We start from the raw sequence: 57,671 nt of genomic DNA on the forward strand, positions 1-57,671 counted from the left end.
AAGGAGAGAAATCCAGCAAGTTCAGAAATAGAGACAATTCAAAGAAGTACAAAGAATTTATACTTGAAGGAAATAGTGAAGATTTGTCACTGATAAAGACTAAAGATGGTGTATTTCTTTATCATTTGAGATTACTTCAAATTTTAAATCAAGCTGCCGATTCTAAAGAAGTTTATATTTATCATTTTGCTTTGTTAAGGCAAGTATTAGAGAATATTGCCTCATTTCTTGGTGTTGGACAATTTAGTTACGTTTTGGAACAGATTGGAATAACCGATCAAGACCGCGTGGCTTTTATAGTAAATGCACTTTCACACTTAAATGTTTATTATCAACAAATAGACAAGCCTGTACCTGATAACTTAGAAATATTTAACGAAGTATTATCAAGAATTATGGACAAATACAGGTTTATCATTCCTAAAGACTAAATAAAATGACACAAAAAGAACAACATAAAAGGTTAGGCGATACCCTTTGGAACATTGCGAATGATTTACGGGGAGCAATGAATGCGGATGATTTCCGTGATTACATGCTTTCGTTTCTTTTTCTTCGGTATTTATCGTTCAACTACGAGGAAGCTGCTAAAAAGGAATTGGGAAAGGATTATCCTGAAATTAAATCAAAAGATTTAAGACCCGATTTTGTAATTCCGCCACCGTTAGAAGAATGGTACAAAAATAATGAGGAAGATGTAGAAGAATTTGAAGAACAGATGCGTAGAAAAGTGCATTATGTAATCAAACCAAAATACCTATGGAGCAACATTACCGAATTGGCTCGTACTCAAAATGATGATTTATTAGAAACACTTGAAAATGGATTTCGCTATATCGAAAACGAATCGTTTGGTACTACATTTAAAGGACTTTTTTCTGAAATTAATCTCAATTCGGAGAAGTTAGGAAAAACACCAAAAGAAAGGAATGATAAACTTTGTAAGGTTATTGGAAAGATAGCTGAAGGGATTGCTGATTTTTCAACGGATACCGATACACTTGGAAATGCTTATGAATATCTGATTGGTAAATTTGCCGCAGGTTCAGGAAAAAAAGCAGGAGAATTTTACACGCCGCAAGAAGTTTCAACCATTCTTTCCGAAATCGTTACTTTAGACAGCCAAGACCCTACAACAGGACTGAAACCGAAGTTGGATAAAGTGCTGGATATGGCTTGCGGTTCGGGGTCTTTACTTTTAAATGTTCGTAATCAATTAAAGAACGCTAAGGGAAGTATTGGCAAAATTTACGGTCAGGAAAAGAATATTACCACCTACAACCTTGCCCGAATGAATATGTTATTGCACGGGATGAAAGATACCGAGTTTGAGATATTCCACGGCGATACATTGCTCAATCAATGGGAATTACTCAACGAAATGAACCCAAGCAAAAAAACAGAGTTTGACGCCATAGTTGCCAATCCACCATTTAGTTTGCGTTGGGAACCCAACGAAGCAATGGGTGAAGATTTTCGTTTCAAAAGCTATGGCTTAGCGCCCAAATCGGCAGCCGACTTCGCGTTTTTATTGCACGGCTTTCACTTTCTTGGTAAAGAAGGTACGATGGCGATTATTTTGCCACACGGAGTACTGTTTCGTGGTGGTGCAGAAGAGCGCATAAGAACGAAACTGTTGAAAGACAACCATATTGATACGGTTATTGGTCTGCCTCCCAATTTGTTCTATTCTACGGGTATTCCTGTTTGTATTTTAGTATTAAAAAAATGTAAAAAACAAGAGGATGTATTATTTATTAATGCAGCTGAACATTATGAAAAAGAAAAACGACAAAATTCACTTAGTGAGAACCATATTAAAAATATTGTAGAAACTTACAAATTTCGAAGTGAAAGAGAGCGATATTCATGTATAGTTTCGATGGATGAAATAGAGAAGAATGGTTATAATTTGAATATTTCCCGTTATGTAAGTACAGCAGAAGATGAAGTGATTATCGATTTAAAAGAGGTGCATAGGGAATTGGAAATAATTGAACGAAAAATCAATAGCAGTACCAACCAACACAATGAATATTTGAAAGAATTGGGATTGAAAACAATATAAAAGACCATGGATAATTGATCTTAAATGCAAAAAAGATCTAGAATTTGCGAAAAGAATTTTGTAACCTAGAAATTCGATTAATACTTAATATAAGTTTCACAAAAACAACATAGCCCATTGCTTTAAGCAGTGGGCTGTTTTTTTTAAATGATTTAAACAGGAAAAGTTTCACATAATCGGCTAATGCTGAGAATTACCTTCCAACACCTTGCTAATATCACTTCTACGGATAAGGATTTTCCGTTCGAGTTTGATAAGAGGTATCAGTCCGTCATCCCTTTAATTTTGCAAGTTTTGTTTGCTGATGGGAAGCATCTCGAAAACCTGTTTGTCTGAAATATAGAGTTCCCCTTTTTTGAGTTAGTGGAAATATTCTCTAATTAACAGTAATTCATTTTTGATTCCTAACAAAACTTCCATTTGGGCAAACATATTGACGTTTGAATTTTCAACCTGTTTCATTTCTTTTGCTTTATTTACTGGTGGCTTTTCCTCCCCCCCATGAGTAATCTCCCTTCGGGTCTTACTATCCCGAAATACAATAAAACAGTTTAATTATATTAAACAAACATGATTTTGTCTATTTGCTTTGAGCTAACGGAAATACGTTGAAAAGCATAGTAATAAGCACCGTTACTAAATCTATACCTAACTTTTTTGATTATCATTTTTAAAGCCTAGTAAATCAACCGATAGAGCTTTTTCCTGAAAACTTTAATATATAGGTTGGAATCAACAGATCCAGCAAGAAGAATTATCAAGAGTCGGTTTACCCATAAACCATATTTTTATATCAATTTCTACTTATAAACTGAAATTCTTCTACGCTGTTCCTGTTGAGGCTAACTTATTTTTTTGTGAATTAAAAGGCAAAGGAAACATGGGTCAACACGCGGTTGCCGGCATCGATTCTACCTTTTCCTAAATCTTGGTTCAGTGGCGTTTGAAAAGAGGCACCTACAGACACCCGTTTGAAGTTGGCTTCTAGGCCCACACTGGCATTTAACAAGTGTCCGCCTGTTTCTTCCACTTTATAACCCATGGCATGGTCTTTTTGCTGACGCTCGTAGGACAAACCTAGGTTTGGCGCCAAGCGTTTATCCATGCCTAAACTAATTTTATAATAGGCGGCTGCATTGGCGGCAAACTTATTTCCGTAACGGTAATCGTCTTTATTTTCGGTGTTGATCTTATAACTGGCATTGGCATTAATGCCAAAATCTTGCAGACGGATATCATACATCAAGCTTGGGATAAAGTCTAAACTTCCGGTTCCCAGCTGAAAGATATTCGGGTTTGTAGCGACCGCATTTTGCTGTTCTTGTACGTCATAAGCACCTGAAGGAAGTTTTACACCCATACCTAGCCATAAGGATTGAACGAGTAATTTGCTGTTGGCGGTGGTTTGTGATCCATCAAATAGTTTGAAATAACCGTTGATCACCACGTCGCCAAGTCCGTTTTTCTTCCGGGTAAGGTCATTACCTTCGGTATATTTCTCATTGAAGTTATATGGAAGGATAGCCAATACGCGCCAGCGCTGACCAATATTCCAGGCGCCCCAAAGTTCCATGCTTTGGTATTTTTCGTCGGTTGTTAAGGCGGTGCGGTTGCCATGGATATCCAATTGGGTGGTCAATCGGTTAAATTGATAGCGAACCCCCATAAAGCGTTTGCTGAAATCGGGCAGAAGACCGATATAATAGCCACCCACACCACAACCACAGATGTCGCAGGCTTTGGCAACAGGCATGCTGGCTAGCAGGAGGAGGGCAAGTGCAATTTTTTTCATATTATTCTTGGAATAAAGGGTTTTTGATAAAAGTTTCATCATTTAAGGTATTGAGGAAGGCCAGCAATTGCTGTACTTCCAGATCGGAAAGGGAAATCCCCATATTTTCGCGAAGAATAGGATCGAGGTTTTCCGTCGCCTGCACCTCACGGCGGTAATGTGTAATGACAGCTTCCAAGGTTCGAAATCGGCCATCGTGCATAAATGGTGCGGTATATCCCAGGTTGCGTAAAGTCGGCACCCGGAATTTAAGCTTGTCATTTGGCAGTTGGGAAATCTCAAAGCGCCCCAGGTCGCCCGCCGGGTTAATGCCAATGCCATTATCGCGGAAGGAATGATCGGTAAATAAGGGTTCCTGATGGCAGCTGCTGCATTTGCTTTTAAAAAGGCTATAACCTGCCGCTTCTTCTGTTGTAAACGTCGCCTCCTTGCGAACCACCTTATCGTATTTGGACTGGTCGGAAACCATCAGTAGCATAAATTGCGACATGGCTTTTAACATATTGATGCTGGTGATTTCTTTGCTACCAAACGCTTTTTGAAAGAGGTTCTGGTATTCCGGAGAATTGTTGAGTTTTTTCAGCACATTCGGAAACTTCTCATCCATCTCTACTTCGTTTTCAATAGGGGCAACAGGAAAGAGGTCTAAATGGATAACACCACCATCCCAAAAGAAGGTTTCATTCCAGGCCAGGTTCATGAGTGGCATGCTGTTTCGGATGCCCAATCGATCGTCGATGCCATGACTTACATCATGCCCATGATGGGTAAAGGCATGGCCGGAGATGTGGCAGCTTCCACAGGAGATGGTATTATCGCGGGAAAGAAGCGGGTCGTAAAACAGCTTTTTGCCGAGTTCAAATTTTTCTTTCGTAATGGGGTTGCTGGCTAATTTATACAGCGGCTCAGGGAAGTGAGCCGGTTGCACAAAAGCAAGCAATTGTTCCTCAATAAGGTCATCCGCCTTTCTACAGGCGATGACCGTTAGCAGAATAACCCCCAATACGAGGAGGGCTTTTCTATTCATTGCTTAATTTTTGGAAATTATGGGTATGGTCATGTCTAAACATGCCGGCATAGTTATCTGCGATTAAATCATTCGGGCCGCCAACCATAACGGTGCTATTTGTGGCGATACTGATTTTATTAGGGCCATCAAATACTTTTCCTAAGTCGACCATTAAATGGATATCCGAACTTAGGTTTTCTTTTACTTCGGCAGCACCAGCAGCCGTCAGGTCGACTTGAATAACTTTTACGTTATCTTTAGTTGGGGTTTTGTCGCCCCCGAATAGGCCAATATGGTATCTGAATTTTTTATCCTTAGCGGTAGATACCGGGGAATTACCTTCCATTTTAAAGAAAATATAACCGGTATTCCAGCCCCAATACATATCATTGGCGCTGATATCTAAAATCCCGGTGCGCTCTTCTAGCGGTAGGATGTTGGTTTCCTTATCCAATCCTAGTGTAAATTCCAGTTTTTGGTATTTACCTTCAGGCACTTTTACTGTGGGGAATAAACTGGCTTGTTTGCTGGCATCTACCAAGAAATAAGCATCTTTTTTCGGTACGGTATAGATTTCACCTTTAGTATTGGTCAACTTAATATTGCTGATAAAGTATTTTAGGGTTTCGATATTAAATTGTTCGTTGCTGCCGTTGCTGTAATTATAAGAAGAAAGCACTAATGTTTTGCCACCCACAATATTATCGAATTTCAGTTTTACCTGACCTTGTTTATCGGCATTGAAGTTTGTTTCATTATCTTTTGAGCAAGAGAAAAGGGTTGCTAGCAACATAAGGCCAGCCAATGTATGTTTTAAATTCATGGTTTTACGTTTAACGAGTATTAAATAAAATAAATAGGGTGGCTTGCCGTGGTTTACGGAAGCATCAAATAGTTTAGAATAATGAGTTAAACGAGGGGTGGGTGGAAGAGCGAGCCAATATGATCCTTAGGATTTAAGGAACTTTGGTATAGGGGATAATCTTGCGGTAACAAGATAACTGTTTGTGGGTTTTCAAAACAAAACTCCACAGCATCTACCGTTGATGCTTCATGAAAATGAACTTTGAAATTCTGTTGTTCCTTCTCCTGCTGGTCTTTTAGTTTTTGCATTAAATAACATTGACCATGACAGCTGTTGTTTTCCATATTCCGCTGAATACAGAGATACTTTTCAATATAATTTTGATTGTAATAGAAGGAGGCGGAAATCAATAAGGTCATGTTGCTTTGTAAAAGCATGATAGGAATCATGATATAGAGCAAAAACCTGTTCATTATGCCCTGCAAATCTATAAATAAAGTTCGTAAGTAAAAATTTTACATTGAATTAATTTACTATAATGAAACGAACGTAATTGTGATAAATAGTTTTTGTACTTTTGTAAAGTTTGCAAAATACGTAAAGCGAAAAGACATGGAATTGAACTTACAGCGCCCGTTGGCCTTTTTTGATTTAGAAACAACGGGAGTAAATGTTTCTTTGGATAAGATTGTAGAGATTGCTATCCTGAAGGTGTTACCAGGAGGTAAGGAGGAGAGTTTAACGTTTCGGATCAATCCGGAAATGCCAATTCCTGCGGAGTCATCTTTTTTTCATGGCATCTATGATGCCGATGTGAAGGATCTCCCGCCATTTCGGGAACGAGCAGAGGAAATTGCTGCTTTTATTGCCGATGCAGATTTAGCAGGGTATAACTCGAATAAGTTCGATGTGCCGATGCTGATGGAGGAGTTTTTACGTGCAGGCGTTGATTTTACCTTAGAAGGTAGAGCCTTTGTGGATGTGCAGAATATATTCCACCAGATGGAACAGCGTACTTTAAAAGCGGCTTACCGTTTCTATTGCAATCAGAATTTAGATAATGCCCATAATGCGGAAGCCGATGTGCGTGCCACTTATGAAGTGTTAAAAGCGCAGTTGGCGAAGTATGAAGGTGCGCAGTTTGAAGATAAATTAGGGGTGGTTAGTACCCCTGTTGTTAACGACGTGCAGGCCTTACATGCATTTACGAATTTGAGTAAACCGGTTGATTTTGCGGGGCGCATTGTTTACGATGAGGATGGCGACCCGGCGATTAATTTCGGAAAGCATAAAGGCAAGAAGGTGACCGATGTTTTTGATGTGGAGCCTAGCTATTATGCTTGGATGCAAAACGGAGATTTCCCTTTGTATACCAAGAAGGTGTTGGAATTGCTTTGGAATACGCATAGAAATGCGAAAAAACAAGCGAAACCAGCTGCTACGGTGGAGCATAAGCCGCAGCCAAAGCCTGCAAAAGCGGCAGAACCGGCCAAGCCGATTACTTCAGACATGTTGATGCAATTGCAAGGAAAGTTTAAAAAATAGAGGATATAAATATAGATTATGAATAACACAGTACAAGAAACAGAACACGTATCATGCTTGATTATCGGTTCAGGACCTGCAGGGTATACCGCGGCGATTTATGCGGCTCGTGCAGACTTGAAACCCGTGGTTTACACGGGATTGGTTCCAGGAGGTCAGTTGACCCAAACCACCGAAGTAGATAACTTCCCAGGCTATCCAAAAGGAATTACAGGGCCAATTATGATGGAAGATCTGCGCGCGCAAGCGGAACGCTTTGGTACAGATGTTCGATTTGGTTATGCCACTAAAGTAGATTTTTCTAGAGATGGGGGTGTGCATACCGTAGAGATTGATGGCACTAAGACCTTAACGGCAGATTCGGTAATTATTGCGACCGGTGCTACGGCAAAATGGTTAGGCTTGGAGTCGGAGCAAAAATACAATGGCTTTGGTGTTTCTGCCTGTGCCGTTTGTGATGGCTTTTTCTTCAAAGGACAAGATGTAGCTATCGTTGGTGCTGGCGATACAGCAGCGGAAGAGGCTACTTACCTGGCTAAATTATGTAGAAAAGTATATATGTTAGTGCGTAGAGACGAGTTCCGTGCGTCAAAAGCCATGGTTCACCGTGTTATGAATACGCCAAACATCGAGGTATTGTTTAACTCGGAAGCGGAGGAGATTGTAGGTGACGGACAGGTGGTAACCGGCATCCGTGTGATCAATAACCAAACGCAAGAGACAACGCATTTAGATATTACCGGTTTCTTCGTCGCTATCGGTCATAAACCAAATACGGAATTGTTCCAAGGTGTATTGGATATGGATGAAACAGGCTATTTAATTACAAAAGCAGATAGTACAGCGACCAATATCCCTGGTGTTTTTGCTTGTGGTGATGTACAAGACCATGTGTACCGCCAAGCGATTACAGCTGCCGGAACAGGTTGTATGGCTGCTTTAGAAGCAGAACGTTACTTAGTAGCTAGAGAAGATATCGTAGTATAAGCGACAAGAAAATAACTAATAAAAAACCTTCTGCATTTGTTGTAGGAGGTTTTTTTTTGTGCTTTGCTGCAAGCTTCTAAAAGAATAAAGGGACCAACTCACATCAGCCCCTTTATTTTCAGTAAAAGTAATCCAAACGATAGACAAGGCTATGCTGGAATAGCAAATTTACTTTTTAGTCGGTTACTTTTTTATACCTATAAATAGGTATTTTTTTTAAGGCTAAATGATATTGAAATGTTTTAAGGCATTCCATATTCCGTCGTTGTCTACATCATCGGTGGTATGGTTGGCAATGGCTTTCACTTCAGGATTCGCATTGCCCATGGCGATGCCTAGCTGCACGTGTGCTAGCATACTGATGTCGTTGCCACCATCGCCAAAGGCCATGGTATGGCTGATATCGATGTTGAAATGCTTACAGAAGATATCGACCCCTACCTTTTTGCTTAATCCTTTGGGGTTAACATCGGCAAAGAGGGGCGTCCAGCGGGAAGCAAGGGAATTCGGCATGACGGTATTCATAAATTCTTCTTCTTCCTCGGGGCCTAAGAAGATATTGGTTTGCAAAATACTGCTGGTATCTACGGCCTCAATATCCACTAAAGGTGGAACTGGTAGGTTTAAATGCGCATACATACCGGCAATTTCTGGCGTCACATCATGGATGGTGATTTCCTGCTCCGACATAAAGGAAAAGCTCAGGGGTTTCTCTCGAGCATAATCTAACACCGATTGAATATCTTGGCTATCGATTGGCTGACGAAATAAGACCTCATGCGATTGGGTAAGGCAATAGCCTCCATTGAAGGTGATATAGCCATCGAAGTCTAAAAACTTAATATGATCGATGCTGTTGATGGAGCGTCCGGTGGAAAGAATGGTTTTGATGCCCTTGCTTTGTAAACAGCGGATGGCTTCAACAGTAGATTCAGGAACACGGTGGGTTTTAAAGCTTAATAGTGTACCGTCGATATCAAAGAAAACGGCTTTAACAAGTGGATTCTGCATAGACAAAGGTACGTTTATTGCCGCGGAATAGACAGCGTATCCTTATCTTTGTTAAAAAATAGGAATCATGGGTTTATACCAACAATTTATCGAACAGTTAAAAGGAAGCCTCAAGGATAAAACCCTTGTAAAGCTATCGCTGGGGAATTATAAAGGCCAGGAAGAAGGCTTAAAAAACTTGTATGTGAAATTGGTGGAAATAAAAAGGGAGATTAAGTTGTCCTTTGTATACCGGTATCAAACGCGTGATATCACGAAGAATTATAGTTTAAGAGATGGTTTTGATGTGCTGGTAGAGTCTGTTCATTACAAGGGGTTTAGATCGGTTACTCTGCGTACGCTGCATGAAAGTTTGGAAATGCAGATGAACAAAAAAGGCGAGTGGATGGGGAAGGTAGTGAAGGCGGAGCAAGCGACGGAAATTCAACTTTCACATGATAAAAAGAAGGAACGTAAAATTGCAGATACCCAACAATCTTATTTACAAGATCTGCGCTTAACGGATGAAAAAGGGCAAGTGTTTAAGAATGCGCAAGATAAGTGGAAACAGATCAATCATTATATTGAGATTTTGAGTACTCCCTTATCGGCATTGCCTGCTGATAAGCCTTTGCAAATTGTTGATATGGGCGCCGGCAAAGGGTATTTAACCTTTGCGCTCTACGATTATTTAACCCATAAGCTGCAACGGGATGTGCAGGTGCATGGGGTTGAGTTCCGAAAAGATTTGGTGGACCTGTGTAATCAAATTGCCGAGCGTGCTCATTTTGACAAGCTTCGTTTTGAAGAGGGCACCATTGAGGATTATGTGCCTCAGGAAAAAATAGATGTCCTAATTGCTTTGCATGCCTGTGATACAGCAACAGATGATGCAATTTATCAAGGGATTCAACAGGAGGCCGAATTAATTGTGGTAGCGCCGTGTTGCCATAAGCAAGTGCGCCGCGAATTGGAACAGCATAAAGCACCTAATCAGCTTCAGTTTATGACCCAGTATGGAATCTTCCTGGAGCGGCATGCGGAAATGTTGACCGATAGCATACGTGCCTTAATTCTGAACTACTATGGCTATGAAACCAAAGTAATGCAGTTTATTTCCGATCAGCATACCCCTAAGAATGTGATGATAGTAGCCAGTAAGAAAGTTGTAAATCAGGGGCAGCAGGAGCTTATTTTGAGCCAATTGCAGGAGCTGAAGCGCTACTTTGGCCTAGGCTATCAGCACTTGGAGCGTTTATGTGGTCTGGAGAATGCCTAATGGCTGGATTTTGTCGGTAATCATACCTTCATTTCGGCGCAAAGTTCTATCTTTGTGTTTTGAAAAAACGATACCATGAGAATTTCATATAATTGGTTAAAAAACTTTATTACCCTAGATAAAACCCCGGAAGAGCTTTCATTGATTTTAACGGATATCGGCCTGGAGGTGGAGTCCTTAGAAGTGGAGCAAAGCATTCCCGGCGGTTTGGAAGGCTTGGTGGTAGGGGAAGTATTAACCTGTGAGCAACATCCGAACGCTGATAAATTAAAAGTTACAACCGTAAATATTGGCTCGGGAGAGCCTTTACATATTGTTTGTGGAGCACCCAACGTGCGCCAAGGATTGAAAGTTATTGTTGCCCCCGTGGGCACTACTTGCCATCCGACAAACGGTGAGCCCTTTAAAATTACCAAATCTAAGATTCGTGGCGAGGTTTCTGAAGGCATGTTATGTGGCGAGGATGAAATTGGCTTAGGCAGCTCGCACGCTGGTATTGTAGAGCTTGATGGACAGGCAGCAATCGGATCTTTAGTAAAGTCGTACTTCAATATGGAAGACGATTACTGCTATGAAATCGGATTAACGCCAAACCGTGCTGATGCGGCTTCCCATTTAGGGGTAGCACGTGATTTAGCGGCTTATTTCCAAATTCCGGTGCATGCTGTAGATGTTGCTGATGTGGAGGCCGGAACGGTAGCAGGTACTGCTGTACAGGTGGCTGTTCCTGATGATGCGCCTCGTTATGCAGGGATTAATATTTCAGGCATTCAGGTGGGCGAATCGCCGGAGTGGCTAAGAACAAAATTAGCGGCTATTGGGGTTCGTTCGATCAATAATATCGTCGATGTAACAAATTATATTCTACACGATTTAGGTCAACCTTTACATGCTTTTGATACAGATAAGATTACTGGAAACCAGGTGATTGTCCGTCGTGCAAACGAAGGTGAGTTATTTGTAACTTTAGATGGCGTAGAACGTAAGTTATATGCGGATGATTTGGTTATTGCAGATGCAGAAAAACCGATGTGTATTGCCGGGGTATTTGGTGGCGCGCATTCGGGCGTAACAGAAACGACAACTTCCATTTTCTTGGAATCGGCGTATTTCAACCCGGTTACTGTTCGTAAAACATCGAAAAGACACGGTTTGAAAACCGATTCTTCCTTCCGCTTCGAGCGTGGGGTGAATCCGGATATCACCGTTATTGCCTTGAAAAAAGCAGCCAAGTTAATCGCTGAGGTTGCAGGAGGTCAGGTTTCATCTACTTTGGTAGACCTTTATCCAGCACCTATTCAACCTTTTGAATTCGCGGTTTCTTATAAAAATATTCAACGTATTATCGGAAAGGCCATTCCTGCCGAAACTATTCGCGCTATTATTGTGAACCTTGGGATTGGTATCAAGAATGAAACTGCCGAGGGTTTTGATGTAGTAGTGCCTCCGTATAAAGTGGATGTTACCCGTGAAGTGGATGTGGTGGAAGAGGTATTGCGTATTTATGGCTATAACAATATTGAACTGAATACGCAGATTAAAGCTTCTTTAAATACTTCTGAAAAACCAGATCGGGAAGTAGTCTTGAATCAGGTAGCCGATTTACTGATCAGCAATGGCTATCGGGAGATTCTTTCCAACTCCTTGACCAAAGCGGATTACCTGGAAGATGAAGCAACAGCGGTACGCTTGTTAAATCCATTGAGTAGTGATTTGGACTGCATGCGTCAAAACCTATTGTTCTCTTCTTTAACGGCAGTAGCCTATAACCAGAAGCGTAAAAATGGCGACTTAAAGCTGTTTGAATTAGGTAAATCATACCATACGGCTGAAGATTGGTATGCCGAAAAGAATTTGCTATCCTTGGCTATTGCAGGGCATAATCAGCCGGAGCAATGGAACTCAGCCCATAAGGAGGTTGATTTCTATGCCATCAAAGCTGCCGTAGATGCGATTATTCGTCGCTTAAAGGTTGAGGGTATCCGTACGGAAGAATACACCGGTGCTTACTTTGATTACGGTTTAACTTATCGCAAAGGGGAGAAGGCCTTGGTATCTTTTGGTGCCGTAGCGAAAGCGAATTTAAAGAAAGCGGATGTAGATGGTCCGGTTTTCTTTGCGCAATTCGATTGGGATTTGCTTTTGAAAGTGATTAAAAAGAATAAAATCACCTACAAAGAGGTGTCTAAATTCCCGGCGGTGCGTCGTGATTTGGCCCTGTTGTTAGATGAGCAAGTGAGCTTTGAGACCCTGCGTCTAATTGCTTCACGTACAGAGAAAAAACTGTTGAAGGAAGTAGGGATTTTTGATGTGTATAAGGGCGATAAACTGCCTGCAGGCAAGAAATCGTATGCCTTAAGTTTTGTGATTCAGGACGAGGAGAAAACTTTGACCGACAAACAAATTGATGGCATAATTCAAAAATTAATTACTAACTTTGAGAAAGAGGTTAACGCTTCAGTGCGCTAAACCACATACATTAAATTGCGAAAACATATGGCGTCATTATCTTCCCAAATGAATATTATCGTTGAGAAAACGAAAAATCTCATTCAATTGTGTGAAGCCTTGCAAGAAGAAAACGACTTATTAAAGTTAGAAGCACAATCTTTGCAAGTGGCGTTTGAGACCAGCTCGGAAAAGGTTAAACAATTGGAAGAGAAAGTGAAAGCTCTAGCCGTTGCTAAAACCTTGGACGATTCCTCAGTCGATAAGGAAGCCATAAATGAAAAAATACTTGACACAAAACAAAAAATTAACGATTTTGTGCGAGAAATAGACAAATGTATCAGTCTTTTGAAGTAGGATAAGAGGGGTAGAGAAAGACTTGCTACGTTTTTAAGCTCAAGAAAAATGGGAGAAATTTCCATAAAAATAAATATCGCTGATCGAGTATACCCACTTCGTGTTGACACCGAAGAAGAGGAGGTGATTCGCTATGCAGCGAAATTAATAAACGAAAAAATAAAAGAATTGCAGGATAATTATGCAGTTCGTGATAAGCAGGATCTCTTGTCGATGTGTGTATTGCAATATGCCACCGGGATGATCAAAGCCGAGAAGAACGCCCAAAACCAGGATTCCGGTGTAGAAACTGCCGTACATGAATTGGATAATCTACTGACAAACTTCTTTTCAAAATAAAACGTTTGCGTTCTTATACTTAGAGCTTATAACGACGAATTTGCCGCAATTAAATTCGGGTTGTCACTATTTTAAACTTAACGCTTCAATATCACGAGCAAAATTAAGATGTAGGCCATTTTGCGAAAGCCATCTAGGTCATGATCACAAGCTCAAATCATGTGTAATCGAAGTTTAATAATACATGGTACCTGATAATTTAATTGCGGTTTTTTTTTGGATTTAAATCGCTATTACATTAACATATAAATTACAAACAATGGAGTTATCAACAACTATATCAATAATAATATCGCTGGTTGTGGGGGTGTTTATTGGACGATATCTATTACAGATGTTGTTCAAGAAGCAAGAGCAATCGGCACATGAAAAGGCTGCGCAGATCGTAAAAGACGCAGAACAACAGGCCGAGCACGTAAAGAAGCAACGCCAATTAGAGGCCAAAGAGAAATTCTTACAATTGAAGGCCGAGCATGAAAAAGAAGTAAACCAACGTAATAATTCCCTGTCACAGAAGGAGAATTCAATGCGCCAGAAGGAGCAATCCTTAAATCAAAAACTGGAAAACCTAAATCGGGAAAAACAAGACCTTGATAATAAAGCCAAGAAATTAGACCAATTAGTTGATCTTAACGAAAAGAAAAAAGAAGAAGTTGAGCAACTAAAAGGACAACATATTAAACAATTGGAAAGCATTGCTGGTCTTTCTGCCGACGAAGCTAAAGAGCAATTGGTGACTTCCCTTCAGGAAGAAGCCCGCTCGCAAGCGATTATCCAGATTAAGGATATCGTGGATGAAGCTAAATTAACAGCTTCTAAAGAGGCAAAGAAAGTGGTTATCCAAACGATTCAACGGACCGCTACAGAGGCTGCAATCGAAAACACGGTATCGATTTTTAATATCGAGAACGATGAGATTAAAGGTCGTATTATCGGACGTGAAGGCCGTAACATCCGTGCGCTAGAAGCTGCAACAGGCGTGGAGATTATCGTTGATGATACCCCGGAAGCGATTATCCTTTCTGGATTTGATCCGGTACGTCGTGAGATTGCTCGTCTTTCCTTACACCGCTTGGTAACGGATGGTCGTATCCACCCGGCACGTATTGAGGAAGTTGTGGCGAAAACACGTACGCAAATTGAGGATGAGATTGTAGAGATTGGTGAGCGTACAGTGATCGACCTAGGGATTCATGGTTTACACCCTGAATTGATCCGTATGGTTGGTAGAATGCGCTATCGTTCTTCTTACGGTCAGAACTTATTACAGCACTCGCGTGAGGTGGCAAACTTTGCGGCTACTATGGCTGCGGAGCTTGGACTGAACGTGAAGCATGCGAAGCGTGCAGGCTTATTGCACGATATTGGTAAAGTGCCCGATGATAACCCGGAACTTCCGCACGCGATCTTGGGTATGCAGCTTGCTGAAAAATACAAAGAGCATCCGGATGTGTGTAATGCCATCGGTGCCCACCACGATGAAATTGAAATGACTTCCATGATATCGCCGGTTGTTCAGGCTTGTGATGCCATCTCTGGCGCACGCCCTGGTGCACGTCGTGAGGTTGTGGAAAGCTATATCAAACGCTTGAAGGAATTGGAAGACCTTGCGCTTTCTTACCCCGGCGTAGAGAAAACATTCGCTATTCAGGCGGGTCGTGAGCTACGTGTTGTTGTAGAAAGTGAGAAGGTATCGGATGCGCAGGCAGAAATTCTGGCGGCTGATATCTCTAACCGTATTCAAACGGAGATGACTTACCCAGGTCAGATCAAGGTAACGGTTATTCGGGAAACCCGTTCGGTTTCCTACGCGAAATAGATTTTATTTGAATTTTGAAGGGGCTGCCGATATCATCAGGCAGCCCCTTTTTTTATGACCTTTGCGTGGGGGAATTTAGCTTAGGCAATGGGGAATCCTCGGTTTAAATCGTTAATTTTGCGTCATGAAGAAAACTGCGAAAAACGGGCAGGCGAATGCCAAGCCTACCTTCAAACGTCCGGTAGAACGTTATTTCCATGCCTTAGACCGTAATTTCGGCGCAGCCAACAAGACAGCCTTGGCTGTGGGCCTTACGATAGCCTTCTTTGGCATTATGGGGCTGATTTGGATGGTGCCATTTCCGCAGTTTGATTTTTTAGTGAAAATGAATGCCCATACCTTCTTGAATTGGGGTTCTTTCTTTATTGCCATTGTGGTTTATTGTTACCTCAAATTGGCGCCTACCTTATCTTACGCCATGCTCTTTAGCATCGGTACTATGAGTTATTTTATTGTTCAATTGGAGTATGTAGAGCGAGATGGTGGGCCAGCTGTTGTGTTGGTATGCGCAGTAATAGCTATCGTTGGACTGTTGTTGACCTATTTTACGGCAAGAAAATCAACGCAAGTAGATGCTGCGAAGTTTTTACAGTTATTGGGCATCGGGCCGATTTGGTTATGGTCGAAATTATTCGATCGCTTAAAATGGAAATATTAATGATGACAGCCTATAAATACCCTTTACATTTTAAATTTAGAGTAACCACGTTCGCAAACGACTTTATCGCATCGGATGCTGATGGAGCAACCCTCTTCTATGTTCGCGAGAAGATATTCAAATGGCGGGATCATATTTCTGTGTATAGGGATGAGTCCAAGTCGGAACTGCTGTATGAGTTTATCTCCAATAAGTTGATCGACTTTCAACAGACCTTGACCATCTACGATCATCAGAATAAGGTGATAGGGAAAGTGCGCAGAAAGAGCATTAAATCGCTATGGCGATCTACCTTCTATTTAATGGATCAGGATGATCGACACGATCATAGTATTACGGAAAAGAATGTGTGGACAAAGTTCTGGGATAGCCTATTTGGTGAATTGCCGTTAATTGGCATGCTTTCAGGCTACGTGTTCAATCCTTCCTACTTATTGAAAGATCAGCAAGGGAATGTTCTTTTTGAAATTGTGAAGGAACCTTCTTTCTTTGGTCGGAAATTCACCTTGTATAAAGAAACGGATCAGCCGGTTGATGATGAGCGCATGGTATTAAGCCTGATGCTCATGATCCTCGCCGAGCGAACCAACGGATAATATATCGAATAAAACAGGCCAGCAATATTGCTGGCCTGTTTTTTATCATTGATAATCTTCTTTTTTAATTTGGTAAAGGACTTGAATACCTTTGCCATCTTCCGCAGTATATTCTTCTACTTCCTGGGCTCCAATCTTGGCTAAGGCGGCTTGCGAGCGTACATTGCCTTTTCGAACGTGGAATAACACCCGGTCTACTTTTTCAAAGGCGAAATCCATCATCAGCTTCTTAACCGATTGGTTGTACGTTCCGCCCCAATAGGCTGTCTTGAGGAAGGAATAGCCAATGGCTACAGTCTTCGCTGCCGCATCGAACTGGTAAAAGCAGGTAGCACCTATAACCTGTTCTGTTTTTTCGTGCAGAATCAAGTAGGGGAGATCTGCAGCCAATAGTTTTTGAAAATACTTGGTAAAACCGATTGGGCTATAGCGACGCTGATCAGGGTGTTGCTCCCAGATTTGCGGATCGGAAGCCGCGGCATAAACCCATTCGTAATCCTCCTTTAATAAGGGAATCAGTTTCACAAGCCCATTGCTTAAAGTTTTTCTTTCTAACATGGCTTATTTGATAATACGTTTGATCTTATTCGATTTCTTGATCCACTTATGCACAGCATCGTAGTCTTCTTGTTCTATCTTATCGTAAATATGCTGCAACTGCTTGATATGCTCTTCAAGCACCTCTAAAACATTAGCGCGATTCTGTTTGAAAATAGGCGTCCACATATCTGGTGATGACTTGGCCAAACGTACCGTGGATTGAAAACCCGACCCGGCCAATTCAAAAATACGGCCTTGGGACTTCTCCTTTTCCAAAACCGTTAATGCCAAGGCAAAAGAGGTTAAGTGGGAGATGTGTGAAACATAGGCCGTGTGCATATCGTGCTCCTCGGCATTCATAAAGGAAGATTTCATTTCCAGTTGATCGGTAATAGCGTCCGCAATTTCAAAGGCGTCTTCGTCGGTTTTAAAGGCCTCTACATAGACCATCATTTTATCTTTAAAGAGGTTGGGGATGGCTGCTTCAGGGCCAGAGTATTCTGTTCCTGCCATCGGGTGTGCCGCAATATAACGGCCACGGTTCGGATGATCCTGAATTAGGTTTAGGATGTTGGATTTGGTGGAACCCATATCGATAATCACCTGGTCGGTAACTTTGTCTAAAAGACCCGGAAGGATCTTCATAATCGCATCCACAGGGATAGTCAATACCAACACCTTGCAGGAAGCCAACGCTTCGTCTAGGGTCTGTATTTCATCGACAAGGTTAAGCTGTAGGGCTTTCTTTTGGTTGGATTCGTTTTTTTCAACACCAACGACCTTGCTGCAGAATTTCGTTTCTTTAAGTCGGATGCCAATCGATCCTCCGATCAATCCTACACCGACAATAGCTATATTCATTTTACTACTAATCTAATGTTCAAAAATTATGCGTGGCTGCTGGCAGCTTTTGCATTTTCCATACGGGCAATGGCCTGATCGAAGACTTCTATTTTAGCACATAAGCTAATCCGGATGTACCGATCGCCGGCACTGCCAAATATCCCTCCAGGGGTGATAAAAACATGCGCCTGATACAAGAGCTCATCGCTGAGGGCATAGCAATCGGTATAAGATTCCGGGATTTTAGCCCAGATAAATAAGCCGACTTGGTTTTTATCGTAACTGCAACCCAGGAAATCCATAATGCTATACACCTTCTCACGTCTTTCCGCATAGGTCGTATTCAATTGGCTGTACCAGGATTTATCCAATTGCAGGGCTTTTGCCGCCGCCAATTGAACAGGTAGAAACATGCCAGAGTCCATGTTGCTCTTGAAGCGTAAGATTTCGTCTATACGTTGTTGGGCAGCAACCAGCATGCCTATACGCCAACCGGCCATATTGGAGGATTTGCTCAATGAGTTTAACTCGATAGCAACCTCTTTAGCGCCCGGTACGGATAGTAAACTGCGCGGATGCTCGTTCAGGATAAAGCTGTACGGATTATCATGGCAGATCAGGATCTGATGTTTCTTTCCAAAGGCAACCAGCTTTTCAAAGATTTCCTCCGTAGCTAGGGTACCGGTAGGCATGTGCGGATAGTTAATCCACATCAGTTTTACCTTAGAAAGGTCCGTTTTGGCAAGTGCCTCTAAATCTGGAAGCCACTGTTTTTCTTCTTTCAGCTCGTAAGGAACCGCCTTGGCGCCCGAAAGACGGACAGCACTGGCATAGGTAGGGTAGCCCGGATTCGGAATTAAGGCCTCATCGCCCTCCTGCAAATAGGTCATGCAGATATGAACGATGCCTTCCTTAGAACCGATTAAAGGTAGAATTTCAGTATTGGGGTTCAGCGAAACGCGATAATATCGAAGATACCAGTCTGCCATGGCTTGTCGTAGGGCGGCTGCACCTTTATAACTTTGATAACCATGCGTGTTTGACAATGCCGCCTGTTCTTGTAATTCCCGGATAACTTCCGGGTGTGGCGGCAAATCTGGACTGCCGATGCCGAGGTTAATTACCTGTGCACCGTTCTTGTTCATCTCTTCGATCTCTCTCAGCTTTTTCGAAAAGTAGTACTCCTCGGTTTGCTGAAGTCGTTTCGCAACTTCTATTTCCATTTTTACGCTAATTTGGCGTTAAAATTAGGAAATCTTACTGTCATTAAATCATTTCTATTAAATATTTACAGCTTTTTTCCTGCATTTATTTGAAATTTGATTTTTTTCCTATCCATTCCTAATTAAACCAAGTAAACTGCCCTTGGCTTCCCTTTCGAACGGCAACTTATATTCTCTTTTCTTTTTGTTTTGTTATTTGATTGTTAAGGATATTTAAACTTGCCGACAAAATCTGCTTTTTATGTAAAACTGGCGTAATAAATTAACTTTTAAAATAATGAACAAGAAAAATATTTCCTAAAAATTACTATTATTGGGAATAAATTAAATAAAAGTTATATAATATTAATTAAAAGTTATGAAAGCTTTAGTATTGTCTGGTGTAAAAGAAATCGCTCGTCGAGCCAATGTGTCGATAGCCACGGTAGACCGCGTACTCCACAACAGGTCTGGAGTAGCCCTAAAAACCAAGGAACTGATTGAGGCAATTATCAAAGATATGGACTATAAGCCCAATATTCTTGCTAAACGTCTTGCTTCTAAACGCGTTCACCGCTTCGCTGTCCTGATCCCTCAGGAAAATGCCGAAACAGATTATTGGCGAGCTTTACTTAATGGCATTCAATCTGCTTTAAATGAACTAGGTGACTTTGGTGTGGAAATAAGTTACTACTTATTTAATCAGCGTGACAGGACACACTTTAAAGAACTTGCCGATCATGTGTTGGGCCGGAATTTAGATGCTGTTATCGTTGCGCCTGTTTTTGTGAAGGAAACCAAAGATTTTGTGTTCCAATGCGAGGGCAAGAAAATTCGTTATATCTTCTTGCAAAATGACCTGCCTTTGGCCAGCCCCTTGAGTTATATTGGCCCCGATGCCTTTCAGTTTGGAAGACTGGCAGCTAATATGTGTAAATATCTGGTTGAGCCACATGAGCCTATTTTAGTCTTATCGCTGCGCCCAGAACTGGAAGCTGATAATTTGCTGGCCGAGAAGATGAAAGGCTTTGAAGATTTCTTGGGAGAGCAGGGGGCTGCCTGGAATATCATGAACCTTAAAATAGATACCGATATGTACGAGGTGTTTGAGGCAGCCCTAGCCCAATACCTGGAGAATAACAAAACCAATTTAATATACGTGTTGAATTCGCAGGTGTTTTGGGTAGCACGGTTCTTCTCCGAACATCAAATCCAAGATATCAAGCTTATTGGCTATGATTATTCCAGTAATAATATCAAATACCTGGAAAAAGGCTATATCGACTTTTTAATCTGCCAGCAGCCACTGAAGCTTGGATACCGTGCTTTGGCAACTCTCTTTGAGCATTTTATCGCTAAAAAAGGAGTTTCTCGTACGCAATACATGCCTATCGATATTGTGACGAAGGAAAACTTTAAACTTTATAAACACTAAAGTTTAAACCGAATAGATTTTGCTGTAACTGTTTAACTTGTTAATTATCAACCCTGTAAATTGTTGCTTACTTATGTTTCTAGATGAGAAACCTTATTTGGAACTGACATAAGTTTGCAACAATTTCTTACTACCTTTCCTGAAAAACGATGAAGGTTACAAATTTTCTTACATTTGTAATCTTAGTATTTTGCATGAAGACTTACTTTAGACTGATATCATTTGCGAAGCCTATTGAGAAGTATGCCATTCCCTACATTCTTTGTACATTGATAATGGTCATATTCAGTACGCTTAATCTTGCCCTCTTAGCTCCCTTGTTGCATACCCTGTTTAATGCAAAGGATGCCGTGGTCGAAGTAGTTGAAAAACCAGAAAGCGTAACGGATCTGATGGGCTATTTCAATTATTTCGCGTACGATTTAAACAATAGACTCGGGCCTTATGAAGCACTGAAGTATATCTGTATTGTAATTGTGATATCGGTTTTCATTTCCAACTTGTTTCGTTATTTATCGCAGCGGGTAATGGAGAACCTTCGTATCCATACCTTATTAAACCTGCGTAAATCCGTTTTTGATAATGTGATGAACCTGCATTTAGGCTATTTTTCAAACCAGCGTAAAGGGGATATCATTTCGAAAATCGCATCTGATGTGCAGGTGGTACAGTTCTCGGTGACCGGTACCTTGCAAGTTGCTTTTAAAGAACCACTACAGCTGATCGCCTATTTGATTATGCTGTTTATTATTTCAGCGAAACTCACCCTCTTTTCCTTATTGGTTATTCCGGTATCAGCCTTCTTTATTTCCCGCATCGTGAAGACCTTGAAGTCGCAGGCGCAGGAAGGGCAGAAGACCTACGCCAATATGATTACCTATTTGGAGGAAGCATTAACTGGTGTAAAGATCATTAAGTCTTTTAATGCACTGGACTTTGTGAAAGCCAAGTTCAATCGGGAAAATGATCGCTATGCGACCATTATGCGCCGCATGGTTCGTCGCCAGCAAATGGGATCTCCGGTGTCGGAGCTGTTAGGGGTTATTATGGTGGCCATTATTTTATTATACGGTGGGCACCTGGTATTAACTGGAACCGGTGATTTGCAGGCTTCTGAGTTTATTGCCTATATCGCTATTTTCTCGCAGATTATGCGCCCTGCAAAAGCATTGACCGATGCTTTCAGTAATATCCATAACGGGATTGCTGCTGGCGAACGCGTATTGCAGCTAATTGATGAGAAAAACCTAGTAAATGATAAGCCGAATGCCATTGTAGTGAACTCCTTCAACGATAGCATAAAATTCGACCAAGTTTCCTTCTCCTACGAGGAAAAGGAAGTGCTGCATCAAATTAATCTGGATATCCAAAAGGGGCAAACAATCGCCTTGGTTGGACCTTCCGGTGGAGGGAAATCGACTTTAGTCGATTTGATCCCTCGCTTTATGGATGTAACTGCTGGCAGCATCAAAATGGATGGAACAGACTTAAGGGATTTGAATCAAGAGTCGCTGCGACAGCTTATCGGGGTTGTCAATCAAGAATCTATTCTTTTCAACGATACGATATTCAATAACATCGCTTTTGCCAACGTTACGGCAACGGAAGAAGAGGTGATTCGGGCAGCAAAAATTGCGAATGCCCATGAGTTTATTATGGCAACAGAGCAAGGGTATCAAACCAATATTGGCGACCGTGGCTCGAAGCTTTCTGGTGGACAGCGCCAGCGGATTTGTATTGCACGCGCCGTATTGAAAAACCCACCAATTATGCTGTTGGATGAGGCGACATCCGCATTGGATACCGAGTCTGAACGTCTGGTGCAGGATTCCCTCTATAAGCTTATGGAGAATAGAACAACCGTGGTCATTGCCCACCGCTTGAGTACCATCCAGAATGCCGACATGATTGTGGTGCTGGAAGCCGGAAGAATTGTAGAAACCGGTTCTCACCTCGGGCTAATTGCTCAAAATGGTCTCTACAGGCGCTTAATCGATATGCAGCAGTTTGCTGAATCCTAAGTGCAATCAAATCGCTTTTTAGCGTAGGTTTTGTTAACTTTGTAAGGTAAGAAGTGCGAAATGGAAGCAACAAAAAAACTATCGTTTTTATTGAACGATTCTAATTTATCACACGAACTAAAAAGTATTGCGCAGAAAGTCTTAAATGGCGAACGCATCACTTTTGATGAAGGTGTCTATCTATATGAACATGCGGAATTGGGATACCTGGGTGTCCTCGCGAATTATATCCGTGAACAAAAGCATGGCGACTACACGTATTTTAACCGTAACTTCCATATCGAACCCACAAACGTATGTGTCTACGACTGTAAGTTTTGTTCTTATTCTCGTTTGATTAAGAACCGTTCTGAAGGATGGGAAATGGATGTCGATGCCATGATGGACATCGTGCGTAAATACGATGATGAACCGGTAACCGAAGTCCATATCACGGGCGGCGTGGTGCCGAAGCAAAACCTGGAGTTCTATGCCGATTTCTTTAAACGTTGTAAGGAACATCGTCCGGAATTACATATCAAAGGTTTAACCCCTGTAGAATACTATTACATCTTTAAAAAGGCGAAGCTTAGCCATTACGAAGGGATGAAATACCTGCAATCCTGTGGTCTGGATTCCATGCCAGGCGGAGGAGCAGAGATTTTCCACCCGGAAGTAAGGGAAAAGATTGCCCATGATAAATGTACCGCCGATCAGTGGTTGGATATCCATGAACAAGCGCATAAGCTTGGCATGCATACCAATGCAACAATGCTATACGGTCATATTGAGGAGTTTTGGCATCGCGTAGATCATATGGAAAGACTACGTGAATTGCAAGATAAAACCGGCGGATTCCAAACCTTTATTCCATTAAAATTCCGCAACAAAGACAACCAGATGGAGAATGTTCCAGAGGTTTCCGTTGTCGAGGATTTGAGAAACTACGCAGTAGCGCGGATATACATGGATAACTTCCCGCATATCAAAGCTTATTGGGCAATGATCTCCCGGAATACCGCACAATTATCCCTAGCCTTTGGTGTAGATGACATCGATGGGACCTTAGACGATACCACCAAAATCTACAGTATGGCAGGCGCAGAGGAGCAAAACCCTGCGATGTCTACCCGTGAGTTGGTGGAGTTAATCAAACATGTAGGCCGCCATCCGATCGAGCGAGATACCTTATATAATGTCGTAACAGATTATAATGAGGTAGCCTTTGAAGAAGAAAACCCTAAAAAACAATATTATTCCCTACCAGTGGTGAATTAAGCGAGGAAAGATTGAAAAAGACGATATATTTTATTCGACACGGACAGACAGACTTAAATTTAAAAGGCATAGTACAGGGAAGAGGTGTTAATTCCCCCTTGAATGAAAACGGATTCCAACAAGCCCAAGCTTTTTATGATGCCTATAAGGATGTTCCTTTTGATAAAGTGTATACTTCCACCTTATTAAGAACCCACCAAACTGTAGCTCCATTTATCGAACAAGGAATCCCAACAGAAGAACTGGAAGGACTTGATGAGATTAGCTGGGGCATTTATGAGGGGCAGGAACAGACTAAGGAAATCCTGGATGGCTTTGAATTGGTGGTTGGCTCCTGGCGCAATAACGAGCTTGATTTAGCCATAGAAAACGGCGAATCGCCCAACACATTGGTTGCCCGTCAAAAGAAAGCCATTGAACATATCCTGAAGAATAAAGAAGAAGAAACGGTTTTGGTATGTATGCATGGTCGTGCGCTACGCATTATGTTGTGCCATTTAACCAAGGTGCCTGTATGTAACATGGATGATTTCCCGCATACCAATACAGCCCTTTATATCTTGGAATACGAGAAGGATGAATTCTCGATCATAGATTATTTCAATACCAAACATTTAGAAGATTTACTTGATGGAAAAGATTAGAATATCTGCTGTTTCCTATACCAATACATTGCCTTTTTTGCAAGGTATCCGGAAAGCAGATGTGATGAACGATATTAGCCTTTCGGTAGATTATCCGAGCGAATGCGCCAGAAAAGTAATGGCCGATGAAGCAGACATGGGCATTATCCCCGTAGCGGCTTTGGCAGAAATGAAAGATTACCACATCATCGGCGATTATTGCATTGGTACAAAGAATTATGTAGACTCAGTATTTATCTTTTCGGAGAAACCGATAGAAGAAATTAAAAGCTTGCGTTTAGATCCGCAATCAAAAACTTCGAATGGTCTTGCCCGCATCCTGTTGCAGCGCTATTGGAAGCGTGACGATGTGGAAATCCTGACAGCAGGTGATGCTGATGCTTATGTATTAATTGGCGATCGTACCTTTGGTAAAAAGGATAGCATCCCCTATGTTTATGACTTAGGCCATTATTGGAATGCGCTTACCGGCTTGCCTTTTGCCTTTGCGGTATGGGTGTCCAACAAAGCCTTGCCAGCCAGTTTTGTGCAGCGTTTCAATGATGCCTTAGCAGAGGGCGTTTCTCGTCCGAACGATGTAATCCCGGGCTTACCTGTATTCCCGAACTTTGATTACGTCCATTACCTCAATGAAAGCTTAGACTTTCATTTAGATGCCGATAAAAGAAAAGCATTAAGCCTATACCTGGACTGGTATAAAGCCTTGTAAAACAAGATTAAAAGTAGTAACTATATAACACAAGAAGAGCGGGATTTCCCGCTCTTCTTGTGTTATAATACGTTTAATAGGATCATCAGCCAACCCACAATCATCAGCAAGCCGCCGATAGGGGTAATAGGCCCTAGGAACCTTAAATTTACTTTCCAAAGGTCTTTGAAGCTTAGCAAGTAAATACTGCCAGAGAAAAGCACACAGCCCCATAATAAACCATATACGGCCCAGTGGTCAGCACTGCTTACAAACTCCATATTAAAACCGATAATCAGCAAGGTGATGGCTGCATACATCTGATAGCGAACACCAACCTCAAAAGAACTTAAGCGTTCTTCGGATAGCACCTTCTTTAAGGCATGGGCGCCAAAGGCTCCCAAGATAATGGAAAGAATCCCTAGGATTGATCCGGAAATAAGTGCAATCTGATTCACGTTATTTTGCTGCTTTATTAATTTGCTTTACAAGCTCTTGTTCGGTCGCTACGCCGCTGTAAGTCCAAACCTCCTGGCCATTCTTATAGATTTTTACCACCGGGATTGCACTCACTTTTAAGTCTTTCATCAATTGATTGTTCTTATCGGCATCGAGGCGAACCACTTTCACTTTGCCTTTTTGCTCTTTTTCTACCTTTTCTAAAATAGGTTTCAATTGCTGACAAGGCGCACACCAAACGGCCGAGAAATTAACGAGAACAACCTTGTCCGATTTGGTTAAATGCGTGTAATCGGCCATGTTCATACCTTTATCTGCCTTCCCTTTGTTAGGTTTTATTTCAGGCTTCTCGGTACTTCGCCAGTCCATCATTCCGCCAGAATAATCGAAAACCTGATAGCCCTGAGCTGTTAAAAACTCTGAGGCTTGTTTACTGCGACCACCACCTAGGCAATACACGTATACAGGTTCATTCTTCTTTAATCCTGCTAATTGCTTTTTAAAGTTAGCCTGATCTTTCCAGTCTACATTGACAGCATTAGGAATATGGCCATCTGCAAATTCTTGCGGCGTACGTACGTCCAGAATCTGAGCCGAAGGCTTAGCAATCACTTTTTCGAGGGTTTCCGCTTTAATTTTCTCTTGTGCCAATCCAGGGATTGCGCATCCCAAAAGGCCAAGCGCTAAGATTAAGTTCTTCATCATTGTTGTTTTATGGGCCTATTAGCCCTTTCTCAAATACTTCGTTAATATAACGATGGTTTGCCCTTCAATCTTGCCTTCAATTTGTTCGGTGTTGTCGGGCACCAACCTAATATTCTTAACAACTGTGCCAAGTTTTGCAGAAAGGCTCGATCCTTTCACGTCTAAGGTTTTTACCAGCACAACGGTATCCCCTTCAAATAGGCGTGTACCATTGGAGTCTTGGTGAAAAGCCACCGTCGCATCGGCTTCATGGTCACCTGTTTTCTTCGCCCAGGCAAGGGTATCCTCATCTAAATATAAAATATCTAAGTTGTTTGCCGCCCAGGCCTCTTGGCGAAGTCTGCTAAGCATACGCCAGGCCGTAACTTGCACCGGTAAATAAGACGACCACATCGTGTCACTAAGGACTTTCCAGTGCTCCGGATCAATCTGTTCTGTTTTTTCCAGCTGTCCTTTGCAAACCGAACATACATAAATGCTGTTATCTACCGTAGGGGTTTCCACCGGTGGAACCTCATAAATATCGAGGTCATTAGCCGATAAACATAGTTCACATTTGTTGTCGCTTCTGCTTTGTAGTTCTTCTAATAACATAAAATTGGGTAATAAGTATTGATTTCAAAGATACGGATTTTAAATGAGGGCGCTGAATCTTACCTTTTATATAGAAAATATCCTTGCTCAACTTATGGCAAAGAATTTGCATGGATCAAAAAATAAACTGAAAACTTAAAATAGACTTATGAAATGGCAAGGCGGCCGCAATAGCGGCAATGTTGAAGATCGTAGGGGCATGTCCGGAGGGCAGAAACTTACCTTGGGAGGAATAGGAGGGGTAATCGTATTAATTATTGGATTCTTTATGGGGGGAGACCCTGGCGAGTTGCTGAATCAGATGCAACAACAACAGGGCGGAACCACCGAGCAGGGCGAGTTTCAATCGACACCGGAAGAAGATCGTTTGGTGGAATTTGCCGGTGTGGTACTCACCAGTACGGAAGATGTATGGGGCGCTATTTTCCAGGAAAATGGAAAATCTTACCCGGTAACAAAACTAACCATCTACCGCGATGCTTATGAAACAGGAGGTTGTGGTGTTGGGCAGGCGCATTTTGGACCATTCTATTGTCCGGGAGATCAGAAAATCTACTTAGACCTCAGCTTCAACAACGAATTAGCGAATCGCTTCGGAGCGAAGGGCGAGTTTGCCTTAGCCTACGTAATTGCGCATGAGGTAGGACACCACATCCAGAATATCTTTGGGGTCTTGCAGCAAACGAATGCGATGCGTGCGAAGATGAGTGAACGAGAGTATAACAAAATCTCGGTAATGACCGAATTGCAGGCCGATTTCTATGCAGGCGTATGGGCGCATCACGCGACCAAACAATCGGATGTGAAATTAACCTATGATGATATTGTAGAAGGCATGCGTGCGGCAGCAGCGGTAGGTGATGACCATATCCAAGAACAAGCCCAAGGGCATTCAAGTCCGGAGTCTTTCACCCACGGTACATCCGAACAACGCGCATACTGGTTTAAGAAAGGCTATGAAACTGGCGATATCAACCAAGGAAATACCTTCAACGACCCGAGCTTACAATAAGCTATTGCACCAATAGGTTGCAGCCCCTGATATCGGAATTATCGAATCTGCCTAGTATTTCAAACGAGCCATCAGGATGGTATTTACCTAAATCCTGAGTCGCTATAAAGGAGCAGGAGTAATAATTGGCTAAATCAATGACATTTATGGCTCCTGTTTTTTTATCGTCAATAAGGCTCAGGGGATCGTTGGTATCCCGGATTAACACCTTCATCCATTTGGGCGTATAGAACAGACCTTCGCCTTTGGAATAGCCTTGCGACAGCAATTCCGTCATGCCGTATTCCGAGTGGATATGCGGAACGCCGAATCCTGCTTTGAGCTGCTCGTGCAATTCTTCTCGAATCATCTCTTTACGCTTACCCTTCATGCCACCCGTCTCCATAATAATTAATTCGGGGAAATCAACCTGAAAGGCCTCCACAAAATCTAATAGGGCGTAGGTCACACCAAATAAGATGGTTTTTGTTCCTTTAGCTTTTAGGCTTAATAGGCAATCGTATAAGTCTTGCTGATTGTATAAGAAGTAATTGCTTTCTGCTTGTTTGGAATGTTTGATGAGGTCATCCACCATGTATATCAGAGAAGAGCCTGTGCGTTCCAGATAGGAAGGGAGTAAAGCCAAAATAGCCAGGTCTTCAATCGGGCCATAAAACTGTTCAAAGGCCAGTCTGAAACTCCGTTCATACAGGCTGCTATCGGCTACTAAATGCTTACTCGTAATCATACCGGTCGTGCCAGAGCTGCTGAATACAATTTCTGCCGATTTGCCGGCAGCGATAATATCCTGACTTTTGAAAAATTGAATGGGCATGCATGGAATATCGCGGTAATGCTGGATGTCCTCTACCGAACGACCTAAGATTTGAAGGTATTGCTTATAGATGCTGTTGTTTTCCGCTTGAAAACGAAATACGTCCAAAGCACATGCATTAAACTCCTCCTCCGATTGGATGTTAAAAATCCGGTCTACTAATTCCATGTGGCAAAAATAAGGATTAGATCGAATAGAAAAAAAGAGGCTGTATCACTAATTATGATACAGCCTCTTTTTTATTGCGTGTTGTTTGGGCCTATAACATACCGCCACAAACCGAAATAACTTGTCCTGTTACGTAGGAAGAAAGGTCAGAAGCTAAGAATAAACAGGCGTTTGCTACATCTTCAGGCTCTCCAGCACGTTTCAATGGAATATTAGCTTCCCATCCGGCCACAACTTTCGGATCCAATACATCGGTCATCTCCGTACGGATAAATCCTGGTGCAATAACGTTTGTACGGATATTACGAGAGCCTAATTCTTTGGCTAATGATTTCGAGAAACCGATAATTCCGGCTTTTGAAGCCGCGTAGTTCGCTTGTCCGGCATTTCCTTGCACCCCAACCACAGAGCTCATGTTAATGATGCTCCCTTTCCGGTTTTTCATCATTACCTTAGAGGCAGCTTTGGAAACGTTGAATACCGATTTTAGGTTAATGTTGATCACATCATCCCAGTTTTCTTCGGTCATACGCATCAATAGGCCATCTTTTGTAATTCCGGCATTATTTACCACGATATCCAATGTGCCGAAATCAGCAACAATTGCATTGATTAATTCCTCGGCTTCATCAAATTTGGAAGCGTCTGAACGGTATCCTTTCACTTGGGTGCCAAATGCTTGCAATTCCTGTTCTAAGGCTTGTCCTTTTTCTACGGATGAAAGGTAGGTGAAGGCAACATTTGCACCTTGCTGCGCAAATACTTCGGCAATTTTTCTACCAATTCCTTTGGAGGCACCTGTAATTAAGGCTGTTTTTCCGGCTAACAATTTCATATGTATTTCTTATTAAATGCTTGATTAAAGAACCACAAAAGTGGAAAATAAACTGCATAATACAAAAAATGTTCCTCAATAGAAAGTAGTGGATTTATTTTTTTAAGCCAAAAAAGCACATATCTACAACGAGAACTGGGATATATTGATAAAATCACAAATATTTGAAATGTTTCTGACAATATTATTCGCTTATATATAAAGCGAATATTAATTTTGTATTTCATTTTAAAAACATGGGTAAGAAAACAAAAAAAACGGAAGTAGACGTTGTTTTAATAGGTGCCGGCATTATGAGTGCAACACTCGGTACATTAATCAATGAGTTAAGTCCGGATATCAACATCGAGATTCTCGAACGTCTGGATGTTGTTGCTGCTGAAAGTTCTGATGCATGGAATAATGCAGGCACAGGACACTCCGCATTATGCGAGTTAAACTATACGCCTCAACAGGCCGACGGCAGTGTAAAAATCGATAAGGCTATTAATATTGCTGAGCAGTATGAAGTTTCCAAGCAGTTTTGGTCTTACCTAGTAGAGAAGGGAATCATAAAAAGTCCTAGCCATTTCATCCGTCAGGTGCCTCACATGTCGGCGGTATTTGGCGAAAAAGATGTACAATTCTTAAAAACAAGATACGAAACCCTGACCAAGCAAAACTTGTTCAAGGGTATGGAGTATACAGAAGATACAACAACCTTAAACCAATGGGTTCCATTAATGATGGCGGGCCGCGATGCCAATGAGCCTATCGCAGCCACCAAAATGGATATTGGTACCGATGTTAACTTCGGTGCTTTAACGCGCGATTTAGTGGAATACCTAGACGCCAAAGAAAACATCAAACTTTCCTTAAACCAAGAAGTAAAAGATATTGACCGTGAAGATGATGGTCGTTGGGAAGTAGAGGTTAAAGATTTAGTCACAGGCGAGAAACGCGAGATCTTGGCTAAATTTGTATTCATCGGCGCCGGTGGTCACTCCTTATTGTTATTGGAGAAATCCGGAATTCCAGAAGCCAAGGGCTATGGCGGTTTCCCAGTAGGGGGCCAATGGCTACGTTGTACAAACGAAGAAATTATTAAACAACACCATGCGAAAGTCTATGGTAAAGCTTCTGTAGGAGCGCCTCCCATGTCTGTTCCGCACTTAGATACCCGATACATCGATGGCAAACAAGCCTTATTGTTCGGGCCATATGCTGGTTTCTCCACCAAGTTCCTCAAGAAAGGTTCTTATTTCGACTTACCGGCATCCATTAAATTATCAAACATCCGTCCGATGCTTTCTGCAGGATTAGACAACTTACCGTTGACCAAATACTTGATTACGGAAGTGATGAAAAAACCTCAGGATAAATTAGACTCTTTGAAACAATTTATGCCAACGGCAAAATTGGAAGATTGGGCCATCGAGAAAGCCGGACAACGTGTGCAGGTAATCAAGAAGGATCCGAAACACGGGGGTATCTTAGAATTTGGTACCGAGGTGGTATCCAGTGCCGATGGTTCTATTGCAGCCTTATTGGGTGCATCTCCAGGGGCATCCACTTCAGTGGCCATCATGATCAATTTGTTGAAACGTTGTTTCCCGGATCGTGCGAAATCAGACTCTTACCGCAAAAAGCTGCGTGAGATGATTCCTACATGGGGTAAAAAGCTGAACGACGATGCAGCCTTATGTGAGGCGACGCGCGAACGTACGCACGAACTCTTGAATTTAAAATAATAAGTATTAATCAACTTATGGGGTGCTGCAGAGGGAATACCCAAACCGGCTGAGATTATACCCAAAACCTGTAAAAAAGGTTAAACCTGATCCAGGTAATGCTGGCGGAGGGAAAAGGGATCAATATCGATCAATAACATCCATAAGTTATGTCACCCACATCGCTTATGGATGTTTTTTTTGATGGAATACGGACGGCAATAGCCCAAATGACCTGGCTAGAAGTCTTTTCTGTCGCTTGTGGTATTGTGCAGGTATTACTTTCCCGAATTAATAAGGTTTCCAATTACTTTTTCGGCATCTTAGGTATTCTCTCGGGCATGTATGTGTATTTCGATGCGAAACTCTATGCTGAGATTGCCCTGAACATGTATTACCTAATCATGAGTATTTACGGCTGGTGGTTCTGGATGGCGAATAAGACGGCTGCAGAACAGCCCATTACACGTTGCAACCGACAAGATTGGTTCAAGGTGATCGCTATTGTGCTTATTGCCTTCGCCGTACTAACAATTATCCTGCATCGGGTAACAGACTCCGATGTGCCGGTTTGGGATGCCTGGGTATCAGCAACCGCCTGGGCGGGGATGTGGTTACTAGCCCGACGGAAACTGGAAAACTGGATACTGTTAAACATTAGTAATCTTTTCGCTATCCCATTGTATATCCATAAAGACTTGTATCTTTTTGCGGCATTGACTACCTTTTTATTTATAGTAGCCATCTTCGGGTACCTGAAGTGGCAAAAAATTATACAAACCCAAACAACATCGTAATATGCTAGAGCCGAATCAAATTATCCTGTTAAAAGAAGCGCAAAAAGAATCCATTAAAAATAAATTCCTAAACAAAGATCAATTAGGGCTGGCTTATGCCGAGCAATTGTTTAACCTATGGGTGCCCGAAGCCTATGGCGGACGGGAAGAAAGCTTGCCAACAGGATTAAAAATTTTAGAAGAACTAGCTTATATCGATGGGGGCTACGGGTGGACAGTAACCCTTTGTGCCGGTGCAAATATGTTTGCCGGTTTCTTAGCGCCCGCTTTAGCAAAAGCTATATTCAAGGACCCGAAGGTATGTTGGGGTGGCAGTGGCCGCACCGGCGGAAAGGCTGTGTGGAATGGAAAGGAATACCTGATTTCCGGACAATGGCAATATGCCACAGGAGCTCCGCATTTAACGCACTTCACCTTTAATGCCGAGATCTGGGAAAACGGACAACCTGTGCAGGAGGAAGATGGAAGCCTGAAAGTTCGCTCTTTCTTTATCCCACGCGATCAGGTATTGATCCATTACGACTGGTCGGCCTTCGGCTTGGAATGTACGGCCAGCCATAATTTCTCCTTGAACAATGCCATCGTTCCTAAGGAAAATGAATACCTACTCGATCCCATTGCAAAGACGTCCGATTCGCCCTTATTTGCAATCCCCTTTATGCCATTTGCAGAAATTACCTTATTGGTAAACTATATAGGTATGTTCCGTCGCTTTTTAGACTTGGTGGAACGCTATTATTTCGAAAAAGCGAAAGATGCTCAATGGGCAGAAAAATGGAGCAAACAGCGCTTTCAGCAACTCGATAGCATACAAACAGATTTTAATAAGCAGCGAGCAAAAGCTTTTGCCTTGGCCGATTCCATCTGGGAACAGGTGCTTGCCGGTCGTACTGATAGCAATGCCAAACAGTACGATGAATTGGCAACCTTCGCCCGTCAATTTGTAAAGGAAATGCGTGAGCAATTGATTCAGCTATTCCCATTGCTAGGCATTCGGGCAGCACAGGTAGATCATGAAATAAACATTGTATTCCGAAATATATTTACAGCCAGTCAGCATAGCTTGTTAAATATTTAAGGATAAATCAGCAAGCTGATTAGATTAAAAAGGGAAAATGTTAGGAAATTTTGCTTAGGTAAGGAGGGTTGGGGAGGTTTACAAATGTATGGGTGGATTTTAATCCTCTTCTGAATTAAAATCATCACCATCATACATCAATTCCACTAAAATACTGTGGACATCTAAACTGATTACTTCATCTTTTATCATTTCGTTTTCTTTTTGTTTATACGAATATAGAACTAAAACTTAATGATAGTATTAATGCTGTGTTAAATGTATGTTAACTCGATTAAGCTACATATACAATCCTTAATAACCTTATTTTTCCGATATATCGGCCGTTTTTAACAAAAGAGCCAGGGTGCTTTTTGCCCAAGGTTCCGCAAAATTATTTTGCTCCCGTCTTAATGTATCATTATTGATGACGGTTCCTTCCGCGGGCATCCCGTAAAGGTACAGTGGAAAGTCGCCTGCCAAGCCTGAGGCACGACCTTGTTTATCTACCTGTATGCTGCCTACGCTATAGCCTTCTTGGATATGTTCCTGAATGAGGCCCTTTTGTTTTAAATTGCTATATAATCGGTTGTTTTTTAAGCGCAGGTCAATTTTGGGAACCCGCGCGTGAATTAAATAGTCAAAATCCTTTTCCAGGTATTTATTCTTCAAACGAACCTTATCGCCAGCACGGGTAACCGAGGCTTTCTCCGAAAATAAAAATTGAATAAATCCTTCCTTCAGCAAGCAGAAAAACTTCTGCGATACGTGCAATGAAGGGCCATTGCCAAGGTGTTTTATGTTGGGCGACCAGCTGTCGTCAAACGCATTTCTAGAAGAGGTGCTAAAACCTAGGCTATTAAAGATTCGGGTAATCTGGCTATAGCCTTCCCGCATTGCTGCATTGGCCGCTGCCATCGGGCTCGTAAATTCCGTGTACTCCGCCATTTCCAGACAGTAGTTGCTTAAGTCTACAATAAACTCATGGTAATTCCCCGACATATCCAACTTCGCATATTTAATCGGATTGACCATGGCATAGATTGAAAAAAGCTTTTCTTGGCTCTCATCCCGAATGTAGGCTAAGATGTCCTCCGTTTGGAAGCCTTCAAATTCGGGTAATAGTTCAAAAAATGCCAATTGTACTTCCTCATCAAATACCGGGAGGATTTCCGTTAGAAAATCAATAGGTCGGTTTAAGTGCAGGATGGAATCCACCCAAGCATCGGTCATCAGTCTTAACTGGTATTTATGGCCTTTCCAAAACGGCGCATGCGGTAAATTCGCTAAGCTTCGCCGTGAAAATGGAAATAAAATAGGCTCTAACCCCGAACTGATGTAATGGATTTCCTGCTCTTTGCGATAAAAAATACCGCCCCGGCCTTCCGTAAATTCCAGCATGGCATCCACAAAAGTTAGCCCGGTGCCATATAAAGCCACTTCCGCTTTTGGGGGAATAACCTCCAATTGGGAAAAAGGATAAATAGAATTTATGACCACTGGTGCCTCTTCATGGGGCATTTTCAGGTAGGCAAAAGTCCGATCTTCCGTATGGTGTCCAGTGGTAAAAATTACCGACTGATAGGGGTAAGGTAGTTTTTGGCTTAAGCTGTGCAGGAAAGCCTCTTGCCCCTGCATATCTACATCAATGACCTCCGCTTGTATAAAACTGATCTGCACCTTATCGGGTGTATGTTGCAGCACTTGTTGCAAAGCATGGCTAAGGTAATGGCCATACAGCTCCCTACTGCAATAATCAGCCTTCGCTACAGGTTTGCCCGTCTGTTGATGTTGTTGAATCCAGGCTAACAGGCTGAGCACTGTAAATGGACGGGAAGGATTGGTTACCTCCTCCCAGCAGCTCAGGTCCGCAATACAGGTGTTTAATTGGAAGTAAGTGGGGGTTTCAGGCTTAAAATAAGGGCCTGTTCCAAAATACTGATCCCGATTGAACCAATGAATATGCAGCTCCTTGCTCAGTACATGACCCTGTTTTACCTGTTCATGAATGGCATTCAATAAACTATCCAAGGCATAAAATCCTTTCGGACCGGCACCCACAATAGCAATATAGCTGCGGTCTGGCTGAAAGTCAGCAAGCTCGGCTTCTAGGCATACTTGTGCCTGAAGAGTAGCAGGTATTAAACAACTGGTACTTTTTAAATGCGATGAATCCCAATCCATAGGTAAAAAGTCTACAATAATTTATTCCAAATTCATGCCAAAATGAAATGGTACTAATTACAGAAACTATCCTTAATATAAGAATTTTTATTTTAAAATCCTATGGCTAAAGCTAACCATTTATCCCCACGATAGCTGATTAATCGCTATTGATAATACGGAATGTTTCCGCAATTAATTCAAATGCGCGCAATCTTTTGCTGTCCTCGTAAATATTATTGCTCAGCATGATTTCTCGGGCTTTATGTTTCTTGGCAAATGCCGAAAGGGCAGGTGCCAAGGTTGCCGGAGTGCCAATAAAGGTGCAGGAGGTCATGTTATGTACGGCTTGTTCGATTTCCGGAATACCATGGTAAAAAGGCTTTTCGGTTGGCGGAGAAAGCGGTATGCGACGATTGGTAATAATGCCGGCAAACATATTGAACAAGCTATTGGCCATAACTTCGGCCTCGGCCTGATCATCCGCGGCAACTACATTCACACAAATCATGAAATATGGTTCTTGAAGCTGTTCCGAAGGTTTAAAATGACTATGGTATATAAGGGAAGCCTGTTCCAGCATGGCCGGCGCAAAATGCGCCGCAAAGGCATAGGGTAAGCCTAATTCAGCCGCCAAATAAGCGCTATCGGTACTCGAACCTAATATCCAAATCGGAATATCCAGGCCTTCCCCCGGAAATGCACGGACTTTGGAAACCTTGTTCTCGGCACTGAAATAGTTTTGCAGGGCCAATACATCATCTTTAAAATAGAATTGCGTATGCATATTGTTTCGGCGCAAAGCCATAGCAGTCGTCTGGTCGGTGCCCGGCGCACGCCCCAGCCCTAAATCAATTCTACCGGGATAAATGCTCTCCAGGGTTCCAAATTGCTCGGCAATCACTAAGGGTGCATGGTTGGGCAACATCACGCCACCAGAACCTACACGTATATTTTTTGTATGGCTGGCCATATGGCCTATCAATACCGAGGTGGCGGAACTCGCAACGAATTCCATATTATGGTGTTCGGCAAGCCACATGCGGGTGAAACCCAACTCATCGATGCATTGGGCACCAATGGTTGCGCGTTCAATGGCTTCAGCAATGGTTTTATTTCTTAAAACATTCGCTAGCTCTAACAGGGAATAGTGTATGATCTCCATCCGATAAAGATAGCACCAATTCAACTAGGAAACGGTAATAGAATTGTCCGTTTTTAACGGATACGGCGGCAAGCGATTACGATATGGTTATTATGGATATCCATGGTGAAAAATAAGAAAACCGAGCCGCCATCTTTGATCTTATGTTTCTTACGGATATGTTCTACCTTATCCTGAAAATTACGCGTAGCTACATTGGCTTGTGGATAGGGATTGTTTTTCTTGAACTGCCCGTAAGGCAAGACCTCTGTAATTTCAAAAATGCGCCCCGGAAACTCCGGCACCAGGCTTTCAGAAGTATATAGATGGGCATGTTGATGCAGCTTGCCTAAGCCAAAATAACGACCCACGCTCTTGAACGCTCCTGCCTTGCTGATGGCCACATCCGGATCATACAAGTAATGCTGCGGCATTAAAAAGCGACTGATGGTGCCACGCTCATCACTGTAGGTAAATTCAAAGTCTTGCAACTGATCGTGGAATAGTCGAATGGCCTTAATCTTCGGTTCCCCTTCATAGCCCCGTTCCTGTACAAAGAGCAATTCCTTGCAATCGTTGTCTAAGCTAATGACGAATACATATTTTACATGGCGCAAGCTGTGTAGCGCCGTAGAGATATCAAGTAGGGGTGAAAGCTTCGAAATAACCACCCGCGACTTCCGGAAAAACAGGTCTTGATTGGCAACAATATTAGGCTCACAATCTTCGAGTAAAAAGACCTTGCCTTGGTTTACGCGACGAGAAGGATCGACATAGATATAATCATAAGCCTGATCTTCGCTGTGTTCCAGCACCTGAATGCCATCGGCAACTACGCAGGTTAAATTATGCACCCGCAGTATTTGCGCATTATAGGCTACAATTTCAGATAGTTTTTCGTTCAGCTCGCAATGGATAACCTCGGCAGCTTCCTGCGCCAGGTAGCAGCTGTCTACACTAAAACCGCCGGTTAAATCAATCACCCGGCTGCCTTTCGCAATCAGAGTTTGCTTAATTAATGCGGTATGTTCCGAAGAACATTGTTCCAGGTTAATCTTATCCGGGTAGTATATCCCTTCACTGAAGGCCCAGGTTGGTAATTTGCGAACACTGCGCTGCCAGCCATCAATCTGGGCGGCCAGTTCAGGAGCAGAAACCTCAGGAAAAGGACTCTTCTTCAAGGCAATTTCCGTGGGAGACTTCTCCCGGTTTGCCCGAATAAATTGTTGTACGTCCTTACTGATTATAACCCTATTCATCTTTGTTTTTTACCAGCATTTGGCAGGTATAACTATCCTTAAGTTCGCGAATAATTTCCTTATTTACCAATACCCGGTCAATTGTTTCTTGATTATAATAACGGATGGTGATCAATTCTAAGCCGGTAGCTACCGAAACTTTATAGCGTTGCTCCAATTGTTCCAATAAGGCCCATACATTTTCCCCGGTATCATCTACCGCTACGGAAAAGCTAATGGCCGAGTTGTGCATCATATTAATCTTGATGCGGTGCTTATGGAAACTATTGAAAATATGACTTAAGTTATCTTCAACAATGAAGGAAAAGTCGCGCGGTTGAATATTGATGAAAACCTGGTTTACCTTAAAGATAAAAGAAGGTACAGGTAGCATCTGATTAGTCGTTTTAATCTGTGTGCCAGGGGCTTCCGGGTCAACAAATGAACGAACATTTAAGGTTATTTTCTTGTTTTGAAGCGGCTTGATGGTTTTCGGGTGGATAACCGTGGCACCATAATACGTCAGCTCAATGGCATCGGTATAGGATAGCTCCGGAATCAGTTCTGTTTTATCAAACCATTTCGGATCCGCATTCAATACACCCGGTACATCTTTCCAAATGGTGATGTTTTCCGCATGTAGGCTGGCCGCAAATATGGCCGCCGAATAGTCAGAACCTTCCCGACCCAGGGTGGTGGTGAAGTTTTCCGAGGTAGAACCAATATAGCCTTGTGTCACAATAATATAGTCGTCAAGGATGCTCGGCAGCTCTTTGCGGATCTTATCTTCGGTTTTCGCCCAATCGACATTGGCTTCCCGATAATTATTATCGGTTAGGATATAGTCTCGCGCATCCACCCACTTCGCTTGCACGCCCATGAACTGCGCATAGGCCGCAATGATTTTGGTGGAAAGGAGCTCACCGATAGATACGATCTGATCAAAAAGATAATCGTAATCGTCCTGCGGCTCATCTTCCAATATCCATTCAATTTCTACAAAAGTATTGGCGATATCATCAAAAACAGGGTGGTTTTCATCCGGAAACAACTCCTTTAAAATCTGAAAATGCTCTTGTTTAAGGCTATCTAGCATGCCAAAATAATCCGCATTTTGCTTTACGAAACCTTCCGTAATGCGGGCCAGTTTATCGGTTGTTTTTCCAATGGCTGAAACCACCACCAATAAGGCTGAATTTTTATATTTTTCAATGATAGAAACGACATTTTTAATATTGTCTGCACTCTTTACAGAAGCTCCCCCAAATTTAAATACCTGCATGTATGCTTATATTTTATTGATAATATGCTTTTAATTGTTTGATATAGTTCTTTCCGGTTTGGGTCATCAATGCCTCAAAAGCATCAAAAGGAATAATCACCGAGGTTGTCCCGGCCGCGTAGGGTTTTATTTCGTACTGGTTATAGTGCAACAGCAGCCCTTCTTTGAGAATCCCGTAGTTTGCAGAAAGGGCAAATTTCCCCTGTTCGAAGAAATAATCCTTCTCTAAACTGCTCGTATCCGTTAAGCCTTCCTCTGCCCGAAAGAATTTCTCTGCAATTTTAGTAAATTCTTTCATCTTATCCTCGGCAACAAAGCTATTTAATGCCAGTTTACGGTAATTTTCAAGGTCTACCACCTGAATTAACTCAAAGGTATTGCCATGGGCACCGCCCGAGAACTCGTATGTGGTATTGCTGAGGGTCATTAATTGCGGGCTGTTGAAGACCACAACCACGTCGGTAAATTTTACCCAAGGCAAATTATAACGCACTTCGTTTTCCTCAATGAAGTTGCCATAGCCTTCAATGAAATTATCCGCGTATTGATCGATCGAGCTTTCCCCTTCCAGTAAAATAGCCGATTTAATAACCGTATCCATCTGCGGGTTTTCAAATACAGGGTAAGAAATCTCGATGTAGGTTGTGTCGACAGCTCCGTCACGCTCCGAAAAATAAGGGCTTATTTTTTTCAGCACTTTTTTCGTGTAGCTTAGGGTGTCTTGCTGTGTTGAAGGCATGCTGCTTTTATGCGCCGCCCCATGCTGGTTTTGCTTATTGCTTTGGCAGGCCATCAGGCTCATGCCCAGCACAAGGGGGAAAACCAACTTGTAGGTTAGTTTAGTTAAGGTTGATTGAAACATTAATCCATTCTCCGTCAAAGGTACAGTTGTATTTTTTATAAAAGTTTATCGCAGGTTCATTCCAGTCGAGCACCTGCCACATGATGCCCGAATAGCCTTGAGCTTCCGCAAAGCGGATGGTTTCATCCAATAGCAATTTGCCATAGCCTAGGCCACGCGCTGCCTCCGTAATAATTAAATCTTCTAAGTATAACCTACGTCCTTTCCAGGTGGAATAGCGGATGTAGTATAAGGACATACCGACAATCTGCCCGTCTACCTCACCTACGAAAGCACCCCATACCGGATTGGCCGAAAAACCGGCTTCCTCAAACTCTGCCATCGAAACGGTGACTTCCTGCGGGGCCTTCTCATAGGCCGCCAATTCATGAATAAGCTCCATCATGCGCGGTAGGTCGCCACGCTCAGCCTTACGGATGTTTAATGCCATCTAGGTGTTTTTATAATGTTTGATGATGCGTTTTCCAAAAATAGTGCTCCCTAAACGAACCATGTTGCTGCCCTGTTCAATCGCTAATTTATAGTCGGAAGACATGCCCATAGAAAGGGTGTCGAAAGAACTTTCCTTGCGGAAGTAGGTGGCCTTTATGCCATCAAACAACATCTTCAGCTCGTAAAATTCTTCCTTCACGATGCGTTCGTTCTCGGTGTTACTGGCAATGCCCATTAATCCACGAATGCGCACATTCTTGAGCCCTTCAAATTCTTCACTACGTAAAAGCTCGATCAATTCGGCATGGTCTAAGCCAAATTTAGTATCCTCATCGGCAATAAATACCTGCAAAAGGCAGTCGATAACACGATTGGCCTTTAGCGCATGTTTGTTGATCTCCATCAGCACCTTCAACGAGTCTACCGAATGAATCATATGGATAAAAGGCGCAATATACTTGACTTTATTGGTCTGCAAGTGGCCGACCAAATGCCATTCGATATCCTTCGGCATTTCTTCGTGTTTGGCCAGCAGTTCCTGAACCTGGTTTTCACCGAAGGCACGTTGCCCGGCAGCATAAGCTTCCATAATTTCTTCAACGGGTTTGGTCTTCGAAATAGCAATCAAAGACACGCCGATGGGATGTAATTCGTTCTGGATTTCAGTTATGTTGGATGTAATACTCATCATTGTTAGCATTCACTTCAAATAATAATAGGAAGCTATGTGCAAGCTTTTCCTTATTTTTGTACAAATTTACAAAATGCAACGATTAATAGGGATTTTCATTCTTTTGTTTTTTATCAGCAGCTCTTGCAAGCAAGGTAAACCAAGTGGCATCTTAAATGAAGATACCATGGTTGAATTGCTGGGGCAGGTGCATGTGTTGGATGGTTATTTAACCACCTTGCCAATAGACAGTGCTAAAAAAGTAATGGACCCACTGTATAACGAGGTATTTGCAAAATTTGGATTAGATTCTACTTCCTTCGATAAGAATATAAATTATTATTACGGCAATCCCAAGCTTTCGGCCGTTGTTTATGACAAGATTGTTAAAAACCTAGAAAACGAAGAGAAAGCCTTTGTTCGGGAAGATTCCTTGAAGAATGTGCATTATATGGATAGCGTTCGTTTGGTGAACTTTGCCAATAAACGATTGGAAATCTGGACTCGCATGACCCTCGATCCGTTAATGGATAGCTTGGAATACCCAATTTCTGAACCGACCCGACGCATGTATGAAGCTTCGGGCATGGATAACCTCTGGCGTACAAACTTTTATAAGGGATGGACGCCTACGCCGGCATCACCGATAACCGGGCCTGCCGTGCAGCCACAACCTTTAACGCCGGCACCGGAATTGCAGAAACCGGTAGGCGAGGGGCCAAAGGAGCTGGAATTGAAGCCTATTGAACCGGAGGAATCTGTGATTCATACCCCCCTGCCAAAGCGAAGTGAAGACGATGGAAAGCTCAAAGTGGTAAGACCAAGGGGCTCGAAACCTAGATCCGTACAATAATTATGATTTACCCCCAGAACGCCGTAGAGAAATTAGGATATACAGAAATTAAAGCACTTATTCAGCAGAAATGCCTGAGTGAGGCCGCAAAAGAGATGGTGTCGAAAATTCAACCCCAAGTAAAACTGGAGTTGATCGACCGCTATTTGCGCCAAGCCAAGGAGTTTAGAGACCTGCTGCAGCATGATGCGCCACTCCCTGTGGATCATATTTACCCCATAAAGGCGTTGATTGAAAAAGCCAAGGTGGAAGGTGCCTTCCTCTTTGAGGAGGAGTTTCACCGCATCCTCTTATCCTTGCGTACCGTGTATGCCATAATTCGTTATTTTAACGATCGGGAGCAGCAATACCCACACCTGGAACTGTTGTTTGAGCATTTACCCATAGAAAAAAACATCGTCCGCAGCATCGAGCAGGTGATCGATGAACGTGGAAAGATTAAAGATAATGCCTCCCGGCTTTTGTTAGACCTTACCCAACAGATCAGCAAGTCGGAGCAGGAAGCCCGCAAAAGAATCGATAGCATCTATAAGCAGGCCCAACAAAATGGTTGGACAGCCGATGGTAGCCTGACGATTCGCGATGGCCGCTTATGTATTCCTATTCTAGCGGAAAATAAACGCAAGCTCAAGGGCTTGATTCATGATGAATCGGCTACCGGACAAACTGCTTATATCGAGCCTGAAGAAGTCTTTCACCTCAATAATAAGGTGCGCGACTTGGAGTTTGAAAAGCGCCGCGAGATCATTCGTATTTTAACCGAGCTGACGAGTTTATTACGTCCGCATGTTCCACTTTTATTGGCCTACCACGGCCTGTTGACCAAGCTTGATTTTGTGCGGGCGAAGGCCTTATTTGCCTTGGATATTGATGCGGAGATGCCGGAGTTATCCAAAGAAGCGGAAATTCGCTTAATCAATGCGAAGCATCCCTTGCTGAGCTTAGCGGCTAAGCAGGAGGGGCATGCGCAGGTGGTTCCGCTGAACTTGAAAATCGATGCCACTGACCGTGTTTTATTGGTTTCCGGACCGAATGCCGGCGGAAAGTCGGTCTGCATGAAAACGGTAGGACTATTGCAACTGATGTTTCAGTCGGGCTTGTTAATTCCCTGCGATCCAACCTCTAAGTTGGGGCTGTTTAAGCAGTTCTTTGCCGATATTGGAGACGACCAATCTATCGATAGTGACTTAAGTACCTACAGTGCGCACTTATCGAAAATGAAATACTTTACGCAATTCGCCAATGCCCGTTCGCTGGTGTTGATTGATGAGTTTGGAACCGGAACAGATCCGCAATTTGGTGGACCTATAGCCGAAGCTGTGCTGGAAGTGCTGAATAAAAAGCAGATTCGCGGCGTAATCACGACCCACTATTCCAACCTGAAGCTGTTCGCCAGTCATACCGAAGGCATTGAGAATGCATCCATGCTGTTTGATAATACGGCCATGAAGCCTTTGTATATCTTGCAGATTGGTAAGCCAGGTAGTTCTTATGCCTTTGAGATTGCCCAAAACATCGGCCTGCCAAAGGAGGTGCTACACCTGGCGAAGCAGAAAATTGGCGTGCAGCAAAAGAAGGTCGATACCTTATTGGTGGATCTGGAGCGCGAGAAAAAAGAAGTATACGACACCAAGCAGGCGATAAACCTGCGTGAGCGCGAGATGCTGAGCCAACAAACGGAGCTGAACAGCCTGAAGGCTTACCTCGAAGAGAACAAACAGAAATTGCTGAAAGACGCCAAGGAAGAAGCCCGGCAGATTATTAAAGATGCCAATAAATTGGTGGAGAATACCATTTCTGAAATCAAACAGGTAAAAGCCGATAAGGAGAAAACCAAAACCCTACGCTTCGGCTTGCATAAGGCCGCAGAATCACTGACCGAAAAGAAAAAGGAAAACCCGGTTAAAGCCCAAGCTGTAGCGGCCGATGAATCCATTGAAATTGGCGATTGGGTGAAAATTATAGATACCGGCAATGAAGCGCAAGTTATTGAAATTGCCAAAAATAACCTCATCCTAGCACTTGGCGACCTGCGAACCGTCGTAAAGAAAACCAAAGTGGAAAAACTACGCGGCAAGGAAAAAGCCAAAGCCGTGAAAAAATCAAGACCTATCTCCGCAGAAAGCGTCGCAGACTTCCACCCGGAAGTCGATGTGCGCGGCATGCGTACCGAAGATGCCCTGCAAAAGCTGGAACTGGTCCTCGACAGAGCCGTGATGATCGGTTATCCTTCCCTAAAAATTATCCATGGCAAAGGCGATGGCATCCTGCGGAAATTTATCCGCGATTATTTGCGGAAGTATAACCATGTTAGCCGCTTTGAAGATGAACACGCAGACCGCGGCGGCGATGGAATTACGTATGCTTATATGGATTAGGGGGGTACTGTTGTTAAACTGCGGCACGCTTTGTACCACGTTGTGGCCAGAGTTGTCATGGTGAGCGGAGTCGAACCACGAACGACTGGTGCGTTAATGCAATCAACACTACTTAATAATCTTATTAATAGCGACTTAAATATGTGTGTCATTGAAGCATGACAGCACGTGCTGGCGTATTACCTGTACCGACGTACCAGTCGTTCGTGGTTCGACTCCGCTCACCATGACAAAGCGATGACAGAGTGATGACAAAACGATAAAAGAGCGATGACAAACCTACCTTCCCACAACCTCCCCCAAATCACCGCCCAATTTCACCTTATTGCAAAGGGCTTTGAAAGGGGGTTAAAAAGGGTTTGAAAGGGGAGTGAAAGGGAACTAGCCCGAAGCATTTCCATCTCTTTCATAAACCATTTCCTTTATTTCTTAAAACAATAATTGAACCCTCGCCTTAGGATATTAAGTTTTTGTTAATAGCTATTTCTTATCGAAATACTTTTTAATTTTAACCTGTAATTTAAAAACTGTAATATGAGAAAACAATTACTCAGCATTGCCTTTTTCGTTGCATGTTTTGGAAGCTTGCAGGCGCAGGTGACCAGCAGTAGCGTCACGGGTTTAGTAAAACAGGAGAACGGTGTTCATATGGAAGGGGCGACGATTCAAGCGACGCACGTACCTTCCGGAACGGTTTACAAAAGTTCTTCCAATAGCGCAGGTCGCTTCAGTTTGGTGGGCATGCGTGTGGGAGGTCCTTATCGTTTAGAAATCAGTCATATGGGACAAGAGCCTATTGTGCTGGAGGATGTCTACTTACAATTGGGTCGTCCTTTTGAGGTGAACCCGGTTTTTGGTGAGCAGGTGCGTCGTTTAGATGCGGTGGAGGTGCATGCCGGTGGCAGCGGTCGGAACTTACGCACAGGAGCCAGTACCCAAATCTCCCAGCGTCAGCTGCAAGGCTTACCGACAATCTCTCGTGGGTTTAAAGATTTTGTTCGCTTAACACCGCAAGCCGATGTGAAAGGGGATGCCATTTCTATTGGCGGGATGAACAACCGCTTTAACCAATTGACCATTGATGGTGCCGTGAGTAATGATGTGTTTGGCTTGAACGATGCCGGTACCAATGGTGCCAGCACAGGTACGTCGCCAATATCCTTGGATGCCATTGAGGAGATCAATGTGCAGATTGCACCTTATGATGTTCGTCTTGGCGGTTTTGCCGGCGGTGGTATTTCTGCAGTAACACGTTCAGGAACCAACGATTTTAAAGGGTCGGTTTATTACTATATGCGGAATGAAAACCTAACAGGGATGACGCCTCCGGCGGCTTTATTCGCTAACCAGGTGCGTACTAAGGTGGAAGATTACAAGGAAAATCAATACGGTGTTCGTATTGGTGGACCTATCTTAAAAGATAAGATTTTCTTTTTCGTGAATTATGAAAGAACCGAAAACTTAACACCTATCGGTTTTAAACCCGGTTCGGAAGGTTCACAAATTCCAGTAGCCGATTTAGAAAGACTGAAAAAGGTCGTGAATGGCTATGGTTATGAACCGGGCAGCTATTTGGATCAGCAAACAGACCGCAAATCGGAGAAGATTTTTACCCGTTTTGATTTTAACCTCAGCAATATCCATCGCCTAACCACACGGTATAGCTATGTGAAGGGGAGTTCTTTAGGCTTAGGTCGGTCCAGAAGAGCGATAACCTTTGCCAATGGCGGGGTGTTAAGAGAGAGTGATACGCATTCTGCGGTATTGGAATTAAACAGTCGATTCAGTAATGTGTTATCCAATAACTTGGTTGTAGGCTATACCAATGTTCGGGAACCCCGTGGTTTTTCGGGCAATCCTTTTCCAAGGGTAGCCATTCAAATGGACTATGGTACTATTAATATGGGGCCTGAGGCTTATTCGACCATCAACCAATTGAACCAGGATATCTATACCTTAACCAATAATTTATCGCTTTATAAAGGCAACCATACCATCACCTTTGGTACGCATAATGAGTTTTATAAAATATACAATGGTTTCATTGGGAATGCTTTCGGTAGTTATGAATTCACGAATTCACCGCAAACAGATATAAACGAGGCGACGAAAAAGCCATACACCGCGATCGAGAATTTTGAACGCCGTTTGGCTAGCCGCTATCAGTATGCCTATAGCAATACGAGTGACCCAAAACAAGGCGCTGATGTTTCGGCTCTACAACTCGGATTCTATGTGCAAGATGAATACCAGTTGGCTTCCAATGTAAAAATAACAGGAGGTATCCGCCTGGATATTCCAATCTATACCTCTAGTCCGCTAGAAAATAAAGACTTCAACAGCTCGGTTTTAGCAACGCGCTATGATGTGCAAACGAATCGTATGCCAAAAGCTGCCTTTATGTGGTCGCCACGCGTAGGCTTCAACTGGGATGTGAAAGAAGATCGTTCCTTGGTCTTGCGTGGTGGCTTGGGCTTATTTACCTCTCGCTTTCCCTTTGTATGGTCATCTGGTGCCTTTACCCAGAGTGGCGTATTGCTAGGTGGGGTGCAACAAAATGTTGAGGATAAGAATGTGCCGAATATCCGTTTTGAACCAGATCCGAACAAACAGGCAAAGAGTACCGCCGAGTTTAAGCCATCGGGTAATATTTCTGTGTTGGATAAGCATTTGCGCTTGCCGCAGATTGCACGCTCATCCTTTGGTATGGACTATCAATTGCCATGGGGCGTACAGGCGACTGCCGATTTTATTTTCTCGAAAAACCTGAGCAGTTTCCGTTTTACGGATTTAAATATGCGCGAGCCTATTGGCCAATTAGAAGGCGCGGATAACCGCTTGTTGTATGGTTCTGGCGCCAGGGCGCAACGTGTATTACCAAATTATACGCAGGTTATTTATATCGATAATGTAAATAAAGGCTACTCATGGTCTGGAACGGTACAGTTTTCGAAACGCTTTAAAGATGGACTATTTGGTTCCATTGCTTATACCTATACAGAGTCTAAAGATTTATTCTCAGGTTCTTCCTCCCAGAATCAATCTTCCTTCTTCCGTACCGGAACAATCAATGGTTCTAATAATATTACCTTAGGTCATAACCCGTTCAGTGTGGGTAGTCGTATTGTTGGTTTTGTATCCTACCATAAAGAATATATCAAGCATTTAGGTACAACGCTTTCTTTAGTTTACAATGGACAGGCAGGTTCTCGCTTCTCTTATATGATTGCGGGTGACCCTGGACGTTATACTTCCGGTTCGGGCAATCAGTTTTCGCTGATGTATATTCCTAAAAATTCAAGTGAAATCAAGTTTGTGGATTTGAAGGATAGGTCGGCAGCACAGCAATGGACAGAGTTGGACAACTTTATTAAAGCAAATCCATATTTGAACGAACGCCGTGGGAAATATGCAGAACGTAATGGCGACCGTACGCCTTTCTCGCATCAATTTGACCTGAAGATTGTGCAGGATTTATTTACCCAATTAGGGGGTAAGAAAAATACCATCCAATTGTCGGTAGATGTGATGAATGTAGGTGCTTTGATCAATAAAAACTGGGGTAAACAATATTCCGGTAGTACCAGCTATTGGGATAACAGTTCCCGTCCGATTATTTTTGATAGCTACCAACAAGGCACGAATATTCCTCAGTATCGCATGGCTAATTTACAAGATAATAAACCTTATACGGTGAGCAACTTCACCTCACGTTGGTCTGCCCAACTCGGGGTTCGCTATATCTTTAATTAAGCAATATCTTTTTGTAGGTTTTGCATCAAAGAGGGCTACTCGAAAGAGTGGCCCTTTTTGTTGTTGGTTTTTCTGCGGCAAAATCCCGGAAAATTCCCGTTCTCGTTACGTTTTTCCCCGAAAATGAAGCTGCTTTGCTGAAAAAGTAAAAAAACTTTTCCACATTGTGGAAAATGTTAAATTTTGTTAAACTATCAAAAATACACTGCTTTCTTTAAGATAATTTCAAATATATACGGGCTTCCGTGTAAAAAGTTGTCATGATTACTAATTCGGTTTATTCCTTTCTGCCAAAAGAAGCTAAGGAAATGGCTGTTAGGATATTAAGTTTATGTTAACGATGTTTAAAACATGCTTTTACTTTCTAATTTTGCAGCGGTAACAAAACAAACTCTATGAAGAAATCTTTACTTTTCTTTGCTTTGGTACTTGCAAGTTATGGTACAATCCAGGCGCAAGTAACCACCAGTAGCATGCAAGGTGTTGTGACACAAACCAATGGCAACATTACTTCGGGTGCTACAATTAAAGCAGTCCACCTTCCATCGGGAACTTCTTACTCGGGATCCGCAAACGATGCAGGACGCTTTAACCTTTCCAACATGCGTGTTGGTGGTCCTTATCGTATTGAAGTAACTTACGTAGGACAAGATCCAATTGTTTATGAAGATGTTTATTTACAATTAGGACAACCATTTGTGTTAAACCCTGTTTTTGGCGATGCCGCAACCACGTTGGATGAGGTTGTAGTGACCAGAAGAGGATTGAAAAGTGAGAAAAATGGGACTGCTACAGTTGTAGGAAGACGTCAAATTGAAAACATGCCTTCGATTACAAGAAGTGTGAACGATTTAACGAAACTTACACCACAAGCAAATGGTACGGCTATTGGTGGAGGTAACTACCGCGCGAATAACTTTACCGTGGATGGTGCTAACTTTAACAACCAATTTGGTATCGGTCAAAACATGCCTGCTGGTGGATCGCCAATCTCTATCGATGCGATTGAGCAGATTGTAGTAAACGTTACGCCATTTGATGTGAGACAATCTGGTTTTACCGGTGCGGCCATCAATGCGGTTACACGTTCTGGTAGAAATGAATTCTTCGGTTCTGCGTTCTACACAGGTCGTTCTGACAAACAACAAGGAACACGCGTAGGCGACAAACAAGTGCCTTTCGCTGATTTACAAGAAAAACAATACGGTGTAAGCTTAGGTGGACCAATCATTAAGAATAAATTATTCTTCTTTGTAAACATCGAGCAAAATAAAACAACAGAACCAGGCCCAACGAAAATTGCATCAACACCCGACAACCCTTATGGTGGTGGCAATACAAACGTGGCTCGCCCAACGGTTGACTTCATGAATACCGTTAGTGATTACCTTAAAAACACCTACGGATATGATCCAGGTGCATACCAAGGCTATTCTAACAAAAGTAACAACGATAAAATCTTCGCGAAAATCGACTGGAATATTGCCGAGAATCACAAAGTAAACTTCCGTTACAACCAAGTAAAAGGTAAAACGCCTTCTTATTTAAGTAACTCCTTCACAGGTTCAAACCTTTCTGGATTGAGCAGAACAGGAAATAACGCCCTTCAATTCTCGAACTCCAACTACTTCTCTGAAAACAACTTATTCTCAGGGGTAGCAGAGTATACCGGTAAATGGGGAAATACGAATAATACCGTTCGTTTAACTTACGTTAACCAAAACGAACCTCGTTCAACCCCGGGTTCTGATTTCCCATTAGTAGATATTAAAGATGGTGATAACATCATTACTACTTTCGGGTACGAGCCTTTCACCTACGGTAACTTACGTGACGTACAAACCATGTCGGCTTATTGGGATGGTAACTATACCTACGGTAAACACGATTTTACCTATGGTTTACAATACGAAACCAGTACCACGAAAAACGGTTTCCAACGTTTTGGTGCAGGTTACTACTTGTTTAACTCTTGGGATGATTTCGTTAATGGTAACAAAGCAGCAAACTATGTGTTAACTTATCCATTAACAGCAGATGGTTCTCAAGCATTCCCTTCTTTCCGTTTTGATCAAGCGTCTTTCTTCTTGCAAGATCAGTTCAACGTAAATAGTAAATTGAAACTTTCTGGCGGTATCCGTTTTGAATTGCCTATCTATCCAAATGTGGAAGAAATGAAAACGCATCCATTGGTAGAGAAATTGCAATTTGCAAATGGCTTAACCTTGAATACAGGAGCAATGCCGAAAACTCGCGTGATGGTTTCTCCTCGTGTAGGCTTTAACTACGATGCATTTGGCGATCGTTCCTTAATCGTTCGTGGTGGTACAGGTGTATTCACCGGTCGTATCCCTTACGTATGGATCGTAGCACAATCGGGTGATGCGGGTATGTTGCAAGCAACAACCGTTAAAACTGGTGCAGATGTGCCTAATTTCAGCCCAGATATCAAAGCAAACTACCCAGCAGATAAGCCTGAAGCAGGAACATTTATTCCGAGCAACATTTCTGCAATGGATAATAACTTGAAATTCCCTTCTACTTGGAAATCTAGTTTAGCTTTAGATTATTCATTACCTTTCGGTATCCAAGCTACTGTTGAAGCGATTTACAACAAAGATATCAATGCTGTAGTGGCGAAAAACGTGAACTTGGTAGAGCCAACAGCCATGAACATCAGTGGATATGGTGATCACCGTTATATCTATCCGAATGCGAACGTAGATAAATACATTCACAAATTGGATAAGAGTGGTATCGCTAGCAGCACAGCTACTGGTGCTTTCACGCCAACTTACATGACCAATGCTAAAGGTGGACACTACTACTCGGTAACCCTTCAATTACAGAAATCATTTAATGAAGGATTTACAGGAATGGTAGCTTATACCCACTCTGGAGCGAAAAACTATGGTGATGGTGCGGGTGACCAAATTGCAAACTTATGGGGACTTCCATACCAATTTGCCGGTAACTCAAACATGCCTTCTTTGTCTTACACATCGAACATCGTTCCTCATCGTTTAATCGGTAATGTATCTTACGAGAATACCTGGATTAAGAACTTGACTACTAAAATGTCCTTGTTCTACACAGGAGCCTCTACAGGACGTATCTCTTATGCTTACAACAATGACTTCAACCGTGATGGGGTATCAAACGATTTAGTTTACATCCCGAATGATCCTTCTGAAATCACTTTCGTTGACATTGCTGCAGGTAACAATAACTACGGTAACAAAGCATTCACGGCGCAAGAACAGTCTGATATTTTCTTCAACTTAGTGGATGGCGATGACTACTTAAAATCTCGTAAGGGGAAATATGCAGAAAGAAACGGTGGTATCATGCCTTGGAGACATCAATTCGACTTCCGTTTATCACAACAAATCGTGAACAACATCGCTGGTGGTAAAAATGGATTAGAAGTGTACTGGGATGTGATCAACGTAGGTAACTTGTTGAACTCTAGCTGGGGTGTATTCAAAAGCTCGAACAATATCTTGTTGAGACCTACGAATACCTCATCAATCAAACCTGATGGAACAGTTAAACCTGCTTTCCAAATTGGTTACTCAAATGGTGACGCCGTTAGATCGACTACTTACATCAACGAGTCTATTACTTCAACGTATTACATGCAGTTTGGTTTGAAATTTACATTCAACTAAGACTAAGGTTAATACGCATAAAAAATCCCCTCAAGCATTTGCTTGAGGGGATTTTTATTTTAAAGTTTTCAGGAAAAAGCTGTATCGGTTGAATACAAAGCTTTTATATCGATAATCGAAGATTATAAGGTAACGATTTGGTAACGGTGCTTATTGCTTTGCTTTTCAACGTGTTTCCGTTAGCTCAATAGCAAATATACAAAATATTTGTTTCTCAAAAACGAATAAACATTTTATTCCCTGTGTGGATTACAGGACAAGTGAAAAGAACCTAACAAAGTCCTTTTTACATAATACTGATAGAACAATTGCTATTTTTCGTCCTGTCCGTCCATTTTTCTGATAAGGGTTTCTTTTAAGGTATCTAAAAACTTGGTACGGTTTATCTTTCGTGGTTTGAGTTCCAAAAATGTATGGTAGAAATCTCTCAAATCAATATTAAAGGTGCTTTCAAAGACTTTGACGATTGGTTTAATATCCGCATTGCCGTTATTGAATATACCTTGCGAATGTAGTGCGTAAATCAATTCGGTTAAAGCGGTCTTACTTCCTGTCCAATGAAGGTTTGGCAGGGCATTCGATTTGTCGCCTACGGCTGTTTTTGATAGTTGGTATTCGAGGTAGTCCTGTATCAAATCATTGGCAATAATCTTGGCTACTTTGTAATCGTGGGAAGTGGAAAAACTGTGGTCGGTTTCAAAATAGAATGTGTCCAAATTCAATTGAACATTATGATTGCCACGAACAAAATAAGCATGGTCAAGATAGGTGCTGTTGGATATTTTGAGTTTTGATAATTCTTTATTGAAATATTCTTCCAAAACTTCTTTTCCGCCATAAGGTCTTTTGGCTTCAATCTTATAAATGGAATTGTAATAAATGAGCTTTGCAACAATGGCAGGTTTCTGATGTTTGAAAAAACAGATTTCCGCTTCTTCATCCCTGAACCCTGTTTTTAGTACATATTCCTTTACTTCGGACAGGCACTGGGTAATAGTAGAAATAATGGCTTCTATCTGATGTAAAAGGTTGTCGGCTTCAATCTCCAATCCGTTGATTGCTGTTTCCAGCCTTTTCAGTGTTTCGTTGTAAAATTTATTCGTTTCGTCCATTTTAAGTTATTTTTAATAGACTATACATACCTCTTCAAAAGTGTTTTCCCGACATTCGTTATATTAATGATGATGATGCTTGTGTCTGTGCTGATGTTGAGGAACCTCGCCCGAATAATGCTGATAAATATGACGGGCAACAATAAAAATTATCAATATCAATATTGCAGAAAGGAAAAATATCGTTATCCAGTTAATAATATTGGATAACGAATTTTTTATAGGTTTTTCCTTTCTGAAAATATGCCGATTGGGGGTATATTTCTTATTACGTATTTTCCGTTTCTTTTTCAAAACTTAAAACTTCAAGCCCTCTAAAATTTCATTCGCTGTATTCGTACTGCGTTCAGTATAGCCAATAATGCTACACCCACATCAGCAAAAACAGCTTCCCACATTGTAGCCAATCCACCTGCACCAAGCACCAATACAATACCTTTTACTACAAATGCCAATGTGATATTTTGCCAAACTATTTTCTTTGTCTGTTTCCCGATATTGATTGCCACAGGAATTTTGCTTGGTTTATCATCTTGTATGACCACATCCGCCGTTTCAATAGTGGCATCGCTTCCCAAACCGCCCATTGCAATACCTACGTCACTCAATGCCACAACGGGAGCATCATTCACACCGTCGCCGACGAAAGCAACGCTTTCGCCTTTGGCTTTGATTTCTTTAACCCTGTTCACTTTATCTTCGGGCAGTAAATCCCCGAAAGCATTGTCTATCCCCAACTGTTCCGCTACATACTTTACCACTGTACTTTTATCTCCACTAAGCATAGTAGCTTTCACATTGAGCTTATGCAATAGATTTATGGTTTCCTGTGCGTCTTCTTTGATACTGTCGGCAATAGTGATGTAACCGACAAATTTGTTATCGTAAGCAACGGCAATAGTCGTATAAACGATGCTGTTCGGGTCTAAATCGTATTGTATCCCGAACTTGTTCATCAGCTTGAAATTCCCGACCAATAAGTCTTTACCATTTACGGTTGATTTCAACCCGTGTCCTGCGATTTCCTCCGTATTTTCCAAGCGGATTTTATTATCCGGTTTGCCGACGTATTCGTGAATGGCTGTCGCTACGGGGTGCGTACTGTGGCTTTCCAAAACATTGACCAATTGCAGGATTTCGTCTTGATTGAATGCTTTGTCAAATACCACTTCCTGAACCTTAAAAACGCCCTCTGTCATTGTACCGGTTTTATCCATTACCACATTTTGGATATTGGAAAGGGCATCTAAAAAGTTACTTCCTTTGAACAGTATTCCGTTTCTGCTCGCTGCTCCAATGCCCCCGAAATAACCCAATGGAATACTTATCACTAAGGCACACGGACAAGAAATAACTAAGAATACCAAAGCTCTGTATAACCAATCCTTAAATTCATAATCAGCTACGAAAAAGTAAGGCACTAAACAAATGGCTATGGCTAAAAACACGACAATAGGCGTGTATATTTTTGCAAACTTGCGGATAAATAATTCCGTTGGTGCTTTCTGCGAAGTAGCATTTTGTACTAATTCCAAAATTTTACTCAACTTGCTATCCGTATATGCGGTTGTAACCTGCACTTGTGCAACGGTATTAAGGTTTATCATACCTGCCAAAACCGTTTCGCCTTTGGCTTTGGTGTCGGGTTTGCTTTCGCCTGTGAGTGCTGCGGTGTTGAACGATGCCGTTTCAGATAATAATTCTCCGTCCAAACCTAATTTTTCTCCCGGTTTTAATTGTATTATTTCGCCGATATTCACGGTTTCTGCCTTTACGGTTTCAGGCTGATTGTTTCGTAAAACCGTTACCTCATCAGGTCTTTGGTCGAGCAATGATTTGATGTTTGCTTTTGCCCTCGAAACAGCCATTGTTTGAAAAACTTCTCCAACGGCATAGAATAACATCACGGCAACACCCTCCGGGTATTCGCCAATGGTAAATGCCCCGATAGTGGCAATGCCCATTAAAAAGAACTCTGAAAAGATTTCCCCTTTTCTGATGCTTTTCACGGCATCTGTCAATACGGGAAACCCAACGGGAGCATACGCAACCACATACCAAATAATCCTTACCCAACCCGTAAACCATTGCTGTGGAAGCCAATTATCAAATGCTATGGCAACAAGCAACAATACCAATGATATTATACTCGGCAAAAATAGTTGAATTGGACTACTCTCACTATGGCTGTGGTCGTGTCCGTCATCATCGCTATGGTCGTGTTGATGCTTTTCATTTACCAACTCTTTTGCACCTGCTTGGGTGTAAATTTTTTCTTCCTGTGTGCAACAAGTCATTCTGCCTTGTGCATCGTAGGTATGCTTATGATTTTTATCTGTATTTATCATAGCCTTTAATTTTTTAGATTTATTACACTTTTTTATTTCTTATTCTTTCCACGTTATTATTCATTATATGCCTCACGATGTTGCGAAAAATAAACCGCTTAAAAGCATTTAGCTTTTGCTGGTGCTTTGAATAAAAATCATCGGGCGTGACAAATACACCAAAATCCTGATTGATACCCTTGTCTTGAATAAACGTATTGTTGAGGTTCCATTCAATCGGTGGGTTCTCAAAATTATCTGTATAAACCCCGAAACCGCAGAAAGTGGTCTTGCAATCACTGTTCTGTTCCTGTAATTTTGTGAGATAAGGTTTATCCAAAATCACACCCTCTAAAAAATACCATTGTTCGTTTACCCAAACTTCAACCCAGCTATGCAGGATGTTCTTAGGTGAAAGTTCGTACCAAATACCCGTAATAGCTCCTTTTTGCAAGGCTTTGTCAATGGTAAAACCGTGAATACGGTTAGGTATTCCCGTTGCTCTTAATAACGCCATTAGCAAAGTTGCTTTGGTATTGCACTGTCCGTAACCGTCTTTCAGAATTTCTGATGCAGGTATATCGTCCGAAACATTATAGCCAAATTTTATTTCATCCCTGACAAAATTGTAAATGGCTTTAACTCTTGAAACAGTGTCCAAATCTTTCCACCCTCTTTGTTCCAATAACTCTTGTATGGAAACGTTTGAGTAGTCAAGGATTTTTGTTTCTTTAAGATAGTTGTCCATAACACATTTATATTTATAACAAAGGTACACAGGGAGAGCCTGCAATGCTATTGCAAACTCTCCTTTAAACAGTTCTCACAAATACCTTTACCAAATAATTTTATTTCGTCAATACGGTAATTTTGACTTCCATTCTGCGGTATTATAAAATCCTCCTTACAGGTTGTCTGTTTACAAATCTTACAATAGAAATGTAAGTGCCAATCCTTGTGCGTTTCTTCATCACACCCATCGTGGCACAAAATATACTTAACCGTAATGTTCTCCTGAATACTGTGTACAATGCCTTTTTCCTCAAAAGTTTTCAAAGTCCTGTAAATCGTAACCCTGTCTGCTTTATAAAAATGGCTTTCGATTTCAGATAAGGACATCGCTGTTTGCTGTTTCTCTAAAAAATCGTACACCAATATCCGCATACTGGTCGGATTAGTATTCTTTGACAACAGCTTTTGTTCAATGTTCTTTTTCATTATATACTATTTTAGTGACCGTGACCATCCTCGCCTGTATCATCCATTTTTGCATTCACAAAAAATGCACCTTTTACCACGATATGTGTACCTTGTGGAGTTTCACTTACAGGCGTTATCGCCGTGTAACCCAATTGAGAAGCACCTTTAACGACTTCCACTCTTACAAATTGAGTTCCTTTTTCCGAACCGTGGTCGTGAGCCTCGTTCTCTTTGTGGTCGTGTGGTTCTTCTTCCTGCTCCTTGACCAAAAAGATGTAATATTTCCCATCTGCATTGACAATCGCATCGTTTGGCACAGCCGTACTTAGCACATCATCTGAACTTACCGTTCCGGTTATACTCATTCCGTCAATCAATCCTGTTTTATCTCCGGTAATTTTGCTGTGAACGGCAATGGTTTTACTCTCTCCGCTAAAAGATGAACCAATACTATAAACTTCGGCAGAATAGGTCTTATTAGGATTGTTAGTTACGACAAAATCTATTTTCTGACCTATTTTGATTAGGGGAATATCCTTTTCATAAACCTGTAAATCCAAGTGCAATGCTGTGTTCTCTATTATTTCGGCAATAGGCGAAGACACATCTACATAGCTTCCGATTTTGGCAAAAACGTTACTTACCGTACCGCTTATCGGACTTGTAACGACCAACGAGGATTTAAGGCTGGAATTTGATAAGGAAGCCGGATTAATGCCCATCATTTGGATTTGCTGGTTCAGCGAGGACTTACGTGTTCTCAACGTATTCAATTCAGAAGTGGCACTTTGCAGGTTTTTCTTTGCACCTGCATTTCCCTCGTTCAGCTCTCTTTGTCTTACCACTTCCTGCTCTGCAAACTCTATCCGGCTATTGATGCTTAGGTATTCTTCCTGTAATTGTATGAATTGCGGATTGGAAATAGTGGCGATGACCTGACCTTTCTTTACGAAATCGCCTATCTCCACATTGAGGGATTTGATAACGCCGCCAAACATTGAAGTTGCATTTGCCTTGTTGCTGTTGGGAACTCTCAATGCACCATTGGCTTTCAATGTTGCGGATAATTGCTTCTGTTCAATTGAACCGATTTCAACACCCACGGCTTTCATCT

49 protein-coding genes (2 of these 49 cut by a window edge) are annotated in these 57,671 nt (G+C 42.1%); 24 read left to right on the forward strand and 25 right to left on the reverse strand.

Annotated features, from left to right (window positions below):
- Both GQF63_RS08030 and GQF63_RS08035 read left to right on the forward strand, forming a co-directional pair.
- Positions 1–431 carry the final stretch of an AAA family ATPase gene (locus GQF63_RS08030; RefSeq protein WP_160368713.1) on the forward strand. The gene continues 667 nt to the left of window position 1, outside the view, so only the last 431 of its 1,098 coding nucleotides appear in the window; its start codon lies off the left edge, out of view; its stop codon occupies positions 429–431.
- 5 nt (positions 432–436) lie between these two features.
- A complete protein-coding gene (locus tag GQF63_RS08035) occupies positions 437–2,068 on the forward strand; it encodes a type I restriction-modification system subunit M (RefSeq protein WP_160368714.1) in 1,632 nt (543 codons plus the stop codon).
- A gap of 862 nt (positions 2,069–2,930) precedes the next feature.
- On the opposite strand, the gene GQF63_RS08040 is transcribed toward GQF63_RS08035, so the two are convergent.
- From GQF63_RS08040 to GQF63_RS08055, 4 genes are all read right to left on the reverse strand, one after another.
- Positions 2,931–3,860, reverse strand: a complete 930-nt coding sequence (locus GQF63_RS08040; RefSeq protein ID WP_160368715.1) for a transporter family protein — start codon at positions 3,858–3,860, stop codon at positions 2,931–2,933.
- 1 nt (position 3,861) lies between these two features.
- Complete coding sequence (locus GQF63_RS08045; RefSeq protein WP_160368716.1) at positions 3,862–4,887, reverse strand: cytochrome-c peroxidase; 1,026 nt, start codon at positions 4,885–4,887, stop codon at positions 3,862–3,864.
- Entirely contained in the window at positions 4,880–5,692 is an 813-nt protein-coding gene (locus GQF63_RS08050) for an MbnP family protein (RefSeq protein WP_160368717.1), read from the reverse strand. Before GQF63_RS08050 ends, GQF63_RS08045 begins: the two co-directional genes overlap by 8 nt.
- Before the next feature lie 86 nt (positions 5,693–5,778).
- Positions 5,779–6,111 carry a hypothetical protein gene (locus GQF63_RS08055; protein WP_212592505.1) on the reverse strand — a complete coding sequence of 111 codons (333 nt, stop codon included), beginning with the start codon at positions 6,109–6,111 and terminating at the stop codon, positions 5,779–5,781.
- A 175-nt stretch (positions 6,112–6,286) separates the two neighbouring features.
- On the opposite strand from GQF63_RS08055, the gene GQF63_RS08060 reads away from it, so the two are divergent.
- A complete protein-coding gene (locus GQF63_RS08060; protein WP_160368719.1) occupies positions 6,287–7,219 on the forward strand; it encodes a 3'-5' exonuclease in 933 nt (310 codons plus the stop codon).
- 18 nt (positions 7,220–7,237) lie between these two features.
- The gene (gene trxB / locus GQF63_RS08065; protein ID WP_160368720.1) at positions 7,238–8,206 is read left to right on the forward strand and encodes a thioredoxin-disulfide reductase; all 969 of its coding nucleotides are present in this window, start codon (positions 7,238–7,240) and stop codon (positions 8,204–8,206) included.
- Between the two features lie 222 nt (positions 8,207–8,428).
- On the opposite strand, the gene GQF63_RS08070 is transcribed toward trxB, so the two are convergent.
- Positions 8,429–9,217: a Cof-type HAD-IIB family hydrolase gene (locus GQF63_RS08070; RefSeq protein WP_160368721.1), complete on the reverse strand. Its 789-nt coding sequence runs from the start codon at positions 9,215–9,217 to the stop codon at positions 8,429–8,431.
- A gap of 67 nt (positions 9,218–9,284) precedes the next feature.
- On the opposite strand from GQF63_RS08070, the gene GQF63_RS08075 reads away from it, so the two are divergent.
- The 7 genes from GQF63_RS08075 to GQF63_RS08105 all read left to right on the forward strand — a co-directional run bounded on the left by GQF63_RS08075 (position 9,285) and on the right by GQF63_RS08105 (position 16,692).
- Positions 9,285–10,475 (forward strand): class I SAM-dependent methyltransferase, encoded by a 1,191-nt coding sequence (locus GQF63_RS08075; RefSeq protein WP_160368722.1) that lies wholly within the window; start codon positions 9,285–9,287, stop codon positions 10,473–10,475.
- A gap of 75 nt (positions 10,476–10,550) precedes the next feature.
- Positions 10,551–12,944, forward strand: coding sequence for a phenylalanine--tRNA ligase subunit beta (gene pheT / locus GQF63_RS08080; RefSeq protein ID WP_160368723.1), 2,394 nt, complete (start codon positions 10,551–10,553; stop codon positions 12,942–12,944).
- Positions 12,945–12,971: 27 nt separating this feature from the next.
- A complete protein-coding gene (locus GQF63_RS08085; RefSeq protein ID WP_160368724.1) occupies positions 12,972–13,280 on the forward strand; it encodes a hypothetical protein in 309 nt (102 codons plus the stop codon).
- A 48-nt stretch (positions 13,281–13,328) separates the two neighbouring features.
- Entirely contained in the window at positions 13,329–13,619 is a 291-nt protein-coding gene (locus tag GQF63_RS08090; RefSeq protein WP_160368725.1) for a cell division protein ZapA, read from the forward strand.
- A gap of 259 nt (positions 13,620–13,878) precedes the next feature.
- The gene (gene rny / locus GQF63_RS08095) at positions 13,879–15,438 is read left to right on the forward strand and encodes a ribonuclease Y (protein ID WP_160368726.1); all 1,560 of its coding nucleotides are present in this window, start codon (positions 13,879–13,881) and stop codon (positions 15,436–15,438) included.
- A gap of 124 nt (positions 15,439–15,562) precedes the next feature.
- A complete protein-coding gene (locus tag GQF63_RS08100; protein ID WP_160368727.1) occupies positions 15,563–16,096 on the forward strand; it encodes a hypothetical protein in 534 nt (177 codons plus the stop codon).
- Positions 16,096–16,692: an LURP-one-related family protein gene (locus GQF63_RS08105; protein WP_212592506.1), complete on the forward strand. Its 597-nt coding sequence runs from the start codon at positions 16,096–16,098 to the stop codon at positions 16,690–16,692. Before GQF63_RS08100 ends, GQF63_RS08105 begins: the two co-directional genes overlap by 1 nt.
- Before the next feature lie 45 nt (positions 16,693–16,737).
- On the opposite strand, the gene GQF63_RS08110 is transcribed toward GQF63_RS08105, so the two are convergent.
- The 3 genes from GQF63_RS08110 to GQF63_RS08120 are packed head-to-tail and all read right to left on the reverse strand — an operon-like array spanning position 16,738 to position 19,298.
- The gene (locus GQF63_RS08110; protein ID WP_160368729.1) at positions 16,738–17,250 is read right to left on the reverse strand and encodes a GNAT family N-acetyltransferase; all 513 of its coding nucleotides are present in this window, start codon (positions 17,248–17,250) and stop codon (positions 16,738–16,740) included.
- A gap of 3 nt (positions 17,251–17,253) precedes the next feature.
- Positions 17,254–18,093: a prephenate dehydrogenase gene (locus tag GQF63_RS08115; protein WP_160368730.1), complete on the reverse strand. Its 840-nt coding sequence runs from the start codon at positions 18,091–18,093 to the stop codon at positions 17,254–17,256.
- Between the two features lie 26 nt (positions 18,094–18,119).
- Positions 18,120–19,298 carry a pyridoxal phosphate-dependent aminotransferase gene (locus GQF63_RS08120; RefSeq protein WP_160368731.1) on the reverse strand — a complete coding sequence of 393 codons (1,179 nt, stop codon included), beginning with the start codon at positions 19,296–19,298 and terminating at the stop codon, positions 18,120–18,122.
- Positions 19,299–19,656: 358 nt separating this feature from the next.
- Between GQF63_RS08120 and GQF63_RS08125 the strand changes: the two genes are divergently transcribed.
- The 5 genes from GQF63_RS08125 to GQF63_RS08145 all read left to right on the forward strand — a co-directional run bounded on the left by GQF63_RS08125 (position 19,657) and on the right by GQF63_RS08145 (position 25,343).
- Positions 19,657–20,712, forward strand: a complete 1,056-nt coding sequence (locus tag GQF63_RS08125; RefSeq protein ID WP_160368732.1) for a substrate-binding domain-containing protein — start codon at positions 19,657–19,659, stop codon at positions 20,710–20,712.
- A 194-nt stretch (positions 20,713–20,906) separates the two neighbouring features.
- Positions 20,907–22,733 (forward strand): ABC transporter ATP-binding protein, encoded by a 1,827-nt coding sequence (locus GQF63_RS08130; RefSeq protein ID WP_160368733.1) that lies wholly within the window; start codon positions 20,907–20,909, stop codon positions 22,731–22,733.
- Positions 22,734–22,793: 60 nt separating this feature from the next.
- On the forward strand, positions 22,794–23,990 hold the full coding sequence (mqnE, locus tag GQF63_RS08135) for an aminofutalosine synthase MqnE (protein ID WP_160368734.1): 1,197 nt from the start codon (positions 22,794–22,796) through the stop codon (positions 23,988–23,990).
- An 11-nt stretch (positions 23,991–24,001) separates the two neighbouring features.
- Positions 24,002–24,634: a histidine phosphatase family protein gene (locus tag GQF63_RS08140; RefSeq protein WP_160368735.1), complete on the forward strand. Its 633-nt coding sequence runs from the start codon at positions 24,002–24,004 to the stop codon at positions 24,632–24,634.
- Positions 24,621–25,343 carry a menaquinone biosynthetic enzyme MqnA/MqnD family protein gene (locus tag GQF63_RS08145; protein ID WP_160368736.1) on the forward strand — a complete coding sequence of 241 codons (723 nt, stop codon included), beginning with the start codon at positions 24,621–24,623 and terminating at the stop codon, positions 25,341–25,343. Before GQF63_RS08140 ends, GQF63_RS08145 begins: the two co-directional genes overlap by 14 nt.
- A 62-nt stretch (positions 25,344–25,405) precedes the next feature.
- On the opposite strand, the gene GQF63_RS08150 is transcribed toward GQF63_RS08145, so the two are convergent.
- From GQF63_RS08150 to GQF63_RS08160, 3 genes are read right to left on the reverse strand one after another with little or no spacing between them, the layout of a single operon-like run.
- Positions 25,406–25,780 (reverse strand): DUF423 domain-containing protein, encoded by a 375-nt coding sequence (locus GQF63_RS08150; protein ID WP_160368737.1) that lies wholly within the window; start codon positions 25,778–25,780, stop codon positions 25,406–25,408.
- Between the two features lies 1 nt (position 25,781).
- The gene (locus GQF63_RS08155) at positions 25,782–26,486 is read right to left on the reverse strand and encodes a thioredoxin domain-containing protein (protein WP_160368738.1); all 705 of its coding nucleotides are present in this window, start codon (positions 26,484–26,486) and stop codon (positions 25,782–25,784) included.
- An 18-nt stretch (positions 26,487–26,504) separates the two neighbouring features.
- Positions 26,505–27,080 (reverse strand): PhnA domain-containing protein, encoded by a 576-nt coding sequence (locus GQF63_RS08160; RefSeq protein WP_160368739.1) that lies wholly within the window; start codon positions 27,078–27,080, stop codon positions 26,505–26,507.
- 148 nt (positions 27,081–27,228) lie between these two features.
- Between GQF63_RS08160 and ypfJ the strand changes: the two genes are divergently transcribed.
- The gene (ypfJ, locus tag GQF63_RS08165) at positions 27,229–28,092 is read left to right on the forward strand and encodes a KPN_02809 family neutral zinc metallopeptidase (protein WP_160368740.1); all 864 of its coding nucleotides are present in this window, start codon (positions 27,229–27,231) and stop codon (positions 28,090–28,092) included.
- Position 28,093: 1 nt separating this feature from the next.
- Here ypfJ and GQF63_RS08170 read toward each other — a convergent pair whose 3' ends face one another.
- Positions 28,094–29,074 carry a LuxE/PaaK family acyltransferase gene (locus GQF63_RS08170; protein WP_160368741.1) on the reverse strand — a complete coding sequence of 327 codons (981 nt, stop codon included), beginning with the start codon at positions 29,072–29,074 and terminating at the stop codon, positions 28,094–28,096.
- 91 nt (positions 29,075–29,165) lie between these two features.
- Positions 29,166–29,909, reverse strand: a complete 744-nt coding sequence (gene fabG, locus GQF63_RS08175) for a 3-oxoacyl-[acyl-carrier-protein] reductase (protein ID WP_160368742.1) — start codon at positions 29,907–29,909, stop codon at positions 29,166–29,168.
- 236 nt (positions 29,910–30,145) lie between these two features.
- On the opposite strand from fabG, the gene GQF63_RS08180 reads away from it, so the two are divergent.
- The 3 genes from GQF63_RS08180 to GQF63_RS08190 all read left to right on the forward strand — a co-directional run bounded on the left by GQF63_RS08180 (position 30,146) and on the right by GQF63_RS08190 (position 33,493).
- A complete protein-coding gene (locus GQF63_RS08180; RefSeq protein WP_160368743.1) occupies positions 30,146–31,639 on the forward strand; it encodes a malate:quinone oxidoreductase in 1,494 nt (497 codons plus the stop codon).
- A 149-nt stretch (positions 31,640–31,788) separates the two neighbouring features.
- A complete protein-coding gene (pnuC, locus tag GQF63_RS08185; protein WP_246163407.1) occupies positions 31,789–32,415 on the forward strand; it encodes a nicotinamide riboside transporter PnuC in 627 nt (208 codons plus the stop codon).
- A gap of 1 nt (position 32,416) precedes the next feature.
- Positions 32,417–33,493, forward strand: coding sequence for an acyl-CoA dehydrogenase family protein (locus GQF63_RS08190; RefSeq protein WP_160368745.1), 1,077 nt, complete (start codon positions 32,417–32,419; stop codon positions 33,491–33,493).
- Between the two features lie 303 nt (positions 33,494–33,796).
- Here GQF63_RS08190 and GQF63_RS08195 read toward each other — a convergent pair whose 3' ends face one another.
- From GQF63_RS08195 to GQF63_RS08225, 7 genes are all read right to left on the reverse strand, one after another.
- Entirely contained in the window at positions 33,797–35,656 is a 1,860-nt protein-coding gene (locus tag GQF63_RS08195) for an FAD/NAD(P)-binding protein (RefSeq protein WP_160368746.1), read from the reverse strand.
- A gap of 139 nt (positions 35,657–35,795) precedes the next feature.
- Positions 35,796–36,800, reverse strand: a complete 1,005-nt coding sequence (locus tag GQF63_RS08200) for an LLM class flavin-dependent oxidoreductase (protein ID WP_160368747.1) — start codon at positions 36,798–36,800, stop codon at positions 35,796–35,798.
- A 53-nt stretch (positions 36,801–36,853) separates the two neighbouring features.
- The gene (locus tag GQF63_RS08205; RefSeq protein ID WP_160368748.1) at positions 36,854–38,038 is read right to left on the reverse strand and encodes a class I SAM-dependent methyltransferase; all 1,185 of its coding nucleotides are present in this window, start codon (positions 38,036–38,038) and stop codon (positions 36,854–36,856) included.
- Positions 38,031–39,299 carry an aspartate kinase gene (locus GQF63_RS08210; RefSeq protein ID WP_160368749.1) on the reverse strand — a complete coding sequence of 423 codons (1,269 nt, stop codon included), beginning with the start codon at positions 39,297–39,299 and terminating at the stop codon, positions 38,031–38,033. Before GQF63_RS08210 ends, GQF63_RS08205 begins: the two co-directional genes overlap by 8 nt.
- Positions 39,300–39,312: 13 nt before the next feature.
- On the reverse strand, positions 39,313–40,161 hold the full coding sequence (locus tag GQF63_RS08215) for a DUF3298 and DUF4163 domain-containing protein (RefSeq protein ID WP_160368750.1): 849 nt from the start codon (positions 40,159–40,161) through the stop codon (positions 39,313–39,315).
- On the reverse strand, positions 40,139–40,591 hold the full coding sequence (locus tag GQF63_RS08220) for a GNAT family N-acetyltransferase (protein ID WP_160368751.1): 453 nt from the start codon (positions 40,589–40,591) through the stop codon (positions 40,139–40,141). The genes GQF63_RS08215 and GQF63_RS08220 overlap by 23 nt, the downstream gene beginning before the upstream one ends.
- Complete coding sequence (locus tag GQF63_RS08225) at positions 40,592–41,281, reverse strand: YggS family pyridoxal phosphate-dependent enzyme (RefSeq protein WP_160368937.1); 690 nt, start codon at positions 41,279–41,281, stop codon at positions 40,592–40,594.
- A 76-nt stretch (positions 41,282–41,357) separates the two neighbouring features.
- Between GQF63_RS08225 and GQF63_RS08230 the strand changes: the two genes are divergently transcribed.
- From GQF63_RS08230 to GQF63_RS08245, 4 genes are all read left to right on the forward strand, one after another.
- Entirely contained in the window at positions 41,358–42,116 is a 759-nt protein-coding gene (locus GQF63_RS08230) for a DUF4296 domain-containing protein (protein WP_160368752.1), read from the forward strand.
- Between the two features lie 2 nt (positions 42,117–42,118).
- A complete protein-coding gene (locus GQF63_RS08235; RefSeq protein ID WP_160368753.1) occupies positions 42,119–44,494 on the forward strand; it encodes an endonuclease MutS2 in 2,376 nt (791 codons plus the stop codon).
- Positions 44,495–45,028: 534 nt separating this feature from the next.
- Positions 45,029–48,247, forward strand: a complete 3,219-nt coding sequence (locus GQF63_RS08240; protein ID WP_160368754.1) for a TonB-dependent receptor — start codon at positions 45,029–45,031, stop codon at positions 48,245–48,247.
- A 395-nt stretch (positions 48,248–48,642) separates the two neighbouring features.
- Positions 48,643–51,918 carry a TonB-dependent receptor gene (locus GQF63_RS08245; RefSeq protein WP_160368755.1) on the forward strand — a complete coding sequence of 1,092 codons (3,276 nt, stop codon included), beginning with the start codon at positions 48,643–48,645 and terminating at the stop codon, positions 51,916–51,918.
- 311 nt (positions 51,919–52,229) lie between these two features.
- On the opposite strand, the gene GQF63_RS08250 is transcribed toward GQF63_RS08245, so the two are convergent.
- The 5 genes from GQF63_RS08250 to GQF63_RS08270 all read right to left on the reverse strand — a co-directional run.
- Positions 52,230–53,030 carry an RteC domain-containing protein gene (locus GQF63_RS08250; protein ID WP_160368756.1) on the reverse strand — a complete coding sequence of 267 codons (801 nt, stop codon included), beginning with the start codon at positions 53,028–53,030 and terminating at the stop codon, positions 52,230–52,232.
- A 314-nt stretch (positions 53,031–53,344) separates the two neighbouring features.
- Positions 53,345–55,378, reverse strand: coding sequence for a heavy metal translocating P-type ATPase (locus GQF63_RS08255; RefSeq protein WP_160368757.1), 2,034 nt, complete (start codon positions 55,376–55,378; stop codon positions 53,345–53,347).
- 22 nt (positions 55,379–55,400) lie between these two features.
- Positions 55,401–56,105 carry a transglutaminase-like domain-containing protein gene (locus GQF63_RS08260; protein WP_160368758.1) on the reverse strand — a complete coding sequence of 235 codons (705 nt, stop codon included), beginning with the start codon at positions 56,103–56,105 and terminating at the stop codon, positions 55,401–55,403.
- 47 nt (positions 56,106–56,152) lie between these two features.
- Positions 56,153–56,575: a Fur family transcriptional regulator gene (locus GQF63_RS08265; protein ID WP_160368759.1), complete on the reverse strand. Its 423-nt coding sequence runs from the start codon at positions 56,573–56,575 to the stop codon at positions 56,153–56,155.
- Between the two features lie 11 nt (positions 56,576–56,586).
- Positions 56,587–57,671 carry the 3' portion of an efflux RND transporter periplasmic adaptor subunit gene (locus GQF63_RS08270; protein ID WP_160368760.1) on the reverse strand. The gene runs 181 nt beyond the window's last position, so the window shows 1,085 of its 1,266 coding nt (coding positions 182–1,266); the start codon falls outside the window, past its right edge; its stop codon occupies positions 56,587–56,589.

The organism is Sphingobacterium humi (assembly GCF_009768885.1).
In the GTDB taxonomy this organism is placed as follows: domain Bacteria; phylum Bacteroidota; class Bacteroidia; order Sphingobacteriales; family Sphingobacteriaceae; genus Sphingobacterium; species Sphingobacterium humi.

What these genes read in the sequence shown, in the direction of transcription:
- GQF63_RS08035 (WP_160368714.1), top strand. Translation starts at nt 437, where the DNA reads ATGACACAAAAAGAACAACATAAAAGGTTAGGCGATACCCTTTGGAAC.
- GQF63_RS08040 (WP_160368715.1), bottom strand. Translation starts at nt 3,860, where the DNA reads ATGAAAAAAATTGCACTTGCCCTCCTCCTGCTAGCCAGCATGCCTGTT.
- GQF63_RS08045 (WP_160368716.1), bottom strand. Translation starts at nt 4,887, where the DNA reads ATGAATAGAAAAGCCCTCCTCGTATTGGGGGTTATTCTGCTAACGGTC.
- GQF63_RS08050 (WP_160368717.1), bottom strand. Translation starts at nt 5,692, where the DNA reads ATGAATTTAAAACATACATTGGCTGGCCTTATGTTGCTAGCAACCCTT.
- GQF63_RS08055 (WP_212592505.1), bottom strand. Translation starts at nt 6,111, where the DNA reads ATGCTTTTACAAAGCAACATGACCTTATTGATTTCCGCCTCCTTCTAT.
- GQF63_RS08060 (WP_160368719.1), top strand. Translation starts at nt 6,287, where the DNA reads ATGGAATTGAACTTACAGCGCCCGTTGGCCTTTTTTGATTTAGAAACA.
- trxB (WP_160368720.1), top strand. Translation starts at nt 7,238, where the DNA reads ATGAATAACACAGTACAAGAAACAGAACACGTATCATGCTTGATTATC.
- GQF63_RS08070 (WP_160368721.1), bottom strand. Translation starts at nt 9,217, where the DNA reads ATGCAGAATCCACTTGTTAAAGCCGTTTTCTTTGATATCGACGGTACA.
- GQF63_RS08075 (WP_160368722.1), top strand. Translation starts at nt 9,285, where the DNA reads ATGGGTTTATACCAACAATTTATCGAACAGTTAAAAGGAAGCCTCAAG.
- pheT (WP_160368723.1), top strand. Translation starts at nt 10,551, where the DNA reads ATGAGAATTTCATATAATTGGTTAAAAAACTTTATTACCCTAGATAAA.
- GQF63_RS08085 (WP_160368724.1), top strand. Translation starts at nt 12,972, where the DNA reads ATGGCGTCATTATCTTCCCAAATGAATATTATCGTTGAGAAAACGAAA.
- GQF63_RS08090 (WP_160368725.1), top strand. Translation starts at nt 13,329, where the DNA reads ATGGGAGAAATTTCCATAAAAATAAATATCGCTGATCGAGTATACCCA.
- rny (WP_160368726.1), top strand. Translation starts at nt 13,879, where the DNA reads ATGGAGTTATCAACAACTATATCAATAATAATATCGCTGGTTGTGGGG.
- GQF63_RS08100 (WP_160368727.1), top strand. Translation starts at nt 15,563, where the DNA reads ATGAAGAAAACTGCGAAAAACGGGCAGGCGAATGCCAAGCCTACCTTC.
- GQF63_RS08105 (WP_212592506.1), top strand. Translation starts at nt 16,096, where the DNA reads ATGATGACAGCCTATAAATACCCTTTACATTTTAAATTTAGAGTAACC.
- GQF63_RS08110 (WP_160368729.1), bottom strand. Translation starts at nt 17,250, where the DNA reads ATGTTAGAAAGAAAAACTTTAAGCAATGGGCTTGTGAAACTGATTCCC.
- GQF63_RS08115 (WP_160368730.1), bottom strand. Translation starts at nt 18,093, where the DNA reads ATGAATATAGCTATTGTCGGTGTAGGATTGATCGGAGGATCGATTGGC.
- GQF63_RS08120 (WP_160368731.1), bottom strand. Translation starts at nt 19,298, where the DNA reads ATGGAAATAGAAGTTGCGAAACGACTTCAGCAAACCGAGGAGTACTAC.
- GQF63_RS08125 (WP_160368732.1), top strand. Translation starts at nt 19,657, where the DNA reads ATGAAAGCTTTAGTATTGTCTGGTGTAAAAGAAATCGCTCGTCGAGCC.
- GQF63_RS08130 (WP_160368733.1), top strand. Translation starts at nt 20,907, where the DNA reads ATGAAGACTTACTTTAGACTGATATCATTTGCGAAGCCTATTGAGAAG.
- mqnE (WP_160368734.1), top strand. Translation starts at nt 22,794, where the DNA reads ATGGAAGCAACAAAAAAACTATCGTTTTTATTGAACGATTCTAATTTA.
- GQF63_RS08145 (WP_160368736.1), top strand. Translation starts at nt 24,621, where the DNA reads ATGGAAAAGATTAGAATATCTGCTGTTTCCTATACCAATACATTGCCT.
- GQF63_RS08155 (WP_160368738.1), bottom strand. Translation starts at nt 26,486, where the DNA reads ATGATGAAGAACTTAATCTTAGCGCTTGGCCTTTTGGGATGCGCAATC.
- GQF63_RS08160 (WP_160368739.1), bottom strand. Translation starts at nt 27,080, where the DNA reads ATGTTATTAGAAGAACTACAAAGCAGAAGCGACAACAAATGTGAACTA.
- ypfJ (WP_160368740.1), top strand. Translation starts at nt 27,229, where the DNA reads ATGAAATGGCAAGGCGGCCGCAATAGCGGCAATGTTGAAGATCGTAGG.
- GQF63_RS08170 (WP_160368741.1), bottom strand. Translation starts at nt 29,074, where the DNA reads ATGGAATTAGTAGACCGGATTTTTAACATCCAATCGGAGGAGGAGTTT.
- fabG (WP_160368742.1), bottom strand. Translation starts at nt 29,909, where the DNA reads ATGAAATTGTTAGCCGGAAAAACAGCCTTAATTACAGGTGCCTCCAAA.
- GQF63_RS08180 (WP_160368743.1), top strand. Translation starts at nt 30,146, where the DNA reads ATGGGTAAGAAAACAAAAAAAACGGAAGTAGACGTTGTTTTAATAGGT.
- pnuC (WP_246163407.1), top strand. Translation starts at nt 31,789, where the DNA reads ATGTCACCCACATCGCTTATGGATGTTTTTTTTGATGGAATACGGACG.
- GQF63_RS08190 (WP_160368745.1), top strand. Translation starts at nt 32,417, where the DNA reads ATGCTAGAGCCGAATCAAATTATCCTGTTAAAAGAAGCGCAAAAAGAA.
- GQF63_RS08195 (WP_160368746.1), bottom strand. Translation starts at nt 35,656, where the DNA reads ATGGATTGGGATTCATCGCATTTAAAAAGTACCAGTTGTTTAATACCT.
- GQF63_RS08200 (WP_160368747.1), bottom strand. Translation starts at nt 36,800, where the DNA reads ATGGAGATCATACACTATTCCCTGTTAGAGCTAGCGAATGTTTTAAGA.
- GQF63_RS08205 (WP_160368748.1), bottom strand. Translation starts at nt 38,038, where the DNA reads ATGAATAGGGTTATAATCAGTAAGGACGTACAACAATTTATTCGGGCA.
- GQF63_RS08210 (WP_160368749.1), bottom strand. Translation starts at nt 39,299, where the DNA reads ATGCAGGTATTTAAATTTGGGGGAGCTTCTGTAAAGAGTGCAGACAAT.
- GQF63_RS08215 (WP_160368750.1), bottom strand. Translation starts at nt 40,161, where the DNA reads ATGTTTCAATCAACCTTAACTAAACTAACCTACAAGTTGGTTTTCCCC.
- GQF63_RS08220 (WP_160368751.1), bottom strand. Translation starts at nt 40,591, where the DNA reads ATGGCATTAAACATCCGTAAGGCTGAGCGTGGCGACCTACCGCGCATG.
- GQF63_RS08225 (WP_160368937.1), bottom strand. Translation starts at nt 41,281, where the DNA reads ATGAGTATTACATCCAACATAACTGAAATCCAGAACGAATTACATCCC.
- GQF63_RS08230 (WP_160368752.1), top strand. Translation starts at nt 41,358, where the DNA reads ATGCAACGATTAATAGGGATTTTCATTCTTTTGTTTTTTATCAGCAGC.
- GQF63_RS08235 (WP_160368753.1), top strand. Translation starts at nt 42,119, where the DNA reads ATGATTTACCCCCAGAACGCCGTAGAGAAATTAGGATATACAGAAATT.
- GQF63_RS08240 (WP_160368754.1), top strand. Translation starts at nt 45,029, where the DNA reads ATGAGAAAACAATTACTCAGCATTGCCTTTTTCGTTGCATGTTTTGGA.
- GQF63_RS08245 (WP_160368755.1), top strand. Translation starts at nt 48,643, where the DNA reads ATGAAGAAATCTTTACTTTTCTTTGCTTTGGTACTTGCAAGTTATGGT.
- GQF63_RS08250 (WP_160368756.1), bottom strand. Translation starts at nt 53,030, where the DNA reads ATGGACGAAACGAATAAATTTTACAACGAAACACTGAAAAGGCTGGAA.
- GQF63_RS08255 (WP_160368757.1), bottom strand. Translation starts at nt 55,378, where the DNA reads ATGATAAATACAGATAAAAATCATAAGCATACCTACGATGCACAAGGC.
- GQF63_RS08260 (WP_160368758.1), bottom strand. Translation starts at nt 56,105, where the DNA reads ATGGACAACTATCTTAAAGAAACAAAAATCCTTGACTACTCAAACGTT.
- GQF63_RS08265 (WP_160368759.1), bottom strand. Translation starts at nt 56,575, where the DNA reads ATGAAAAAGAACATTGAACAAAAGCTGTTGTCAAAGAATACTAATCCG.